We start from the raw sequence: 57,671 nt of genomic DNA on the forward strand, positions 1-57,671 counted from the left end.
TAGTTTTTCTTTCAATTGTCTATAGATTACAGGAGTATTAGTTAGTATATAGTACTTAGTATTTAGAGCAGTCTAAATGCTACTATGTAATTACTGCTGATCTAATAAAAACATTTTAGGTGCCTATATCGGCGGTGTCTACCTCTTCCCATTCCGAACAGAGAAGTCAAGCCCGCCAGAGCCGATGGTATTGCCGTAACAGGTGGGAGAGTAGGTCGGTGCCTTTTTTTATACAGAAGCCTTTGCTATACAGCAGAGGCTTTTTTGTGTTTATACATTTTTTATGCTGAGAACATAGCTATTCCTGTTTTTTCGGTAGCTTCTGCAGGCCAATTATGTTTATTATTTAACCTAACCTATTAAGATTCTACATCCTCTTCTTATGGACAATGATGATCCTATGTTTTTGTTGTACTTGCCTTATTTTGTGTGGGTTTATTCTTCGTATCTTTTTCTATTGGATTATTTCCGATATGATCAGATATTTCAGTTGTCTTATGCTTTTCCCAATTGATTGTTTATAGTCTTAAAACCGTGCTATTTCTACTTCGTTGTTAAATTCATTTTTGTCATTAAAGAATGGATAAAAAGATTCTAATAGCCATAATTACAATTACATTTCTTCTATAAAATCATTTTTATAACTACGAAACTGTAGAATAAGAATCTAATTGATATTCAACTACTACTGTAGTAGTTTAAAAGTGTGACGAATGTTATTTATTTTGGTTATGGCCATCATTCTAATGTCATAAAACAAGCTCTACATTTGATTAAGAAATCAATATTATAAGTAATGCAGTTAGAGCAGTTTAATTATGACAACAAGATTGTCAGAAATTTCGGTATCGCTACCATTATTTGGGGGATAGTTGGTATGTCCATTGGACTACTTGTAGCTACTCAACTGGTGTGGCCTGCGATGAATTTTGGGATTCAGTTTTCCACTTTCGGTCGAATCAGACCTGTACATACAAATGCAATAATCTTTGCATTTGTCGGAAATGCAATTTTTATGGGTGTTTATTATTCGCTACAACGTGTTTTAAGAGCGCGGATGTTCAGTGATATGCTCAGTAAAATTCATTTTTGGGGTTGGCAATTGGTGATTGTTGCGTCAGCAATTACATTACCACTTGGATTGACTACAAGCCATGAATATGCTGAGATGGAGTGGCCCATTGATCTTGGTATCACCATAATCTGGGTGGTGTTTGGTATTAATATGTTTGGAACAATTATAAAGCGTAGAGAGCGACATATGTATGTGGCTGTTTGGTTTTATATTGCCACGTTTGTTACAGTTGCTGTTCTCCACATTGTGAACTCTGTTCAGTTACCAGTATCAGCTTGGAAAAGTTATTATGTTTATTCTGGTGTTCAGGATGCATTAGTACAGTGGTGGTACGGACATAATGCTGTTGCATTTTTCTTGACAACACCATTTTTAGGTATGATGTACTATTTCTTACCTAAAATGGCTAATCGTCCTGTATACTCCTATAAATTGAGTATTCTTCACTTCTGGTCATTGATCTTCATTTATATCTGGGCTGGCCCACATCACTTACTTTATACAGCTCTTCCAGGATGGGTTCAATCTCTGGGTGTTGCATTTTCAATTATGTTAATTGCTCCAAGTTGGGGTGGTATGATCAATGGTCTCCTTACGCTACGAGGTGCATGGGATAAAGTACGAACAGAACCTGTATTGAAATTTATGGTTGTTGCCTTGACTTGTTATGGTATGGCGACATTTGAAGGACCAATGCTATCGCTGAAACAAGTAAACGCAATTGCCCATTTTACGGATTGGATAGTAGCTCACGTACACGTTGGTGCTTTAGGATGGAATGGCTTTATGACTTTTGCGATCCTTTATTGGTTGATCCCTCGTATTTATAGAACTGAATTGTACTCTAAAAAGATGGCATCTGCTCACTTTTGGATTGGTACATTGGGAATTTTATTTTATGCAATTCCGATGTATTGGGCAGCTGTTGTGCAAGGATTAATGTGGAAAGAATTTACACCAGAAGGTGTTTTGAAATATCCTAACTTCCTTGCGACTACATTAGAAATTATTCCAATGCATATGATGCGTGCTGTTGGTGGTGCTCTATATTTAAGTGGTGCTATTTTGATGACATACAATTTGGTGAAAACAATGCGTCAAGGTAAGTTATTGGCTAATGAGCCCGCGCAAGCACCTGCATTATTGCCTGTAACGACCAATGAACAATCTACACATAGACGTTTAGAACGTAAACCTATTATGTTTATGGTGCTGGCGTTAATTGCTATTTTGATCGGTGGAATCGTGGAAATGATTCCAACATTTACAATATCTTCTAATATTCCAACAATAGCAAGTGTTAAGCCATATACTGCATTGGAATTACAAGGACGTGATCTGTATATCCGTGAAGGCTGTGTGAATTGTCATACGCAATCGATACGTCCTTTCCGCTCGGAGACTGCACGCTACGGGGAATATAGTAAAGCAGGTGAATATGTGTATGATCATCCATTCTTATGGGGCTCTAAACGAACAGGTCCTGATTTGCATCGTATAGGTGGGAAGTATCCTAATAAATGGCATTTTGATCACTTACTTGATCCAACGATAACATCTCCAGGTAGTATTATGCCTACATACCCATGGCTAATTGATCAAGAATTAGATAATTCTTTATTGACCGCAAAATTGGAAGCAATGAAAACATTAGGCGTCCCTTATACGGATCAGGAGATAGCTGGGGCGCAAGCTTCTTTGGATAAGCAAGCTCAAGAGATTGCAGCGGATTTAAAAAAGAATCAAGTTCATGTATTACCGAATCGTGAAATTATAGCCATGATTGCTTATCTACAGCGATTAGGTACGGATATTAAAGCTGAACCAAAAGCTAAGGAAATAGTTGATGAACTAAATTAAAATAGAAGATTATGTTCAAACAAATAACAAATTTAAATGGTAGCGAGCTGTATTTGATCGCTTCATTATGGATATTTTTAGTATTCTTCATTATCGTAGGAATTATGTTGTTCAGAATGAATAAAGAACATATTACCTATATGAAGGAGCTTCCATTTCAAGAGGATGATATTAACAAAGGTGAATCATCAGATAGTCTATAAATATGAGTTTATTTTTAAATACAACAGTTGTAAATGCAGAAACTTGGAGCATAAGTTCTGGTAATATATATCAGAATATTTTAATCATCGTACTCGTTGTAGTCATGCTTGCTTTATTAGCTTCGGCATTGATGGTGAACAAGGCGATGCGCTCAATTTTGCGTATCACGATGCCTGAGATTTTAAAAGAGGAGCAAGTTACTAAAATTAGAAAAAAAGAGTCACGTAAGGCTTCATGGAATAGATTGCTAGGGCTACGTCCTATTTCGGAAGAGCAGGATTTAATCATTGATCACGAATATGACGGTATTAAGGAATTAGATAATCCAATTCCAATTTGGTTCAATGCTTTATTCTATTCGACAATGACTTTTGCGGTTGTTTATATCTTAATTTATCATGTTTTTGGCTGGGGTCTAAATCAAAATCAAGAATATGCTCAAGAGATGGAGAAGGCTGAAATCGCAAAACAAGAATACCTAGCGCAAGCGGCTAATTTGATCGATGAATCCAGTGTGGTATACGATGAATCAAAAGTTGCAGCCGGTCATGCTGTTTTTCAAGCAAATTGTGTTGCTTGTCATGGTGGAGCTGGTGAAGGCGGAATAGGTCCTAATTTGGCTGATAGATTCTGGTTACATGGTGGGGAGATCAAGGATATTTTTAAAACGGTTAAGTATGGTGTTCCTGATAAGGGGATGGTGCCTTGGGAACAGACTTTGACTCCGGGACAGATTGCGGAGGTGAGTAGCTACATTATTTCGATCCGTGATACTAAGCCTGCAAATCCTAAAGAACCTCAAGGTACTGAGGTTACATACGCAACGGCTGATGCTAAAGCAACAACCGCCGATTCTACAAAAGTTCAATAAAAAAAGTATTTATGAAAGCAGTAGCAACAAATCTTCCTGACAACCAGAGTAATAAAACAAAACGGGCCTGGATATATGCAAAGAAACCTTCGGGGCAATTGTATGCAATAAGGCAATGGGTCGGATATGGGTTGCTGCTGTTTTTATTTGGAGCTCCTTTTATTAAAATTGGAGGTGAGCCATTATTGATGTTTAATATTCTTGAGCGAAAATTCAGTATTTTGGGAAGTATTTTTTATCCTCAAGATTTGCACATTTTTGTTTTCGGAATGCTTATCGTGATGGTTTGTGTCGTTCTATTTACAGTTGTTTTTGGTCGCATCTGGTGTGGCTGGACTTGCCCGCAGACAATTTTTATGGAACTGATATTTCGTAAAATAGAATACTGGATTGAGGGTGACTGGCAACAGCAGAGAAAATTGAATGAAGGGCCTAATACGGATGAGAAAAAGTTAAAAAAGGTATTAAAGCATAGTATATTTCTATTGATTTCATTTTTAATATCTAATATTTTTTTATCCTATATAATTGGTGTTGATGCACTTTATAAAATTGTAAAAGACCCGATTGACCAACATTTAGGGGGGCTTTTAGCTATTACGATATTTACATTTGTTTTCTACGCAGTGTTTGCACATATCAGAGAAATAGTCTGTACAACAATATGTCCGTATGGACGGTTGCAAGGGGTACTGTTAGATGATCAAAGCATAACAGTTGCTTACGATCACCGTCGTGGGGAGCCACGGGGAAAACAGAAAAAAGATGTGGAACAAGTAAAAGGGGATTGTATCGATTGTCAGTTATGTGTACATGTCTGTCCTACAGGGATCGATATTAGAAATGGTCTTCAGATGGAGTGTGTCAGCTGTACTGCTTGTGTTGATGCTTGTGATGCTGTGATGGAAAAAATAGGTAAGCCTAAAAAACTTATTGGTTTTTATACCATGGGTGAGATTCAGGGAACTATAACAAAAAGAAGTAATACTCGAGCTATTGCTTATTCGGTTGTATTAATTGCTTTAATTTCCGTTTTTGTTTCGCTCATATTGATGCGCTCGGATGTAGGTGCAACTTTGTTAAGGGCCAAAGGGAGTTCTTATCAAGTAAGAGATGATCATACAATCAGTAATTTGTATTCATTGGAGTTAGTGAATAAAAGCAGCGCTGAAATGCCTTTTACATTAGTGCCTCAAGATGAAAAACTAAAAATACAAGTTGTAAATCCGATCAAATCGTTGACAAAAGGAGGATCGGCTTCTTTAAGCTTTTTTCTCATCATCAATAAAGATGATGTAAAACGCTATAAAGAAGATGTGAAAGTTGATGTATATTCGGGAGATCGAAAAATAGAAACCTTAAAAACGACCTTCATTGCTCCTCCGGGGATGTGATAAAAGAAGGGTTAAATTATAAAGAGATAAAGGATGAATTGGGGTACTAAAATATTTTTAAGCTTGGGTGTATTTATGCTCTGTATCATAGGTGCTGGGATTTATATGGTCAGTCAAGATACAGATACATTAGAAGATACAGATTATTATGAGCAAGGTCTAAATTATGATCAGATTTATAATAAGAAATCAAATGTTGCCAAGCATAAAGCTGAACCTGTTATTAAAATTAATCATGATACTTTGTATATTCAGTTTGCCACTGTTGCAAATAGCGGTAATCTGATCTTTAAACGTCCTTCTGATCGCAGTATTGATTTGCAGCTACCGTTTGAAACAAATACAGGTGTATATCAATTACCTATTTCTACTTTAAAAAAAGGAGCATGGAATCTGGAAATTGTTTGGAAGAGTGAAGGTTTAGAGTTTTTGACAGATCAGCAACTGCATTTATAAGATGAGTTACCAATATTTTGCTTTTTTTATGGGTTTGTTTGGCAGTGTACATTGTGCGGTGATGTGTGGTCCTTTGCTTTTTGCTGTGCAGGGTAATCATGAACTGACCTGGAAAATAGCGTTCAATAAAATATTATATCAGATAGGGCGGATATTGACCTATGGTGTTTACGGTCTTGCACTCGGTATGATTGGTAGAATTGCATCGATTCAGGGATGGCAAATGGGATTAAGCATTTTAACGGGATTGATACTACTCGTTATAGGATTAGTGCAATTATTTAAATTTAAAAACCAGGATTTTATTAAACTGCAGACACGTCTTGTTCAACCGATAGCTAAACTGATGGGACGTTGGTTATACCGTCCAGGCGGAAGTTTTTTTGCCGGTGTATTAAATGGTATTTTACCTTGTGGCATGTTGTATATGGCCGCAGCTGCAGCAATGAATACCGAATCAAGTTTAACAAGTTTCTATTTTATGGTCATGTTCGGTTTGGGAACATTGCCACTGTTATTAATCTTCTCTTTTTTAGGCAACTTTATTCGGACATATTTTAAAATGAATTTTTCGAAATGGTTACCTTTTCTCTATATCTTAATGGGAATCTGGTTTCTGTTGCGTGGAGCAAATTTAGATATTCCTTATTTAAGTCCATTGCTCCATGTAGACGGAGCAATGAACTGTCATATTATTTAGTTTCTGCCCATCCACCTCCTAGGGATTTGTATAGTTCAACGAATGAATCCAGCTGGGATTGCTTTATGGAAACGAGGTTAAGTTCGGATGTCAAGGCATTGGATTGCGCTGTAATAACTTCGAGATAGGTTGCATATCCAGATTTAAACAATAAACTAGCATTTTTTACTGCCAAATGAGAATTTGCGACTCGGGCTTCTGCTAGTACCAATTGCTCTTTTAATTTCGCAAGTGATGTGAAGCTATTGGATACTTCGTTTACCGAACGTAATACTGTTTTCTGTAAGTTGATCTCTGCTTTTTCTCGTTCTAATTTTGACACTTCAAAAGCTGTCTTTAGTTTTTTATTTTTAAATATGGGAGTTGTAATATTTCCCAATGCGGAACCTAGCAATGATCCTGGAATATTAAACCAATTTTCAGGCAACATGGAGTTTAGACCCAGTGTACCTCCGAGCGTTAATGAAGGGTAGCGTAAAGCTTGATTAATATTAACTTGTGCATTTGATGCGATTAAACTTAATTCTGCTTCACGGATATCTGGTCTGTTGCGGATCAGATCTATAGGAGATCCCATTGAGATCTTAGATTCATCAATTAAATACTGTAGACTTTTGCCCCGTTCAATTTTATCGGGCATTCTACCGGTCAATTCTAAAAGTGAATTTTCTTGAATCTGTATTTCTTGTTCCAACTGCGGAACTAGTGATGCTGCGAGCAATCTTTGGGATTGCGTTTGCTGAATGGCTAATGAGGTGATTTCTCCGGCATCAAACTGTAATTGAATCATACGTAAAGTGCTATCATTGAGTTGTACATTACGTAAGGCCACTTCAATCTGAGCATCTAGCTTTAAAAGATTGAAATAACCCTTAGCAATATTTGCAATCAGACTAGTTTGAATCGCTTTTTTTGCTTCTGCAGTACCTAAATAGTTAGCGAGTGCTTCTTCTTTCTGGGCAGATATTTTACCCCAGATATCAATTTCCCAACTGAGGTTTAATTCCGTTAAATACTGAGATTGGGTTCTAAAAAGATTATTTTTTGCTTCTTTACCATTATAGATTTTGGAAGCAGGTCCTGCGTAATAATTCTTGGAACGCCATTCTTGGCCTACACCTGCAATCGTTGCATCCAATTCTGGCAGATAACCTGCTTTAGCCTGCGTTAATTGACGATTTGCGATTTGAATATTCAAGATAGCACTACGCATATCATAGTTATTAGCCAGTCCGGCATCAATTAGTTTTATCAGGCTTGAATCCCTAAAGAAATCGCGCCAATTGACATAGGCGAGTGCCCCTACACTATCTTGATAGGTCGAATCTGCACGGTATTGATCTGGAAGATTATATTTTGGAGCAGTATAGCGTTGTCCAACTTTACAGGAAGAGAACAGAAGTAAGATAGCCCCGAATAGGAAGATATGGCGATTGATAAGATTCATATATATCGGACTAATTTGATTTGAATTTAATTTTTAAACGTTCATCTAAGGTTTTGAAGATGATATAAAGTACTGGGATAATAAAGATCCCGAGCAATACACCGAAAAGCATACCGCCAGCGGCACCAAAACTAATGGAATGATTTCCTTTTGCTGATGGTCCTGATGACCACATAAGGGGTATTAATCCTGCTACAAATGCAAATGACGTCATTAGGATAGGACGCAGACGTAATTTGGCTCCTGCAATAGCAGAGTCGTAAATGCTCAAACCTTTGTTTCTTTCCTGTACGGCAAATTCAATGATTAGAATGGCATTTTTGGCAAGCAATCCAATCAGCATGATGACACCAACCTGTACGTAAATGTTATTTTCTAATCCTACGAGTAAAATGGTGGCATAAACGCCTACTAACCCAACTGGAATGGATAACAGAACGGCCCAAGGTAAGATGTAGCTTTCATATTGTGCCGATAATAGGAAGTATACAAAAACAATACTCATGATGAAAATCAGTATGGTTTGAGAACCTGATTCCGATTCTTCTAAGCTCATACCGGTCCATTCATAGCTATAGTTTCCAGGTAATTTTTCCAGAGCTAATTTCTCTATCGCCTTCATGGCATCACCTGTACTGTACCCTTCATTTGGATTGGCATTAATGGTAATTGCATTGTACAGATTATAACGAGTGATGGTTTCCGGTCCCACAACCTTTTTTAAGGTAAGTAATGTACTGATGGGGACCATCTCGTTGTTTTTGTTCCTGACAAAAATGGATTTAAAGGATTCGGGATCTGTTCGGTAATCGTAATCTGCCTGAATGTATACACGATATTGTCTTCCGAAACGACTGAAATCTCCGGCCTGTACACGACCATAATAAGCACGTATCGTAGACATCAATGATTTAATGTCGACTCCTAATGATTTTGCTTTAACGGCATCAATATCCACTTCATATTGTGGGAAGTTTGCTTTAAAGGAAGTGTATGCACTTTTAACTTCTGGTAATTGATTGATTTCATTGATGAAGTTGTCTGCAATACTACTAAAATCCAAGATCTCTCCACCTAATTTATCTTCTAAAACCAGCTGTATACCTGCGAAATCCCCAAAACCCTGAACAGTGGGACGAGGAAAAACATTGAAAGTGGCTTCATTGATTACTGATAAGTCCTGACGGATCGAATCCATAAAGGCTTCAATATCTTTAATTTTTTCTCTTTTATCGTAGCTTTTTAGGTTAATGTAACCAACTGCATATGCAGGACTTGTACTTCCATCTAATGCATTAAATCCTGAGATGGTGGTCATTCCTGCAATATCTGGATTTCTTTTTTGAAGAATACTATCTGCTTGTTTTAAAACTTCTGTAGTTCTTGCTAGTGAAGCACCTGGTTGCATGGCCAGCGAATAGGTCACAAAACTATCATCTTCTGTAGGGATAAAACTTTTGGGTGCTAAAAGTAATAAGGTAAATCCGATTGCTGAAATACCGATCAATCCTGTAATGGCAATCTTCTTATTTCGGATCAGATATTTAACACCGACAATGTATCGTGAGGTTAAGCTATCAAATGAGGTGTTAAATGCCGTGAAGAAGCGCTTTTTATATGCGGTAAATTTATTTTTTTCTTTCTGATCCGTCTGATCTTCATGTTCGGGTGCTTTTAGAATCAAGGCACATAAGGCCGGACTTAAAGTCAAGGCGGTTAGAGCAGAAATCAAAATTGCTGTTGCCAGGGTATAAGCAAATTGACGATAGAATATACCTGCTGGTCCCTCCATAAAACCGACCGGAATAAATACTGCCGCCATGACTAAGGTAATGGATACAATGGCTCCGGAGATTTCGGACATTGTAGAAAGCGTTGCCTCCCTGGCTTTCATACCTGTCTCATGCATTTTTAAGTGAATGGCTTCGACGACGACAATGGCATCATCAACAACAATACCTATCGATAGTACCAATGCAAACATGGTGAGCACATTGAGTGAGAAACCGAATAAATTGAGGAAGAAAAAGGTACCTATTAGGGAGACCGGAATTGCAATCGCTGGAATTATGGTTGATCTAAAATCCTGTAAAAAAATAAAAACAATAATAAATACCAAAATAAATGCTTCAAATAAAGTATGTTTTACTTGAGAGATCGATGCGTCAATCTGATCTCTTACAGAGTAGGAAACTTCATATTTAATACCTTCTGGAAAAGTTTTGGATAACTCTTCCAATACTTTACGCACTTCGATATCAATATCGTGGGCATTGGAACCTGATGTCTGTGTGATATTTAAGGTTAATCCGGGTTTTCCATTTACTTTATTGTCCGAACCTAAGTTAGAAGAGCCAAACTCTATACGGGCTAAGTCTCGTAAATATAATACGGAACCATCTTCATTTGTTTTTATAACAATGTTTTCAAACTCCTCGGGTTGACTGAATCGTCCTTTATGCTTAATTACGGTTTCAAATACCTCATCGGATGTTTCACCAAATTTTCCGGGAGCAATTTCGAAATTCTGATCTTTAATGGCTGTTATGACATCGTCAGGAACTAGATTAAACAAAGCTAGCTTTTCAGGATTTAACCACATACGCATGGAGTAATCACGTGCTCCAACACGAGAAACTTGGGCAATGCCATCAACACGAAGTAATGGCCGGATGATATTGATTTGGGAATAGGCTTGAAGAAAAGTTTCATCAAACATACTTTCTTTGGAATCTGCAAAGAGGTTGATGGTCATGATTACCCCAGATTGACGAGGCATTACCGTGATACCGGCTTCATTGACTTCTGAAGGAATAGAACCTATTGCTTTCGATATTCTGGTTTGGACATTTACAGAAGCTATATCTGGATTAATACCTGTTTTAAAGAACACCTGAACAGATCCTGAGCCGGAATTACTGGCCGTTGAACGGATGTAAGTCATATCTTCTACACCATTTACGGCTTCTTCAATTGGAAGGAGAACAGATTTAGCAACGGTTTCGGCATTCGCGCCAGGGTAACTTAATGAAACGACCACAGACGGAGGAGCTATTTCTGGGAAACGGGATACAGGTAACATTTTTAGCCCCACAGCTCCTAATACTACTAAGAGCATGGAGACAACGGTAGCCAATACGGGTTTATTAACAAATGTTTTTAGCATTTATAGTGCGTTTAATTAAAAATTGGAAAAGTATTTTATTGGGTCTTGTTGATCGGAATGATGGTAGCTCCTTCCGAAATCTTGTCGAAACCGGACATTAAAATTCTGTCTCCTACAGCTAACCCTTCTGAGATAATATAGTTCGAATTGGATTTACCCTCAATTTTGATAGACCTGCGGTGAACCGTATTTTTGTTATCAACAACGTATACAAAGGTTTTATCTTGTAGCTCCGATGTTGATACTTGTGGGATTTGTATCACTCCTTTTTGCGTTTCCACAAATTTTAATGTACCGGTACTACCTGTACGTAATATATTTTCCGTATTTGGGAAAGTGGCACGTAAAGAAATTGCACCAGTGGTTCTATTTACTTGACCATTTACGGCATCAACTCTTCCTTTTTGACTGTAGGCTTCTCCGTCTGCAAGTACCAATGATACTTCTGGAAAAGCAAGTTTTCGGATTTTTCCGTCCGATTTATAGGATTCATCTTGCTGGTCTTGTTTTGCTTGTTTCTTTGTGAAATATAAGAAATCGGATTCGCTCATGGAAAAATATACATAGACTTCCTGTACATCGGATAGTACGGTAAGAGACTGGGAATCATTTTTAGTCACTAAATTTCCTACGCGTTTGGGAATACGGCCTATATAACCTGAAACAGGTGCTTTGATTGTTGTAAACTGTTTGTCAATATCGGCTGAACGTACCGCCGCGGATGCCTGCTGTAAGGATGCTTTTGCGACATCATATTCTGATTGCGCAGATTTTAAGCGTACTTCTGAAATGACTTCATTTTCTACTAAAGGACGGAGACGCTCTACTTCTAAACGTGCATTCTGTAATTTTGCTTTGGCTACATTTTCTGTCGCGACCATATTATTTAATATCTCATCATAGGCTGAGGCATTAATTTTAAATAATTTTTGATCAGCTTTCACAAAATCACCCTCATCGACATATATTTCTTCTAAAATCCCTTCAACTTGTGGGCGGATCTCAACATTGACTTTTCCTTCAATCGTACCAATATAATCTTTTATTGTATTCGCAGAACTTGTATCAATTGAGTATATTGGTAGTGCAATAGCGTTGTTTTTTTTGTCTAATTCTTTGGTTTTACCCGAGTTACAGCTAAAAAAGAGTACTCCGGTCGAGGCAAGGGCTAGGGTAAAAAGTGCGATTTTATTCATAAATATTATTTAGAGTTAATTGTTAATTAACTTTTGACTTTTAGATTATTATACATTAATACATAAATGTTGCCAATAAGTTCTGTATAGTATGATTTAACATTTGTTAACAAAATAAATTGATCAGATTTGACTTCATTTAGAGATACTTTATTTCCAAATGTATCTGATATGTTACAAATGTTAACGTTTGATAGGGCTATTTGTTACTTATAAGATTAAAATAAGTTGATTTTTATATGCAAAACTTCTTTAATGAGATTGAAATAGATTGGAACCAATTGTGGCAATGGCTATTAAATTGGTATTGGCTTCCCTTATTTGTGCTATATTTTGGGGTAATAAGTACAATACTGATTGAAAATAGGAATCCAACGAAGACGATTTCATGGGTAATGGTTATTGTATTTCTTCCAGGTATTGGATTGGTTCTATATTATCTATTCGGACAAAAATTTAGAAAAGTTAGGCGACTGCAACATATTAATCGCGAGCAGAACACAAAACTGTTAGCAGCATGGCAGGAAAGTTTAATACGAATGGACGAGCAACTGGAAACAATTCATGAAAAAATAGGAACTTTATCCCGCGTTTTTGACTATCTGAAAAACCAAAAATTATCTTTTTTCTCTTTAAATAATAGGGTCGAATTGTTTATCAATGGCGAGGAGAAATTTCCAGTTTTATTAAAAAGACTTCGAGAAGCAAAACATTCCATACACTTGGAATACTATATTTTTGAATTGGACAATATTGGTCGTCAGGTGCTTGAAATTTTGGAAGAAAAGGCAAAAGCGGGGGTAAAAGTGCGACTAATACTGGATAGTTTTGGTTCTCCTGATGTGATCAAATATTTAGTTAAAAATCCACCTGGTTATCCTTTTGTTGCATTTTTACCAGTCAATTTTACTTCTTTAGCAAATAGTAATTATCGAAATCACAGAAAGATTGTCGTGATTGATTGTCAATATGGTTTTGTGGGGGGAATTAATATTTCTGATCGATATATCAATACTCCGGATCAGATTGATTATTGGAGAGATACTGCAATGGCTGTAGAAGGAATAGCAGTTAATAATCTACAGATCCAATTTTGGAACAGTTGGAATCAAACTGAAGGTGAACCCTTTTTATTGACTGATGAATATTTAAATTTTAGTGTACCGCACATTCCTGAGCGTGCCGCTGTTGCATTTTCTTCTAGTGATCCGGGGTCCCTTGGTCCTTTTAATATGGAAGCTATCATATTGGCGATCAATGATGCAAAGGAAAGCATTCAATTGTGTACGCCTTATTTTATACCGAGTGAGCAGTTATCTACGGCTTTGGAGATAGCTGTTTCCTCTGGGGTAAGAGTGGAGCTGATGCTCCCAGAGAAAGCCGATTCTTATATTGTACAACATGCTTCTTTTTCCTTTTTGAAGCCTCTTTTGCAACGTGGTGTGCAGGTTTATCTGTATAAGAAAGGTTTTATTCATGCTAAAACAGTATGTATTGATGGTCAATTGGCTTTCGTAGGGACTGTAAACCTCGATATGCGGAGTTTCTACATCAATTATGAAATAGCAAGTATTGTTTCTGATGAGGCTTATTGTAAACGTCTTGAAAATCAATTTGAAATTGATAAGGAGGCATCTGATCTGATTACTTTGTACATCTGGGCACATCGAAAAAAATGGAAAAGGGGTATTGATTCTTTATGCCGGCTTTTGGCACCTTTATTATAGCCTAAAAAATGTTAAAAACTTGTGATACTTCCGATATCTAATTAAAATTGAATATATTTATCTATTCTATTTTAATTACCAATAGTATTAGATGAAGTATATAAAATTATTGACGCTTACGATGGGGGTTTGTGGAGTAAAGCATGCCGTTGCCCAGACAACCGAAGCTACACTACCTATCAATACAATAGTCGAAAGAGTACAAAAGTTATTTCAAGTATTTCCTGTTGAAAAAGTGCATCTTCACTTTGATAAACCATATTATGCGGTAGGTGATACGTTGTGGTTTAACAGTTACTTATCACGCAATCTTGCGGAGTATGAACCGAGTAAGGTTACATATGTTGAAATTCTTAATAGCAGAGATTCACTGATTCAAACGTTAAGGATTCCGTTGGATAAGGGAGTGGGAGATGGATATCTTGTTTTGGATCCACAGTACCTGGCGCAGGACAATTATCGATTTCGAGCATACACGAAATGGATGGGTAACTTTTCATCGGATTATTTTTATAATAAAGTGGTTCCTATTGGAGATGCTATTAGTAAAAAACTAATCACTGATATTACATTTGTTAACAATGATCAGAATGCTGCTAAAAGTCAGGCTGTTATTCAATTTAGAGATGCTGTTGGTAAGCTATTGATTAATTCAAAAGTGAATTGGTCTATGATTTCTGGATGGGAAACCATTGCTGATGGCAAAGGTGAAACGGATAATATGGGTAAGGTCACTGTGAATTTAAGTGCTAAAGATAAAGAAATCCTGAAAAAGGCATATCTAGAAGTCTCACTTCAAGAGAATAAGAACGACAAGCCACTAAAGAGTACTTTTTCCTTAAAAAATGCCTTGTGGGATGCCGATGTTCAATTCTTTCCTGAAGGGGGTGATCTATTAGCTGGAATCGCTAAAAACGTTGCTTTTAAGGCTGTTTCTGCCGATGGAAAAGGTATAGCTGTTAAAGGCCGTATCTTGGACGGTAAAGGAAAACAAGTCGCAGAATTTTCAGATTTAGGCTTAGGTATGGGATTTTTTAGTCTTTTACCTCTCCCAAATGAAAAATATGTAGCCTCGATTACATTTGCTAATGGTCAGGAACGAAAGTTTAAATTGCCGGAAGTGGTTCAGAATAAAGCGAATGTTGTTTTTGTAAAACAAGATGAAACAAATCTGAATATGGCGATTGTGACGAGTGAAGAAGATTTTGCTAAAAATCCAAATCAATCGTTCTATGTGCTGGTACAATCAAACGGTCATCTCGTATATGCGGCACAGGCGAACTTGAAAAGTGCAACAGCATTGATTACTATTCCGAAGGAACGTCTTCCTAATGGTATTGCTCAAGTAACCTTGATGACTCCCGCAGGTAAGGTGATCAGTGAACGTCTTACTTTTGTTAAAAGTGAGAAACTACTGGATATCAATTTAGCGGTCAATAAGGAACAGTTTAAAGCAAAGGAAAAGGTTAATCTGAAACTTTCTGTACTTAATAACGGTAAAAAATACCCGGGTAGTTATTCCATTTCTGTTATTGATGAATCTAAAGTTCCTTATGATGATAATCAGGATTTATCAATTGTCAGTAATTTCTTGTTGACTTCTGATCTGAAGGGATATATTGAAAGTCCAAATACGTATTTTGATGAAAAGAATGTGAATCGCGATAAAGCATTGGATGCTTTATTAATGACACAAGGATTCCGTCGATTTGATTATCAAGACCTGGTGGCTGAGAAACTTCCTGTACTATCATTTATGCCTGAACAGGGAATTGAGATTGGTGGAACGTTAAGACTGAACACGGGTAGAACTGTGCCGAATGGGGGCTTACTCTTATCTATTCCTTCTAAGAGTATTCGTAAAGATACTTATACAGATGATAAAGGGCGGTTCCTATTTAAAGATCTTGTATTTACAGATTCTTCAAAAGTTACTGTTAATGCCCGGGGAAATGATAATTACCGCAGTATGGTAATTAATATGGATCAGACTTATTTTCCGGAGATTGATAAAAACAATGCTTATAAGAATAATTTTGTCATGAATATTGATCGGGCAATGGTTCCGTATCTAGAAAATAGCAAAAAAGAATATCGTAAATCTATTCTTTTGGATGAGGTCGCGGTTACTGGTGTGCAGAAAAAGGTGATCACCAACAGAGATTTTCCTTCCATTTCAGGATTGTCGATGCCTGAACATCGTATTGATGCAGAGCGTTTATCAGGATGTAATGTATTGACGATGTGTCTGAACACATTGTTGACTGGTATTACTTACGATTCGCAGACGCAGAAATACTATGTTACACGATCTTATAATAGTGGAAGTCGGGTGCCCGTTCAATTTTTCTTAAATGGAATGGCAATCGATGAACCAGGATTAAATAGTATTAATGTTCCGGATATTGAGGGAATTGAGATTTTCCTAAAGGATGACCTCGGAACTGTTTCCAGAATGTACCAGAATAATGGGGTTGTGTCTATCTATACGAAGAAAGTAGAGAAAAAACCTAGAATGTCATTGACGGAAATTGAAAAATTATTACCAAAATCAAATGTGATTGATCTGTTTCCTTTGGGTTATATAAAAGAAAGAAAGTTTTATGAGCCAAAATATGAAACACCAGAAAGTAAAGCTGTGAATGATTTGAGGACAACAATTTATTGGAATCCAAAAGTTAAGGTTACTGAAACGGGTGAGGCTGCTTTAGAATTCTATAATGCTGATGGAAATGGACAATATAAAGTCATTGTGGAAGGTATGGATGAAACAGGTAATGTGGGTCGAAAAGTGATTCGTTATAACGTTACTCCATAGGGAAGTAATTAATATTATTATAAAAGGGTGCATTTTGTTATAAAGTGCACCCTTTTTTTATTTTAGAACATGAAGAATTTCTCCTTCTTTGGAATCGGCTTCTTCGCCAACTTTTTTAATGCGTTCTGTTTGTTCGATAACAACAGCGAATGAGGAAGGTTCAATACCGCCACCTAATTTTTGAGCATAGAACTTAGTGAATTCAGCGCCAAAATATAAAATTGCTGCAGAGTAGTATATCCACAATAACATAACGATGATCGAACCTGCGGCGCCGTACAAACTTGCTGTAGAGGATAAAGTCAAGTATAGCGATATAAAATAGCGACCTAACATGAATAATAAAGCTGTAAAGATTGCTCCACCAAGTATATCTTTAAATTTCACCTTTGCATCTGGCAAAAATGAAAATATGAAGCCAAAGAGCGTCGTGATAATGATAAACGTGACACTGGTATTGATCCAGTCAATTAATGTAATCGGGATAAAAGGAAAATATTGTAGCACAAGATTTGTAACTGCTGCAATGACGCCATTGATCATTAATGAAGCGATAAGGAGGAAACCTAATGCAATAATAATCGAGAAGGAGATGAGCCTGTTAATGATTAATTTTAACCAGCCTTTTTTTGGTTTGGGTTTCACTTTCCAGATTTGATTAATAGAATCCTGAATGTCGACAAATATCGTTGTAGCACTAATAATAAGGGTTACAATACCAATAGTAATTCCTAAATTAGATTTATTTTCAAAGTTTATTTTTTCGATAAAGGATTGAATTTGTTTTGTAACATCTGCTCCGAATAACACCATTAGCTCATCAAAAACTTCCTTCTGTCCAGTAGTTTCTTTACTCAAATGCTGTCCATAAAAGAAACCGATACACCAGATCACGATCATCAATAATGGACCAATAGAAAACACCGTGTAGTAGGCTAAGGATGCACTTTTTTTCATGCAGTTGTCGTCCATAAAGCCATTAAAGGCATCATAAACTAATCTTAAAACTTGTTTCCAGTAGTTAGGGGTCAATAAATCTTTAAAGTATACTTCTTTCATAATATGATGGCGGATAAACAAATTTTATTTCAAAAATACCCTCTATTTTTTAGATAGAGGGTATTTTTTCTAATTTTCCTGATAGAGCTTCTCAATTTTCTCATCAAACTCTTTGAGAATGACTTTTCTTTTTAAGCTTAATTTTGGTGTTAACTGACCATCGTTGATGGTCCATTCTTTAGGAAGTAAGATAATTTTTTTGACTTTTTCCCAGTGACCGAATTCTGTAGATAACCTGTCGATTTCTTGATTATATTTTTCGATTACTTTTTGATTCGTAACGATCTCTTCTTTGGAACCTACAGGAATGCCTTTATGTTTCATCCATTTTTCGATCTCTTCGAAGGCGGGTACAATTAAAGCTGATGGAAACTTTCTGTTTTCTCCTACCACCATAATTTGTGCAATCAGTGTTGATTCCATTAGTTTTGTTTCAATAGGCTGTGGTGCGATGTACTTGCCACCTGCTGTTTTGAACATTTCTTTTTTGCGGTCTGTAATTTTCAGAAATCCGTCAGCCGATATTTCGCCAATATCCCCTGTCTTGAAGAATCCGTTTTCATCAAATGATTCTTTTGTCGCTTCTTCATTTTTGTAATAGCCAGAGGTGACACTTGGTCCTTTTACTAAGATCTCTCCATCTTGAGCTATTTTTACTTCTAAATTTTTGAGAGGCCGACCAACTGTTCCGAATTTGATACCCGTGTCAAAAAATGTGTTGACTGCTATAACTGGAGATGTTTCGGTTAGACCATATCCTTCTAATACTTTCATATCAGAAGCCCAAAATACACGCGCTAATCTTTCCTGAAGAGCTGCACCACCAGAAACAATAATTTTTATGTTACCACCAAGGGCTTCTTTCCATTTTGAAAAGATTAATTTTCGAGCAATGGCTAATTGAAAATTGTACCAAGCGCTGTTTTTTGTTGGCTCTTGGTAACGAAGGCCAAGGTTTAATGCCCACATGAACAGCGATTTCTTGATTCCAGTTAAGTCTTTTCCTTTCGCAACGATTTTATCATATACTTTTTCGAGTACCCGCGGTACAGTGGTAAAAAGATCCGGTTTAACTTCGTTGATATCCACAACAACATTGTCCAATGTTTCACAGAAATAGATCTCTATACCTTTTGAATAATACATGTATACAACCATCCGTTCAAAAATATGACATAAGGGTAAAAAGCTGATCGCTTTTTTAAAATCGGGTCTTATGAGATGGTAGCAGGCGAGTACATTACTTAAAATATTTTTATGGGATAAGTATACTCCTTTCGGTTTACCGGTGGTACCTGATGTGTAGATTAACGTGAGTAGATCATCTTCCTGTATAGCGTCATTGTAAGGCTTTAGATCTGTATCCAATGTGTCACCAATTTGATATAAGGATTCTAGATCTTTATGATGTTCAGTCTTCTCAAAAGTATAGAGCGGAATTGTTAATTGATGATCTTTTAATGCTGTGTCAACACGTGCAGCAAGCTCGGCATTACTGACGAATATCAATTTAGCTTCTGCATCATTGACAATATAGGATAGGTCCTGTGGAGCTAATGTAGGATACAGCGGTACAAGTGCAATACCCAATTGATTACAGGCAAAATCAATGATACTCCATTCAGGACGGTTTCCGGACATCAGCGCAACTCGATCTCCTTTTATTAAGCCGATACTTAGTAGCGCTCTGCTGAGACTATTTATTTTATCAATGAATTCACTGGTCAAGTAGGTTTTCCAACGACCATTTTTATCGCGTCCAGCAATAATCGTTTTATCGGAGAACTCGGATTTATAATTTGTGATGAGGTCAAAAATTCTACTTTGTTGTGCCATAATGAAATATTTAAAATATTTGCTTAATTGGTTTATTACTAAGTATTCAAATACAATCTAATATATGAAAAATGTTTTGATGTACATTTTTTATATTTAAAATTGTTAATAACAATTTAGTATTTGCGTCGTTTAATTATTGATATTAACTTTGAACGAATAAATTGAAAAACAAATAGGCACGTTAAATATGAAAAAATTATCTTGGATCTTTGGAGTGACAGTTGGCTTATTGGGCGTATCGAACGAAGCTTCCGCGCAATTAGATTCAAAAGGGGCAATTGGGGCTCGTTTTGGTTCTGCTCAGGGAATTACCTATAGACATACACTTTCAAATGACCGAGCTTTAGAAGGGCTTTTGAGCATTCAGAGCAACTCAAATTATAGACGTTTTAGAGTCGTTGGATTGTACGAATATTATAGGCCTATATCAGGTGGTTTTAATTGGTATTATGGATTTGGTGGTGGCCTGGGGTCTTATAAGGAAAAAGACAAAACGATTGATGGAAAACGTGTTGAATATGATTCGGAGCTGGCGCTTAGTATTGATGGAATTATAGGGATTGAATATAATATTCCTGAAACTCCTTTCCAGGTTTCTTTGGATGTTAAACCTTATTTTGATTTCTTGCAATCGAGTACTATTAAGCTTATAGATCCAATCGGCTTTTCATTTCGATATAAATTTTAGATATCCTCTAATAAAACAAAAAGGTCACTTTATAAATCGAGTGACCTTTTTGCATTTTTATGATAACCAGAATTCTGCTAATTGTTTTTGCTCTTCCGATTGTTCTTTGACGGGCTGTATACGGAATAATTTTTTATTGGCCGCCCGTATCTCAATTTTCAGTTCTTTTATAATACCATCTCTTGCTATTAAAATATCTAATATATCTCCTTCGTTGCTATGCTGCATAAAATAGTCATATTCTTTATCTTTGAGGTCGAGTCTGATGCCATTGATGGCTATTAATTCATCACGGACATTTAATCCTCCATCCCAAGCTCCCGAACCTCGTTCTACTGCAGTAACGGTTTGAATCCCATCATTTTTTTGATGACTTATTCCAATTCCTAAAGTTTTGCTTTCGGCATTAATGTCTATGATCTCATAACCTACTAGGTTGAAATATGCATTATAATCCAGTTCACCATTTTCGTGTGCAGCTTTGAAGATATCGGAAACGGATATACCTGTAAATTCTTCTACGAGTCGCTGAAATTCATCTTCTTCAAAACCCCTGTTCTGATCTAAATAGAAATGGTTATATGCTTCTTTTAATACATGATCTAATTTTTTTGTTCCTTTTGAAGCTGCTATAATTTTTAAATCCAGCAACACCGTGAGCATAGCTCCTTTATTATAATAGGATATACTTGAATTAGGTGAGTTTTCATCTTGTCTATAATATTTGATCCAGGCATCAAAGCTTGCTTCTGCGGCTGATTGTATGTGATGTCCAGGACGATTCAGTACTGTTGTGAAATCATTTGCTAGTAGATTCAGATATTCTAGTTCTGAGAAGAAACCACATCTTTTGATGATCAGGTTATCGTAGTATGAGGTAAAGCCCTCCATAATCCACAGCCCCGTGGTGTAATTTTCCTGATCATAGTTAAATGGTCCCAATGCTTTGGGACGAAGTCGTTTAACATTCCATAAATGGAAATACTCATGGGCAATTAGGCTGAGGTATGTCTTGTACGATCCTTCGTTACTATATGCTGTCCTTGATGCTCCCAGTACGGTCGAATTGAGGTGTTCTAATCCTCCGCCTCCGGATTGGTAGTTATGGGTAATGAAGACGTATTTTTTATTGGGGTTAGAACCCCAGATGCGGGTTTCTTCTTCGACTATTTTTTTGACATCGGCACTTAATCGTTCTTTGTCATAAGTACCACCACCTACCATGGCAAATTCATGCTCTACGTTGGAAGCTTGAATGGTCCAAATATCTTGATTACCGACTTCAAAGGGTGAATCGTAAAGAATATCAAAATCGGGTGCATAAAAAGTATGCGTATCGATTTGTTCAAGACCTGTTGAAATACTGCTCCAATTTTCAGCAGGTCTGATGGTAACAGTTACTGGGCTGTCAATATTGCCATCAATATGTAAAAAGGTTGCAGTCGGTACTATAAAGGCATGTTCGTCATTGATAAAATTAGTACGTACGGATGTTTCAAAACCATAGATATGGTAGTTGATAACAATTGAGCTTTTATTTTTGGTAAATATACGCCAAGTATTTTTGCTTATTTTTTCATATCCTACTTGATCTTCAACAGAGAACCGTTCTACTTGTTTAGAATACTCACGTACTAAATAGGATCCAGGGGACCAAACGGGCATTTTAACATCAATAAAATCAGCATGAATTTCTTTGATGGACATTTTTACGGCTGCGTAATGTGCTTGAGGCTCACTAAAGGAAACATCAAAATGTATTTTTGACGTATAATTACTTTTTTCAATCATTTTAAAGCGTTAAATAACTGATAGCTATACCAGTTCAAAATTTATTTGTGGTATGCAAAAGTACAAGGTTATGAGGGTTATACAAAATTATTTGACGTAATGTTTTGTAATGGTAGGTCATTTTATTTTATGGCTACATCTTTGGTTAATTTAAACTTGAAAATTTTGTATATTTGATACGCTCGATGTAGCATAATCTTATAATTTATGATTTTAGTCGTTGATAGCGGTTCTTCTAAGTCAGACTGGAAATTAGAACTTCCAGATAGTCCACCTTTGTCTTTTTCGACAAATGGGCTTAATCCTTTTTTTGTAAACGATAAAGAAATAACCCGAGTAATTAAAGAAATACCTGAGATAATACCTTATGCGAATGAAATAACGGAACTTTATTTCTATGGCGCAGGTTGTATATCTCCAGATCGTAGGGAAATGGTTTCCAATGCGCTGACTCCTTTGTTTGAAAATGCTTTTATTTCGGTTGAGAACGATCTTGTAGGTAGTGCTTTAGCGACTTGTGGTACTAATAAAGGATATATTGCCACATTGGGTACTGGCTCTGATATTAGTTTTTTTGATGGACAGGAGGTGCAGCCCTCTAACCATGGAAATGGATATGTGCTGGGAGATGAGGGATCGGGTGCCTGGTTTGGCAAAAAGTTAATTACATTGTTTCTTTATGGTCGATTGCCAAAGGATCTGTCAGAGAATTTTGCAGAGAATTATCGCATAACAAAGGAGATCGTTATTAAGAATGTGTACCAAAAGGAGAGACCGAATGCTTATTTGGCTTCATTTGCACCATTTTTATCTGCGAATATTACGCATCCGTTTATAGATGAAATTATTCGTTCGGGTTTCGAGGAATATGTACAGACTTGTGTATTAACTTATCAGAATTATCAGGATTACGAGTGTCACTTTGTGGGATCAATTGCTTATTATCTGGATCTGATATTACGTGATGTCTGTAATGGATATAATATTAAAATTGGAAAAATATTGAAATCACCGATCAATGAATTGTTTGATTTTGTGATAGAAAGAGAAAAAAGTTCACTTATTAATTTTTAAAATAACATGATGATTTTATCAACGATTATTGCTTGTTTTTCCATGATATTTGGAAATCCTAGCATTTACGATTATAGTTTTAAAAGTCTCGATGGTAAAGATGTTAAAATGTCGTCTTTTAAAGGGAAGAAAATTTTAATAGTCAATACAGCCTCAAAATGTGGCTTTACTAAACAGTATAAAGATCTGCAAGCATTGTATTCGGAGTATGGAAATGATTTGGTGATCATTGGGTTTCCGGCGAACAATTTTGGGAATCAAGAACCTGGTACGAATGGAGATATTCAGGAATTTTGCGAACAAAACTATGGTGTAGAGTTTTTAATGGCAGAGAAGGTTGAAGTAAAAGGTGATCAGATTGATCCTTTATTTAAATACCTGACTTCGCAAGATAATCCGGATTTCAAAGGTGATATCAAGTGGAACTTTGAAAAGTTTTTAATCGATGAGAACGGAAAGCTGGTACATCGCTATCGTTCGGCAGTTAATCCACTTGCAGATGAAATTGTCAATTGGGTGAAGAAATAGAAATTGAGAAACCAGGAAGTTAATCTTCTTGGTTTTTTTTGTGAAATAAGATGGTAAAAAAGAAAGTCCACCTTGGGAGGGTGGACTTTAACTAACCAATTATAAACCTAAATTATGAAAAGTATTTTGTAGCTATTACTAGCTGTTATTATCTTGTTATTATAGTTATACAAAGGTAATGCCAAAATACGCCATCATATATTAAGTAAATGTTAATAATTTGTTAAATTATAGTAACATCTTCTGCATCTTGCTTCGTAAGCTTCTTTTTCACCCAAAAGGACTGTTTTTGTATCTGTAGAAGTCCTGAAAGAGTAATTTGCTGGCGCTCCACATTGCATGCATACGGCATGTACTTTTGTTACATGTTCGGCAATTGCCATTATATGGGGTATAGGACCGAAAGGTTGTGCTTTAAAATCCATATCTAGACCTGCAACTATGACACGAATTCCTTTATTTGCCAAATTGACACATACCTCTGTCAAACCTTCATCAAAAAATTGCGCTTCATCTATACCGACAACCTGCGTATCATTGCTCAGCAATAAAATAGAAGAGGAGTGTTCAACAGGGGTAGATGGTATACTGTTGCTGTCGTGCGAAACAACTAAACGATCATCATATCTTTTGTCTACTGCCGGTTTAAAAATTTCGACATGGAGTTTAGCATATTGTGCCCGTTTTAGTCTACGGATGAGTTCTTCGGTCTTACCGGAAAACATCGAACCGCATATCACTTCGATACTTCCGTATGCTGGGCCCCTTTGTGTGAAATTATGTTCAGAAAAAAGCATTTAAATGAATTAAAATCAATAAATTGAATATTACTTTCAATCAGTATTAAATCTGATTTTTTAAATAAAATAATACTACTTAAGTCCTGCTAATATCAGAATTTAATATTAAATTTGAGTCTATAAAAGCTACAATACTTAACAATAAAGTATAAATCAGTAAGTTGAAAATGAAGTTTTATTCCTTTTGTAAAATTTAGTGTTTTACTGGAATTACGAACAATGAAATGTATTAATTTATGGTTACGAAACAAAATTTATTTGATAAAATAGGAGATTTATTGCAGGAGTTGGAAGCGCAATATCTTGCGCTTTCAAAGGATGGCTTTGAAGATAAGAAAACTGATTTAGCTCTTTTTGAAGCTACCGCACAATACATTGCCGCTCAGATTGGTGTTTTAAAAGCACAGAATTTGTTGGGTATAGCTCAGAAAATTGAAAGAGTTGATGAACCTGCGGCTCCAAAAGTAGTACATGACCGGATAGAAGAGGAGAAAGTTTCTTTTAATAACTACTTTACACCTCCTTCCAATTTGTTTCAAAGTGTTCCTGAAAAGAAAGAAGAACAACCTGATATGGTAGATGAAACAGCTGATATCAGTTTGAATACACCACAGAAAGAAGTTGCCCCTGTCGAAGATTTAAATTTGAAAGAAGAGCCTGCCAAAGAAGAACTTACTCAAGAGGAGGTCATTCCTGAAGCAGAGAAAGTGACTTTTGACAACAGTATCCTTGAGCCTGTATCTGCTACTACTCAAGAGGATAAACCACGAGATCGTGTAACTCCAACATATGAAAAAGAGGAGGCAAAGCCTCAACAGGTAGCTGTTAATCCGGTGGAACAAGAGAAGTTAGTTGTTAATGAAGTTATTGAAGAATCAAAACAAATCTTGATTGAAGAAGAGATTCGTCCAGATGTGGAGCAAGAGACTCCTTCAAGACCGTTAACGTTAAATGAAATTATTTCACAACAGAAAAAAGCGGGTGTACAAAATCGGGTTTATGAGATGAACAATGCCTCCGGAAATTCGGGGCAGGTTAAAGATATCAAATCGATCATTAATTTGAATGATAAGCTGCTGTTTATTAAGGATCTCTTTAATGGGTATAGTTTAGCTTACAGTGAAGCTGTTGAATTATTGAACAGATGTAACGATTATGCGGAAGCGGATGCTTTTCTGCAAACGAATTATGCGGTTAAAAATAGATGGGTTGAAAAACCACAATCGGTTGAAAAGCTGTATTTATTGATTCGTAAAAGATTTGCATAAAAAAAAGCTGACTTCAAGTCAGCTTTTTTTATTGTAATTGAAACTGTATCCAGGTATTTCCCTCTAAGCCGTAAAAAAAATATTTGGGCTGCAGTATTTCCGCTAATGTTTCTAATTCTAAGCAGTAGTCAGCTCCCGGAGTTTTTCCAAATTCCTCCTTATTGATTAAAAAAACTTGATTTAGCTTAACGGCATTACTATCAGACCAGTTTGTGTCAGATAATAGTGCGGGAATTTGTGCTATTGTTAATTCTTCTGAATTGATAATAATAACTTTATCTGCTTCCGAAATGGTGTAAGTAGGTATACCACCTGCTATTTTAATACACTCTTGTAAATAGTCACTGGTATTGATTACGGCAGGGTTGAGGCCATCTAAAAGAATTACTTTGGGGCGATCGCTTGCTGCAATAAATTTCAATTTATGAATGATGATATGAACTTCATCATCCAAAATTTCTAAAAGCTCTGCGGTTTTTTCATCCTTATTTAATAGTCTTCCAATAGACTCTGTATAATTTATAATATCATGACTCGTGACCAAATTACTGGATAAGGTATAGATTTGCTCTAAAATATCCGTTGGCAACTGCGTTTTGTCTACTTCATATTGATTCAGAATAGCTTCAACTAAAATTTCTTGATTGCTTTGCATGATGCAAATTTACAAATGATGATTTGATTTGCGAATTAAATTGAAAGGTTATTTTGTCATCTATGATTTGAATTCAAATGTGTAAATTGCATTATATTTAGAATTGTTCATTTAGATCATATATTATGTTTGATAAATTATTCCAAGCGCAACAAAAAGCACAAGAAATTAAACAAAGATTAGATAATATTTCTGTTTTTGGAGAAGCTGAAGGTGGATTGATAAAAGTAGTTGCAACTGCCAATAAAGAAATTAAAGAAATTACAATTGATCCGATCTTCTTGAGTAATGCGGATAAAGAGGAACTGGAAGAATTGCTTGTCGTAGCTTTAAATAAAGCGATGACCCAAGCTGAAAATGTGAGTCAATCTGAGATGTCTGCTGCTAGTCAGGATATGCTTGGTGGTTTAGGAGGCCTATTTAATCAATAGTTTTATGAAAGCGACATATTACGGACAATCTTGTGTTATGTTCAATTTTGATGGACACGAGGTATTAATGGATCCTTTTATCACTTATAATCCCTTGGCAAAGGGTGTAGACGTTAATGCTCTATTACCAGAATATATTTTTTTAAGTCACGGTCATCAGGATCACGTGGCAGATATGGCACAGATTCAAAAAAATAGCCAAGCAACTGTTGCAGCTATTGTAGAGACTGCCGCATGGGTTAGGAAACAAGGAGTTCCGGATGAAAAAGTAATTGAGTTCAATTTAGGAGGAACTATTGTCACTTCTTTTGGGACTGTGAAGATGGTGTATGCTATGCATACAAATAGCACTCCTGACGGACAATATGGTGGATTTCCTGTTGGTTTCATTCTGCATTCTGGTAACAAGAAAATTTATTTCGCAGGAGATACAGCGCTTACAATGGAAATGAAGCTTTTGGCAGATCTTGAATTGGATTGGGCATTTTTACCTATCGGTGGACATTATACCATGGATGTTGATGATGCGGTAAAGGCGGCAGAATTTATTAATTGTGATAAAATAGTGGGTGTGCATTACGATACATTTCCTCCTATTACCATTGATAAAGTTAATGCTTCTGAAAAATTCGCAAATTATGGTAAGACATTATACTTACCTGCAATTGGTGAATCATTTGAATTATAACAAATAAGGGGGATGCAAATCCCCCTTATTTGTTATATCGTTACCAGATTTTTTAGATCTTCTAAGGTGAATAGTGGTGTTTCTGTCAGCTTGTTTTTGAGAATGGATTCTTTATAATCTTCGTAATGAAATAATCGCCATTCGCCGTTATGATATTCTAAACTGCTTAAGTTTTCAACCCAATCACCTGAGTTCATGTAAGTCACTGTTCCTTTCCGGGTAATGACTTCTTTAATTTGTGGTTGATGGATGTGTCCACAGATCACATAGTCGTAATTTTTTTCAATAGCTAGTTCAGTGGCTGTTTCTTCAAAATCAGAAATGTATTTGACAGCTTTTTTAACACTGTTCTTTATTTTTTTTGATAATGAATATTTCTCACGACCCATTTTAAGCAAGATCCAATTGATCATATGGTTTAATTGGATCAGTTTATCGTATCCCCAACCGCCTAATTTTGCTAACCATTTTGAATGATGGATGGAGGCATCAAATACGTCACCATGGAATATCCATGCTTTCTTATTGTTAAGGGATAGTAAGAGCTTGTTGGTTAATTTGATATTGCCAAGTTTTAAATCTGCAAATTTTCGGAGCATTTCATCATGATTACCGGTGATGTAATGCACTTCGGTACCATTGGCACTGAGATCGATTATTTTTTTGATAACATGTAAATGCTCGGATGGGAAATAGCTTTTTTTGAATTGCCAAATATCGATTATATCGCCATTTAAAATCAGCATTTTTGGTGCGATCGACTCTAAATAATAGAGTAACTCTTTTGCGTGACTTCCATGTGTTCCGAGATGAATGTCTGATAATACTACGATATCGAGATTTCTTTTCATAACTTCCGTTTTTCAAAAGACGCATTTTATTATGATCTGTATATAAATGCTTTGTTATGAAATTATTAAAAATATAAAGGGTGAAGATCGTATCTTCACCCTTTATATTTTTAATACTAAAATAGCTTGAAACTATTTTGACGCTCTATTGATGTGGAATTGAACTAAATCATCGATAGGGGAACGTAATATTTTGCCAACTTTCATGCCGTACTGTACTGCTTTTTCCTCCAAAACATTACGGAAATTATAGCCTACAGAACCGATACAGTTGAATGTATATTCTTGATAGTTTGGATATTTACTAACTAAGTTTTTGAAAAATGCTTCGAAAGCATCATCTACAATAGCACGTGTATATTCAATATTCACATTGTTGTCGTAAACAAATTTGCTGAAACTTGCGCAGAAACGGTTCGCTAATGGCTTTGTGTAAACGGTATCCATGATTTCATCTGGAGTGATCTTGTAGGTGTCGTAAAATACTTTACGAACATCTTGAGGCATTAAATCACGGATGTAATCTGTTAATAATTTTTTACCGATATAACTTCCGCTACCTTCATCACCTAAGATGTAAGCACATGAGTCGATGTTATAGGTAATGTCATTTCCATCATAAATACAAGAATTGGTACCTGTTCCTAGAATGGCAGCAAAACCTGATTCAGTACCTAATAAAGCTCTTGCGGCAGCTAATAAATCGTGACCAACCTCAACTTGAGCATGTTGGAAAACTTCTTGGATAGCTTTAATAACGATTTCTGCTTTTTCTTTATTATGAACGCCTGCACCGTAATAGTTAACCTCTTTAATTTCATCAAAAGGTAAATCATTTGGTAAGCCTTTTCTTAAAGAGTTAACGATGTATTCGCTATCTACAAAATATGGGTTATACCCTTCTGTATTGAAGTAAATTTTTTTGTTTGAATCATCCAACAAACACCAGTTTGTTTTCGTTGACCCGCCGTCAGCAATAATAATCATTATTGAGTAGTTTTAATTGAGTTTTTTCGTTTTAAAATTGGATCATTTGAATCCGATTTTCGAAAATACATTTTTTTATTTATAATTTATGTATGATCAAAGCACTAAAATGAAAAATTATTTCATCTACTTTACAGCAATTTGAAAAAAAAGGCCTTAAAATTGTATTTAAGGCCTTTTTTTTAAGATGCTATTAAATTGATTTAATAGTGTATTTTTTACAATTAGTTAGCTTTATCAATAAGCTTAATGTGATCCCTCTGCTTCAACATCATCAATATTAATTCCTTGTTTTTTGAGTACTGATTTTACTGCTATTGCAAAGAATACAATGTAGGCAAAACCTAACAATGGAAGTAGGTAAGAGTTGTGGATACCTATGATATCAGCTAATTTTCCTTGGATAGGGGGAATAACACCACCACCTAAGATCATCATGACTAAGAATGCTGATCCTTGTGCTGTATATTTTCCAAGTCCTACGATTGAAAGGCTGAAGATTGATGACCACATGATGGAACAAGCTAATCCTCCTGCTAAGAAAGAGTAAATAGCTACTGTACCTGAAGATAATAAACCAACAGTCATAGCGATAATTCCGAATAGACCGAAAACGATTAATGTTCTCGCAGGTTTTTCTTTACTTAGGTAAAATGCTCCGATTTGTATAAGTATACAAACAACATAATAGTATAGGTGTGACATTTCAAAGCCCGCCATTGCATTGACGCCTATAATAATAGAAAATGCGACAAGTGGAACAATGATAAGTAATATGTTTTTAGTTGTTTTAGTTAGGTTAAACGCTGTAATCGCTCCAGCCCAACGACCAATCATCATACTACCCCAATACATAGAAACGTAAGGCGTAATTTGCGATGATTGTAGGCTTCCAAATTCTTTTAATGTAAGTAGTTCACCTAAGTTACTTCCTATGGCTACTTCAACTCCAACGTACAAAAATAGGGCAATCATACCCAATACAAGTTGAGGGTATCTCATAGCTCCCCATCCTTCTGGGTTTTTCTGCGCTTTTACATTTGCAAAAATCAATCCACCAACAACAACAATCAGTGCACCTGCTAACCATAGCATACGTTGTATTTCAAGGGGGTGAGCAATCTCTTTAATCTGAAGTTTTAATTGCTCTATACTTGCTGGATCAACTAAAGATTTTAATTGTGCTTGTAATTGATCTACCTGAATTGCTACTTCACTTTTGTAACTTAAAAATACAGGAGCGAACATGGCAAAAAGCAAGATGGTCATGATAACCAAAGTATTAAGGGCTTTATTAGCTTTTTCCATAGGTTCATTGCTTATTCCTGCAGGCACCTTTTTACTGAAGTAAAACAAACTTGCTGCTAGTAGAAACAATAAGCCTACACCTATATATAGGAAAACGACTTTGTCTAAAGGTAAATTAGCTATTTCGGAATCGGATATTTTCTCAAATGTTCCGAATAACGCAAAACCGATAACTAACGGTCCTATTGTTGTTCCGAAAGAATTGATACCACCGCCTAAATTGACACGTGAAGCACCAGTTTTGGGATCTCCTAATAAAACTGCAAATGGATTTGCAGCGGTCTGTTGTAATGAAAAACCTAAGGCAACAGTGAAAAGTCCAAGTAACATACCGATGTATACATTTACTTCTACTGCCACGATCATTGCTCCTGCACCTAATGCTGAGAATAATAGACCATAGACAATACTTTTTTTATAGCCCCATTTACCAACTAAATCTTTTCCTGAAAATGTGCTGAAAATAAAAAGTAATAATGCACCAAGATAATAAGCGGTGTAAAATGCAAAATCAATCAATTGTGACTGAAATTGGTCTAAGTGAAAGTAGTTTTTACAAAAGGGAATAAATACGCTATTTCCTGCTGCAATAAAACCCCAAAAGAAAAATACAATTATTAATGTATATAAGGCGGGATAATTTGTTTTAATGAGTTTATTTTCCATCTAAATCGTTTGCTTTGTTTTTTTTGCACCGCTAACTTACAAAAAAATATATCATATTTAAATATAATATTGTTGTTAATAACTACGTTTGATTTTTTAGTAAAACGTTTTAACAAGATATGATTTGTTATAAGTATGTTTTTTTTTACAAATAATTTTGAATTGTCAGATTTGTTTTTTTTCTTTGTGCAGGTTCTCATAATTTATTCCGCTTCAGGTATAGAAGAAATCACTTAGTTCTTAAATCCCTTTGTTTGTTAATCAAAATGATTAATGGAGTGTAGTAAATTTCATTTTAAAATAAAATCCTAATATATCATAATAAAAATTTAATGGATATTAATGAATTAAATGCAAAACTCGTGTCTGAATTACGCGAAATTGCAAAATTAATAGGTATCGGTGACGCTGATAAGCTTAGAAAGCAAGAGTTAATTGAAAAGATAATCAGCACTGGTGATGAGTCCGAAAATACTTCTGAAAAAAAGGAAGAAAATCATGATGAGTCAACGGAGAGACCTCGAAAAAGAATAAGAACCGCAAAAGCGTCTGAGCCGGTTACTATCCGTAAAAAAGAAAATGAAGAAACAGATTCAGCTAGCGAAGTAGCAATCTCAGAATCTGAAGAAAATATAAAAGCAGCTCCCGCAATTAAGTCAGCACCTCCAAAAGTAGAAACAGCTTCATCAAATGCAGATTTTGACAATGTTATTGTCAATGAAGGTGTGTTGGAAATTATGCCTGATGGATATGGTTTTTTACGTTCTTCTGACTATAATTATCTTACATCTCCAGATGATATTTACGTTTCTCAGTCGCAAATCAAATTATTTGGTTTGAAAACTGGTGATACAGTCAGAGGTAGCATTAGACCTCCAAAAGAAGGTGAGAAATATTTTCCATTGGTACGTGTAGAAGCGATCAATGGTCAAAATCCTGCTGAAATTCGTGACCGAGTTCCTTTTGATTTCTTAACGCCATTATTCCCTAATGAACGTTTGAATTTGGATTTGGGTACAAGCAACTATTCGACTCGTATCATGGATTTGTTCACTCCTATAGGTAAAGGACAACGTGGTCTTATTGTAGCTCAACCTAAAACAGGTAAAACCAATTTGTTGAAAGAGGTTGCAAATGCGATCGCTAAAAACCATCCTGAAGTTTATTTGATTATCTTATTAATCGATGAGAGACCTGAGGAGGTGACAGATATGGCAAGAAGTGTACGTGCTGAAGTGGTTTCATCTACTTTTGATGAACCTGCAGAGCGTCATGTAAAAATCGCAAATATTGTTTTAGAGAAAGCAAAACGTATGGTCGAGTGTGGTCATGATGTCGTGATCTTGCTAGATTCAATTACACGTTTGGCTCGTGCTTATAATACAGTTGCCCCTGCATCTGGTAAAATATTATCAGGTGGTGTGGATGCAAATGCTTTACATAAACCAAAACGTTTCTTCGGTGCTGCTCGTAATATCGAGCACGGAGGTTCTTTAACTATTTTAGCAACAGCTCTTACAGAGACTGGTTCTAAAATGGATGAGGTTATTTTTGAAGAGTTTAAAGGTACTGGTAACATGGAGTTGCAGTTGGATCGTAAATTGGCAAACAAACGTATTTTCCCTGCTATCGATTTAACAGCTTCAAGTACGCGTCGTGATGATTTATTAATGGATAAAGAATCGATTCGTCGTCTTTGGATATTACGCAATCACTTGGCGGATATGAATTCTAATGAAGCAATGGAGTTTTTATTAGCGCAAATGCGTGGTACTAAGTCTAATGAAGAGTTTTTGATTAGCATGAATGGGTAATTCCATTTGATTTTAATAATTTAGCCATCATTTATAAAAAATGATGGCTTTTTATTTATATTGAAAATATGAAAAAACATATTCCTAATACCATAACCTGTTTGAATCTATTTAGTGGATGTATCGGGGTGTTAATGGCACTTAAAGGTGATTATATGACAACAGCTTATTGTGTATTGGCTTCTGGTATATTTGATTTCTTCGATGGTATGGTAGCACGGCTTTTACATGTCAAATCCAATATCGGTAAGGAATTAGATTCACTGGCTGATATGGTTAGTTTTGGTTTCTTGCCAGGTGCTATCCTTTATATGTTATTGTCTGAGGTTTTTATTGAGCAACCCTTGTTTGCTTATTTAGGTTTTGTGGTAACCGTGTTTTCTGCGCTTCGTTTGGCAAAATTTAATCTGGATGAACGCCAAACGACTGATTTTATAGGATTAAATACACCTATGAATACTTTTTATGTCTTATCACTGCCTTTTATTGCTGAAAAATATCCAGATATTATATTAAACCCCTTCTTTCTCTTGATCAGCACTGCATTAACAAGTTTTTTATTGGTTAGTGAAATTAGATTGTTCTCTATGAAGCTATCGTCAATGGCTTGGTCTGAAAATAAATATAAATTTATTTTTGTGATTTTAGCGGTTGTCTTATTTGCTGTTTTTCAATTCGTGGCATTGCCAATTATTTTATTAAGCTATATCTTGCTTTCACTGTTACATTTTCAACGTTTGAAATAAAGATTAAATCGATTTTTCATACTGCTCTAATTCTGTAAATAATTCATCGAATTGTATTTTTAATAAGGAGCATTCCGATTCAATGTGATTGATGTCAGCGGTTTCTTTTGCTAATGATTCTATGAGCTGCAGTTGCTCTTTTAAATGTGGTGCTCCAATGTATTCCATAGTAGGTTTGATATGGTGTGCTGCATTATTAATCTCCTGATAGTCTTTCGCTGTTATTGCTGCTGTTAATTTTTCAAAATCTAAAGGAGTTTGTGTTCGGTAAAGGGCGATAAACTCTTTTATCATGTCCTCATTATTAAACATACTTTGCTTGATAATATCTGGTTTTATGTGTTTATACATTTTTTTTGTAGATGTTTACGTCTAAGGGATCTGTGCATACTGCTAACAGTTCCTTATTGCTCTTTTTTAAAACAGGGTGTATATATTCTGGAGCGATCTGGACTAGTGGAATTAGTGTAAATTTACGATCCTGTATATAGGGATGTGGAATTTGGAGGTTAGGCAAGTTAATGTGCTCATTTTCGTAATATAAAATGTCAATATCGATCACGCGTGCTCCCCATTTTTCTGAACGAACTCTCCCTAATTGATTTTCTATACTTTGACAGATTTCAAGCGCCTCTATTGGGTTAAGAAATGTTTTGACTTCAATTACTTGGTTCAAGAAACTCGGTTGATCTTCTACCCCCCAAGCTTCGGTTTCGACAATAGCTGAAACTTTTGCAATGTTGCCCAAGGAATCCTCCAGAGCGCTTAATGCGCTGTTTAATTGCATTAAACGATCTCCCAGGTTTGCTCCTAATAAAATGTAGATGCTTTTCACCTTATAAATATAGAATTTTAGTTAATTAAATGAAAGATTTAAAAATTTATTTGTAACATTTGTACTAAATTGGCAACTAATAAATCAATTGAACTTTAGATTATTCATTTTATGAAATCATTTTTTAAGTATGTACTTGCTACTGTCACGGGAATTGTGATATCATCGGTAGTTTTATTTATTATAATGTTAGGTATTATCGGCGCGTTAGTAACTTCTGCATCTTCGGAAAAAGAAGTTATGGTTAAGGATAATTCAATATTGTATCTTTCATTTAATCATGAGATTACAGAACGTTCCATAGATAATCCTTTTGGTTCCTTGGATATTCCTGGTTATAATTTGAAAAATCTTGGTCTTGATGATATTCTGTTGAGAATAAGAACAGCTAAAGAAGATAGTAAGATTAAAGGGATCTTTATGGATGCAAGTACAATTGCTACTGGATTTGCTAGTCTTAAAGAGATTAGAGATGCTTTGGTAGACTTTAAGTCATCGGGTAAATTTATTGTGGCTTACAACGAGGGCTATTCTCAAAAAGCTTATTACGTCGCTAGTGTTGCAGATAAGGTATATGTGAATCCAGAAGGGACTGTTGATTTTAAAGGATTGGCAAGCTCCACCATGTTTATGAAAGATGCGTTTGATAAATTTGGTGTGGATATGCAGGTTGTAAAAGTGGGAACTTTTAAGAGTGCTGTTGAACCTTATTTCTTAAACCAAATGAGTGAGGCGAACCGTTTACAGGTTAATTCTTATTTAGGAAGTATCTATGATTCATTTATTCAGGAAATTTCAACTTCAAGAAAAATGTCTGCTGACTCATTAAGGAGTATAGCTACAAATTATTTGGTCCGTAACGCTGATGATGCTGTAAGGTATAAATTGGCTGATGCTAAATTATATAAAGATGAGCTGATTTTAGAATTAAAGAAAAGATTGAACGTAGCAACAAAAGATGATCTATCTGTTGTATCCCTAATTGACTATAAATCGAAGATGCCGAGTGGTTCTGAATCTAATCAGGTTGCTGTTTTGTATGCTGAAGGTGCAATTGTAGGAGGAGAGGGAACTAAAGGTGAGATTGGATCCGATAAAATTTCACGTGAGCTACGTTTGTTAAGACAAGATGATAATGTGAAAGCAGTTGTTTTCCGTGTTAATTCTCCTGGAGGTTCTGCTTTAGCGTCTGATGTCATATGGAGAGAGGTTGAGTTGACAAAGCAAGTAAAACCGATCATAGTTTCTATGGGGGATTATGCGGCTTCGGGCGGTTACTATATTTCGGCGGCAGCAGATTCAATCTTTGCTGAGAATAATACGATTACAGGTTCAATCGGGGTTTTTGGGGTTATTCCAAATTTTAAGAATTTATTGAATAATAAAATAGGTGTTCATTTTGATGGTGTGAAAACTGGCAAATTCTCTGATCTAGGTATGGTTCCGGATCGTCCTTTAACTGCTGAAGAACGCGATATCATCCAGATGGAGGTTAATCGTGTTTATCAAACGTTTATGAAGCGTGTGTCTGATGGTCGTAAAATAACGGTTGCTCAGGTTGATACTATTGGTCAGGGCCGTGTGTGGACTGGTAAACAGGCTGTAGAGATTGGATTGGTAGATCGTATAGGAGGTATTGATGATGCTATTAAAGCAGCAGCAAAGAAAGCAAAAATAGGTCAATATGCAGTTAAGCAATATCCTGCCAAAGAGGATGCAATTTCAACTTTTTTAAATTCGTCTAAGGAAAAGGTTCAAATATGGATGGCACAACAGCAAATGGGAGAATTCTATAATTACTTTGATGTGATCAAAAAAGTTTCTGGACAATCTGGTATTATGGCGAAATTGCCGTATTCGATTGAAATACATTAATTATTTTTCATTTTATCAAAAAAAGCCTTTTATTATTCGGATAGTAAAAGGCTTTTTTTATATTTAGCTGTCCATTTGAATAGGTGGGTAAATACTTCATAATAAATAATAGAGATGAAAACAGTTGACAACTTAAACTTCGCTGACAAAAAAGCGCTAATACGTGTAGATTTTAATGTTCCTTTGGATGACAATTTTAATATTACAGATGATAATAGAATTCAAGGTGCGACACCCACGATTAAAAAAATATTAAATGATGGTGGATCTGTTATCTTGATGTCACACTTAGGTAGACCAAAAGATGGGCCTACAGATAAATATTCATTAAAGCACATTGTTTCACATTTATCTGGAGTGTTAGGGGTGGATGTTCAGTTTGCTGCTGATTGTATTGGTGAAGATGCGGTTGAAAAAGCAAAAAATTTGAAACCAGGTCAAGTTTTACTTTTGGAGAACCTTCGTTTTTACAAAGAGGAAGAAAAAGGTGATGTTGCATTTGCAGAGAAATTATCAAAATTGGGTGATGTGTATGTCAATGATGCTTTTGGTACAGCTCACCGTGCTCATGCTTCTACTGCTGTTATTGCTCAATTTTTCCCTGATGCGAAATATTTCGGGTATTTAATGGCTGCAGAAATTGGTAATGCAGAAAAAGTGTTGAATAAGGCTGAACGTCCATTTACTGCTATCATGGGAGGGGCGAAGGTTTCTGATAAATTAGAATTAATCGAAGCTTTATTGGATCGTGTTGATAACCTGATTATAGGCGGAGGTATGGCTTATACTTTTATTAAAGCTCGTGGTGGAGAGATCGGTAAGTCATTAGTTGAGCTAGATAAGTTGGACTTGGCAACGGAATTGGTTAAGAAAGCAGCAGCAAAAGGGGTTAACCTGGTATTACCGACTGATGCTCAAATTGCGGATAAATTTTCAAATGATGCAACAGTTTATGATGGACCGAATGATCAGATCCCTGCGGAATTGGAAGGATTGGATATTGGTAAAGAATCTGGAGAAGCGTTTGCAAAAATAATTGAATCGTCTAAAACTATTCTTTGGAATGGTCCTATGGGGGTTTTTGAATTTGATACCTTTGCTAAAGGTACAAAAGCTGTTGCCGATGCGGTGGTCAATGCAACTGGAAAAGGTGCATTTTCATTGATCGGTGGTGGTGATTCTGCAGCTGCAGTTTCTAAATTTGGCATGACTGAACAGGTAAGTTATGTATCTACTGGTGGGGGTGCTTTGTTAGAATATATGGAAGGTAAAGTTTTACCTGGAGTAAAGGCTATCGAAGGGTAATCACGTTGAAATATAAAACAGAAAAGGCATCGTTAGATGCCTTTTCCTGTTTTAAGATTTTAGTATGTATAATTTAAACTAACGGTTGGTACAACTCTTTGTGTAGCGGTAACATCGTTGATATAAGTGAGTTTAAGAGCGGCTTCAAAATTGGGTAATGGGTATCTGAAAGCATTAAAATCTGCTGACACAGAAAGACCGAAAGTTTTTGGACTCATGTCGGACTGGTGATGGATATTTTGATAGTCGGCAAATACCCCTCCCTTAATTCGTTTGATATACGTTATGCCTCCAACTGCCCAATCTGGATAGCTGATCGGGAATCTGTAGTTTAGTAATAAGGTGTTTTTAATTTTCTCGTATTTATAGTACCCGTAGCCGCTAATTGTTGGTATATCGTTGCTGTATTGATAGCGGCCTGATGCTTTTTGATAACCAAATCTAATTTGAAATCCATGATTGCTGATAAATCCAGGAATATAGAATCCGCTTCTAATGGAGAAAAGATTTCCTTCTTGATCTTCGAATGGAAGGTGGCGATAAGTCATACTAAAGTTTTGCCCCCATCGAGGTGTGATATCCATTTTTGACATCATGGCGTTTCTATTCCAATAAATTTGATAAGTTAACGGGAACAATACCTTTGAGTCGAAGTTTTTAAGGTTTTTAATACTTGTGTTGTATCGTTGAAGGTATGATGTCGCAAAATTGAAACCTAAGCTATAGACATAATTGCTTTTATAGTAAGCCAATGGAATGGAGATCTGACCACTTATATCATGCTCTCTCCAATCGAAATTGATCGTGCTATCAGATTTACTATTGATTTTTGCTGTTCCTATCTGTCCTTTGTTTTCATATTTAAGTGTGAATTTGGGAAAATATTTATTGTAATTTAAGGTTGCAGAGTAAATAGATTTTTTAATATCGGTATCGTATTCGTAACCAAGTACAAATTGTGTTGTATTCAGAATATTGTTGGAAAGCCAGAATATACCTGGTTTGAAGTTGTCTAAGCTTTCGAAATTGGTGTTGCTAAGGGAAAGGCTGTGAAAATTAAATGTTCTCGATAGGCCTTTATAAGGATTTACATTGTAATCTGAAACACTTTCTGTGATGCTATCAATTTTGTTTTTTAAATTTTTACTAATAGTTTTTACGCTATATGGGTTCTTAAGAACTGTATCGGTATCATTAAATGTTATTTTGGATATTTTGTATCCATTGTACTGGTAATTATTAAAGAGAATTTCTTTTTTATTGGCATCATAAGAGGGGTTGAAAGCTCCGAAAGTGGTATTTGTAAGCTTCGTTAATGCTTTTGATAGTTTATTATATTGATATAAATTATCGACACCTGAATATTGTGCTTTAAACAGAAAAAGGTGATCGTTTATGTATTGCGGTCTTTCAAATTGTTCATTGCTCCAGTCCTGAAGAAAAGTAATTTGGGAGGATTCTAATTCGATTTCTACTAAGTTTGTGCCTTTGTTTGAAATAGCAATAGCTACTATTTTTGAGCCCTCTTCATTAAATGAAGGCTGTTGAAGATAAATATCGGAAGCTATCGGAATTCTTTTTAATATTTTTTTTGTTTTAATATCGAGCAATAGAATTGCTGTCTGATTACTTAAATCCACTTCAATTGTCAGTATTTCTGCTTTGGATGGGTGTAGTATGGGATAGAAATAGCGACTTTTAAAACTAATCTGCTCTCGCTTTTTTGTTTCTAAATGGTAAAGGTTGATTACATTGTAGGATCTTTTGGTGTATCGGATATCTCTTTTAACTTCATCCCATACAATCATATTATTTCTGAAATCATAGTTTGGGACGATTTGATTTCCCAATTTTAACAATGATTCTATTTTATAGTTGTTATCTATTTTAACGATTTCAGCTGTTTTTTCTGGGGTCTGTAAAATAGATAGGGTGCTATTGTCGTGATTGTTTTTAGGCAATAACCAATCCTGATAGTTTTTACTGGATGTTGGTTCAATTATCGGGTAGGAGAGCGTTGGACTTTCATGTTCTTCTTTTTTCCATTTAATATTCAGATCATCCATCGTATGTGCAAATAGACTCGTATTATTAAATCCAGTTGTTTTTTTTAGCGACCGACTAAAATTGTAGGGCATCAATATATTTTTGTTGATGTTTTGATACAGTTCGGGTTCAAAGTTCTCCTTTACGTTTTGTTTTAAATAATTGGTCATGAAATAACCAATGGTATAATAGCTCGGTATTTTATCACGATAAGAACCTAATAAATATTTCTCGAATTTATATTTTTTATCAGTTCTTTCATTAGCTTTTAGCGTCATTTCAAAAGAGGGGAGTCGACCTCTTCCTCCTTTAGAATAAAATGTTTCTGCCCAGACTGCATCACCTTCAAAATACCAGGAAGGCAACGTTAGACCGTATATAGCAAGGGCAAGCTGTTCTAAGAACGGTGCCTTTAATTTTCCGGTCAATTTATCAAATTGAGCAACGTGTCTAAGTTCGTGCAATGCTAGATTGGAGAGCCATTCCTGATTATCTGGCTCAGGGGTTGGACTGCTGTACAGCTCCGATTTGCGTGGAGCGAGTTGGACAAAACCATTAGGACGAAGTTCGGTGTTTTGAAGAATTAAAGAAATTTTACGCGGTTTTACTTGTAAGTCTTTATGGTTTGTTTTTAAATAGTGTGTAATTTGACTGGCAAGCGTTGAAGCCTTTTTTTTCATTTCGACCGGAAAGATCAGTTTAAATTCTTTAGTGTCAATCTGATGCCATTTTTGCGATGGAGGTGCCTGACTGTCTTCAAAGATTTGGCAAATACCTTTATGAAAAGTTAAAATCGATAGTATGAAGGAGAGTAGGTAGATTTTCATGTACTTAAGTTGCTGTTGCTAATTATTTTAGATCGATGGTTGTTTTTTTAACATTCGAATAACTATATAGCTTGATCGTTAGGTGTTTATGTTTTGTAATTCGTTTAAATGTATTCAATAATTTGCAAATTAAATATAGGTTTTTTATTTCAATTTACTCAGTTACTTGTTCTTTATGTTGTAATGAATTGATAGTTAGTGTTGTTGTTATTTTCTTTGATTAAGATTGTCTTATTTGGAGATTTTATGAATTGGATTTAAGAAAAATAAGATCTAACTTTTTATAAGTAACTGTTTTTTAAGGGGTTGTTTTTGGAGATTATTTTTGAAGACACTATAATTTATTTTTCTATAGATTAGGTGTATTGATTATGATCACGATCTGTATTTTATGATCTAATATTGCATTAGAATATGTTTTTTATTGTTCTATTACCTATTGAAAATTTCTATTTTCAATAGGTAATAAATAAATTCTTATATTATTTTTAAAAAGACGATTTTTGCATAAAATTTTAAATACACCGATGTAGCATATTAGTAAAGAAAGGGAATTATGGAAGAATTGGAAATGCAGGTAGAACAAATCGAACAGTTCATTGAGTCGAAGGATAATGAGGGGTTACAAGCATATTTAAATGAGCTAAATATTTCGGATGTAGAGGCGTTAATCGATGAGCTACCCGAATATGGCCACATATTCATCGAAACATTAAATTTGAACCGTGCGGTTAATGTATTTCGTATTTTAGATTTCCCTACGCAAGAGCGTATTTTTAAGAAGCTTTCAGGTGCAAAAATTAGTGAATTAATTAATGAGATGCCTCCGGATGACCGGACATCATTTTTCAGTGAACTGAAGGATGGTGATGTCGTAAAACAATTGATTATTTTACTGCCACCTCAGGATCGTAAAGAAGCTCTTTCTTTATTAGGTTATCCTGAAGATAGTGTGGGGCGTCTGATGACCCCAGACTATATCACTGTAAAACCACATTGGAATATCATCCGAATTCTTGAGCATATTCGCCGTTATGGTAAAAATTCGGAAACAATTGATGTTTTATATGTCATTGATGCCGCAGGTAAATTAATAGACGATATTCGTATTAAAGATGTATTAATGGCAGATCCAAATGTTGTTGTTGGTGATCTTATTGACAATAGACTTATTTCTCTACATGCGAATGACCCACAAGAAGAGGCTGTGAATATTTTCCGGATGAATAATCGAGTTGCTTTACCTGTTGTTGATGAGCAGGGAATAATGTTAGGTATTGTTACGATCGATGATATTCTTTGGGTGGCAAATGAAGAGTATACGGAGGATATGCAACGATTTGGGGGAACTGAAGCTTTAGATGAACCATATCTGGATGTGTCGATCGTTAATTTAGTTAAAAAACGTTCTGGGTGGTTAGTGGTCTTATTTTTCGGTCAACTGTTAACTGCGACAGTCATTGAGCATTTTGAACATCAATTGGCGAGTGCTATCATGCTCTTCGCATTGATGCCACTGATCATATCGAGCGGTGGTAATAGTGGCTCACAAGCATCTACATTGATCATTCAAGCGATGGCATTGGGAGAGATTACGATAGGGGACTGGTGGCGTGTTATGAAGAGGGAGATCGTTTCTGGTTTTCTGCTTGGTTTAATATTAGGTATTTTAGGTTTCATCAGAATTATGACTTTTCAGGGTTTTTCTGATGCTTATGGTGAACATTGGGTTTTAGTGGGTCTTGTGGTTGGCTTTTCATTAGTAGGAGTTGTGCTGTGGGGATCCTTAATGGGATCTATGCTTCCTTTTATTTTAAGAAAGCTTGGTGCTGATCCTGCTAGCTCTTCAGCTCCATTTGTATCGACTTTGGTCGATGTGACCGGCCTATTAATTTACTTCACATTTGCTGTTTTACTCTTAAAGGGTGTTTTGATCTAAATGAGATGAAAATTATTCTTGTTGGAAGCGAGGGAGTTGCAAAAAATGTTTTTAAAAGATTTGTAAGATTGCAATAATCTTCCGATAATTGCATCACCGAAACGGAAATGACGCTTCGGAAAATTAACCGGATTCCTGAATAGCTCAGCTGGTTAGAGCATCTGACTGTTAATCAGAGGGTCGCTGGTTCGAGCCCAGCTTCAGGAGCAAAACGATTTTAGATAGTAAAATCGTGATTCAATCGAAAGTCTAGATTGAATGTATTTAAGAGATAAGAATGCAAATTCTTAAATAACCAAAGAGCTATAGTAATATACTCTTGAATGATTCCTGAATAGCTCAGCTGGTTAGAGCATCTGACTGTTAATCAGAGGGTCGCTGGTTCGAGCCCAGCTTCAGGAGCAAATGAAAGCCTTTCCAGTTTGGAAAGGCTTTTTGCGTTTAGTGTGATTTGATTCTGTTTTCAATCATTCCTTTAAATTGCGGAGGAGAGAGCACTTTTAATTTATGAAGTTGGTTTGAACCCGATGCTTTACCGGAGAGCATAGATGTACTATTCGAAAAGTTTCCTGTTACGATGTAATCATATGCGGCTTTAAACGATTGTTCATTTAAATTGCCGAAAGGGTAGTAGGCGTCATCGTTACTTGATTTGTTAACGGATATACCGTTATAATAATCGCTTTCATTTGATGCATTTCGTGATTCAAACATACTGAAATAGACATCATAACCGCCGATTGTCAAGGGGAAAAAACCAATTGGTTTTCCATAGGTTTTTGCTCCCACGATTTTTACGGTTAGATGTGGTTTAAATATATTGATCAATAACTCACTTGCTGAGGCTGTATTTTCTGTTACAATAAATACAAGGGTATTGATATTTAAATTACCTGTAGGGTTGAATTTGAATGTATTCCCCGAAATACTGTAATCTAAATCGGTGTATCTGACCTTAACTTTCTCACCCTTACTGTTTGTCGTTTCAATGCTCAAGTTCTTTAAATATTTTGTTTTATTGTTTTGCATGGTGCTGTTGAAGTTTTCAGTAAACATAACTTTCCCATTTAATGAATTTGGAGCTATTTTATTGGCAAGAAATTCGGCAGTATTGATATACCCACCTCCGTTGTAGCGCAAATCAATTATGAGATCTGTAATACCGGCATGCTGAAATTTATTAAAGGTTGCCGTTAAATCGGCTTGGGTGTGGCTTAGTTTGGAGAAGGAATTGAAAACAAAATAGCCAACCTTTTTTGTTTTATCTAAATATATGCTGTCTTTAATGACTGATTTTGTTTGATACTTTATTTTGTTCAAGGTCAGCTCAAATGGGGTACCGCTACTTTTTTTTCCTTTAATAATTGCAGATTGGCTTTCAAAAAGCGCGTTGCTTAAGGAGGGTACTTCATGATTGAAATTCGTGCCATACTTAACTCCGTTGATTTCGGTGATGATATCTCCACGTTGTAATCCCGAAATTGCTGCTGGTGATCCAGGATAAGTCAATTGAACTAGAATCTTGTAATTCTGCTCGACCCCATATAGGCCTATCTTCAGACCTAAATCGTCTCCATTTCCTTCTAAATCGAGGTTTGACAATTCATTTTTTTTAATAAATGATTTACTTCCATTGTAGCTTTCTTTGTCGATGTAACTGTATTTTGTATCGTTATTATCGATTTCATTGTATTCATATGGTTTGCCAGTAGCAGGGTTTGTACCATATCTAGTAATATTAAATAGTACTTTATTCAAGCTATTGAATTCGACGCTTCCTTTGCTAAATTGTCTTGGATTAAATACTTCATACGTGGGTAATTGGTCGTTCCAGAAATAAATGTCCTGTGCATAGTAGAATAGTGAGTCAGCCAATCGATCTACGCGACTGACTTTTTTTTCAGGTTCTGGTTCTACAACGTTCTCCTTCGGCTTTTCTTCCACTAGATTTTTTTTACTACAACTGAACAGCATAGGAGTAAATAAAAGCAATGTGATTGTTTTTAAAAGTGGTTTATTCATGAAAATCGGTTATGTAAGAAATTTATAGTGATGGTTAAGCTATGTAATTACCTTGTTTTCAATCGCTACAATTTGATAATCTAAATATGATGAATATTTAGATGAAAAAAAAGTAAAAAATCTTTAAAAAAGATTTGGAAATACGTTGGATTTAGCTATTTTTGTGGCATCAAAAGAGAAAGATATATAGTCATCTTTCTTATGAAGATTCCTGAATAGCTCAGCTGGTTAGAGCATCTGACTGTTAATCAGAGGGTCGCTGGTTCGAGCCCAGCTTCAGGAGCGTTAGGTGAAACCGGCTTTATAGCCGGTTTTTTTTTGTTTACAGTTATTTATTTATATACTATGAGTTTAGTAGTAATGGGCACGGTAGCATTCGACGCTATCGAAACGCCTTTTGGTAAAACAGATAAAATTGTTGGCGGAGCAGGTACTTTTGCAGCTCTTTCTGCGTCTTTTTTATATGACCAGGTGAAATTAGTAGGTGTAATCGGTGAAGATTTTGGTGATGATAACTTAAATATCATTACGAGTAAAGGTGTAAATGTAGAGGGAATTCAGATTATTGAAGGTGGTAAATCATTTTTCTGGGCTGGTAAGTATCATAATGATATGAATAGCCGTGATACAATCACTACAGAATTGAATGTATTAGCTGATTTTGATCCGATTATTCCTGAGAGCTACCAGGATTGTGAGTTTTTGCTATTAGGCAATGCTACACCTCAGATTCAGATGACTACTTTAAATCGTCTAAAGAACAAACCTAAATTGGTTGTTTTGGATACCATGAACTTTTGGATGGATATCGCGATGGATGATTTGAAAGCGGTGTTGAAGCATGTTGATGTTTTGACAATCAACGATGGTGAAGCGCGTCAATTATCTGGTGAATATTCGTTGGTAAAAGCTGCCGCAACTATTCTTGAGATGGGACCTAAATATTTGATTATTAAAAAAGGTGAACATGGTGCATTATTGTTTGGTGAAGGACAAATTTTCTCTGCACCAGCATTACCACTGGCAGAAGTATTCGATCCAACAGGTGCTGGTGATGCATTTGCTGGTGGCTTTATAGGATATCTGGCGAAGGTAAAAACGATTAACTTCACTAATATGAAAAATGCAGTTATCTATGGATCGGCGTTAGCATCATTCTGTGTTGAGAAATTCGGTACGGAGCGTTTGCAAACGTTAACGCAAGACGAGATTGAAGCTCGATTAAAAGCCTTTGTTGCTTTATCTAAATTTGATATTTAATTATCCGATCTTTCCTATTATAGGAAATTTTTTAAATACTTGATCTGAGTGAGGAGCTTCTGAAAGCTCCTCAGTTAGGTCTTGACCTGCCCAATGTTCGTAATGTTTTCCGGACCTCCATAATCGACTTTCTGTAACATCATATATAATGCCCTGAAAAGCAACCCATATTTCAGGCTTATCTTGCCCATTTCGTAAAGCAAGTTTTGATTTAGAATATACCGTTAACTCCTCATGATTGTCCATACGACGAAGTTATAAAAAACTTAGTCGATAAGTTTATATGTGGATAATGATTTCTTCATTACTTTGCGGGCGATATGTATCCGTGTTTTTACAGTTCCAATTGGGATTGCTAAATATTCTGAAATTTCATGGTATTTATAGCCTTCGAAATACATGCTGAATGGAACGTAGTAGTCTTCTGATAATTTTGAAAGCGCATCATGGATGTCTTCCATGACAAATTTGTTTTCACCTTGATTTTTTGATGCTGATAAGATCAAGTTTGCATTTGAAATTTCTTCTTCTTTTGTTATGAAAGAATTCGTTTTAACAATTCTGCGGTAATTGTTAATGAATGTATTTTTCATAATAGTATATAACCATCCTTTAAGATTGGTTCCTTCTCTGAAGTTGTTGAAATATGTAACAGCCTTAAGCAGAGTATCCTGCACTAAATCGTTAGCATCTTCGTTGTCATTTGTAAACTTCTTTGCATAGTGTTTTAGAGAGTCTGACTGCTCTACCACTAACGAGTTGAATTCATACTTAGTCATATCACTGAATTTTTATTCACTTTAAAATGAATGGTTTACAAAACACTGAGTGAGAAATTGAAATGTTGATTCCTCAGCGATTTTAATACGGTTCAGTAGACTAATCGCAAATAGTATGCTAATTATTGAGAATTGATATAAATTTAATAAATATTTAACAGGAAGTTTCGTCTATAGAAATGTTATTTTGTGTAAAACGCCTAGCCAGAAGCCTTAAATGACCATTTTTATAAAGCTATTTTTAAAATATTTTTTTATTAAAAATCAAAAAATATTTACTTCACGTTCTAACTTTACATTGAATTTTTGATCAACATCGTTTATTATTTTAGACGATAATTCAAAAATTTCAGTTCCGCTTGCAGATTGTACATTTATTAGTACAAGTGCTTGATTTTTCCATACACCTGCCTGGCCGATTACTTTCCCTTTCCATCCGCATTGCTCTATTAACCAGCCTGCAGCTAACTTTACACCACCATCGGGCATGTTGTAACTGACTATATCTGGATTGAGTTCTTTTAATCCCTGATATTTATTTGATGAAATAATTGGGTTTTTAAAAAAGCTTCCGGCATTGCCTACCGTACTTGGATCAGGTAATTTTTCAACTCGAATAAAGGATACCACTTCCGCAATATCTTTTATGGTAGGATCACTTATATTTCTTTTTTTTAGTTCGGCACTTATGGCTCCATAAGAGGTATTTATTGATGGAGAAGAATTAAGTTTGTAAGTAACCTCTGTAATTATATATCGTCCTTTTTGTTCTGATTTGAAAATACTATCCCTGTAGGAAAATTTGCAATCTTCATTATAGAATATTCTAAACACTCCTTCTAATGTGTCGAAAGCAATACAACTGTAAAAAATGTCCATAAGCTCAGTGCCGTATGCGCCTATGTTTTGAACTGGAGAAGCGCCCACTGTACCAGGGATTAGAGCCATGTTTTCTAGACCACTATAATTATTATTGACACAGAACCACACGAGTTCATTCCATATTTCACCACCTGCAGCGGTGATAAAAATGTCGTTCTGATGCTGTTTTGCTGTAATCCCCTTAATGTTGATTTTAATAATATAACCTGCGTATGGTTGGGTAAATAAAATATTGCTTCCACTTCCCAATGTCAAGAAATCTTTTTCAAATATTCCGGCTTCATAAGCGCTTAATAACTGAGTGGGTTCTGTTATTTCAATGAAATGTGCAGCAACTTCATTAATGCCGAATGTGTTATATTTTTTTAAAGAGATATCTGACTGTATATTTATACCCATTGTTGACTAGTTTTTTCAAAAATTCAAAAAAATAAATTATCTTTATATAATAGTTAGTAAAGATAGTACAAAGCAGTTATTATGTGTAATTAATTTTTGAATTGATGGCAAATGCAGATTTAAAGAGGACAAGGATTTTAGAGGCAGCAACGCGTAGATTTGCTCATTTTGGTATGGCCAAAACAACCATGTCCGAAATTGCAACTGATCTGAACTTTTCAAAAGCACTTCTTTATTATTATTTTCCAGATAAGAATAGTCTTTATTCTGCTGTATTCGAGTATGTGATTGATAAGATGGTGCAGGATATTAGAGAGAAGATCAACTCCTGTGATGATTTTGAAGAAATCATGATGTATACCATCGATAAAAGAGTTGAACTAATTAATCAATATTATAATCTTTTTGAATATACGATCAATATGGTCAAAGAACTTCCTGAAGAACTGGAACGCGTTTTCAAACAATCTTATGTAAGGGAAGTTGATCTTTTTGCTGAAATATTAGAAATAGGTGTTGAAACTGATAAAATCGAGGTAGAGGATGTTGAAGAGACTGCCCGCATTTTATTATATTCTTTGTTTGGAATGAGAATGGGAATATTGAAAGATATGAAGAATATGCTGTTTCCGACCAAGGATGAATTTGACGTGATCTTAAGTTTGCAAAAGAAGATGATGCAAATATTTTTGAGAGGTTTAAGAAAGTAAATTATTCCCTCATTTCTTTCTTCTTGATATCTGCTAAAATTTGTTTTGCGTGTATTCGTGAATTTTCAATGAACCATAAATGAGTATTTAAACCTCCGCAGACAACTCCTGCAAGATACAACCCATCAATATTTGTTTCCATACTATCAGGATCATGTTCAGGAAGACAGGGTGATTCGGAGGGAATATTAATACCGATTTTTTTGAGAAAGTTGAAATTTGGCTGGTATCCTGTCAAGGCCAAAACAAAATCATTTTCTAGTATGATATCGCCTGTTGGGGTATGGACGTGTGCGTGCGAATCTGTGATCTCTTTTAATTTGCTATTATATAGTACACGTATTTCGCCGGAGGCGATTCTGTTTTCAATATCTGGTTTGACCCAATATTTTACTCTTGAACTAATTTCTTTTCCACGAATCACGAGCGTCACGTCTGCGCCTTTTCTATAAGTCTCAAGCGCGGCATCAATTGATGAATTGCTTGCTCCAACTACAATTACTTTTTGATTGGCATAATAGTGCGGATCCTGATAATAATGTTTTACTTTTTCTAATTCCTCACCTGGAATATTAAGTAGCGTGGGGATGTCGTAAAACCCAGTAGCAATGATGACATTTTTCGAACTGTAGGTGTTTTTTATCGTATTGATTTTGAAAAGATGGTGATCTTTTCTTATTTCAGTTACTTCTTCGAATAATCGGGTATTGAGCTTAAATTTCTGCTGGATGCGGCGATAATATTCTAATGCTTCTGCTCTTTTTGGTTTAGGTAAGGTGGTTACAAATGGGATGTCGCCAATTTCTAAGCGGTCAGAAGAGGAGAAGAAAGTCATATTCTGCGGATAATTATATAACGAGTTCACCAAACATCCTTTCTCCAGGATCAGGTATGTCTTGTTATTTAAAGATGCTTCTAAAGCACAGGCCAGTCCAATTGGTCCTCCGCCTACAATGATGATATCGTAATAATTATCGTGCATAGTTGCTTGTTGTATGAAAATTAATGCATTTTATTGTTTAACATGGGGTCGATCTCAGCGCTTGTTTTTTCTTTTAATTGCTGTACCAATTTAGCTATGTCTGCAACAATTTTAGTAATAAATTGAAGTTGTTCGGTCATTAAAGTACTGTTTTCATCTACCGTTTCATCAACTGATATTTGATTTTCTGGTATTTGAAAATCTACAGGTATAAATTGATTTTCTTCATTGGGGTTGGCCAATGCTTTGATAGCCGTTTCTAAAGAACTTAATATTTTACGGATCAATTTAATATGTTCTTTTGTTATTGTGTGGTTGACTCTTGAGGATGTAACCTGATTATGCAGGGTAACTGCAAACGAGGCTAAAACATGGTTAAAAATAACAAACTTGTTTACATCTTTTGTGTATTTCTGTTTATTTTTTGGTTCCGTTAACATGCGTTGAAAGGTTGACCCCATATTGGCTGTTTCAACATAAAGTTTTTTCCTTACCAGTTTGTATTCTGTAATAGTGGGCTCATTTCCTGCGATTTCTTTTAAAGTTAGTGCTATATAGTGATAGCTTGCGATAAGTAGTTTTTGCATGGAGAATTTGACCTGCGTCGCTTCCCAATTGGGGAAAATGACATAACTGGACAAAAATGCAATCATGCCACCTATGAAAGTATCTAAAATACGCTCTTTTGTTACCTCCATGGTATTTGTACTTACAAAACTTAGCATAATGAGTACATAGGGCGTCATAAAAATAACAGCAACGATATAATTGACCCGAAAAAGACTGTATGCACTTAAGAAGAAAAAAATAAGCAAAACAAAGCGAATTGTTTCATCGTGAACTACGAATAAAATAAGAGCGCCAATAAGACCGCCGATTACGGTTCCCATGAGACGCTGTATATTTCTTGATTTTGTTAAGCCAAAACCAGGTTTTAAAATCACCATAATCGTCAAAAGTATCCAAAAGATATTTTCAGTTATATGAAATGATTTGGCTACAAAATAAGAAACAGACATGACAATAGCCATGCGTAATGCGTGTCTAAAATAAGTAGATTCTAGGGTTAAATTTTCTCTTATTTTTTTAAAATCAATGATCGAAGGTTCTATAAATTTTTTTGCTTCGTCAATTTCCATTTTATTAACTTCTGTAGATTTTAAATGGGAATAGCTGTAGATATCATTAATATGTCTGATGATATCTCGGACATTTATTAAAATCTTCCTTAAGGCAATCGTACTGTATTGAAGCTCTTTTTCAACAGTATCAATTTTTTTATGTAATAAATTGATCTCTTGATCAAAGTTGTACATAGGTTTCGGCATTCTGTTGGCATTGAGTTGATATGCAATGTGATCGAGCTCATTCGTCAGTTTTAAAATGATATGTTTGAATTCGTTCAAAATACCGGTATGACCAAATTTTTCACTGACGGTGTTATAGTCATAATGTGTCGCCATACTTTGTTCAAAAAGGTCAATGATATCATTGAAGACAAAGGTTAGATAGCGGCCCGTTTTGGTGGTATCTTTTATGGATCGCTTACTTTGAAAAAGTAAGTTTCTTACATTTTCCTGATGATCATTTACTTCTACTTGTTTTTCGATAAGTTTAAGGTAATTCTTATTATTATCTACATTGATATCATAAAAATTAGCCTTTAATCTGAGGTAATCGGCAACATGACGAATGGATTCTGCGAGTTCCTGCTGTGTTAATCTGTATGGACGAATCTGCGTGATGGATAGGCTGATGATGATATACCAGAGGCATCCGATACTATAGTAAAATAGATATGATAGGGCACTAAATAGGGTAAATGGCGTATCGACATGTATCAACATCATTAGCATACACATTAATCCTACATTCGCAGCTCGGGCATTGAAAACTGCAAACATTGCGAAGATAAAACATAATGCCGCAATGAGTATGGTCAATAAATAGATATTAGCGTTTACGGAAACAGTAAGTATAAAGGTAATGATGGTTAATATACCTGCAAAATACATTCCGGTACGGCGATGGGAAGGGGCTCCGGGCGTGTCTGATAATCCGACCAATAAGGCTCCTAATGACACATATGTACCATTTATGAATTGACCCATGGCAGCAAAAATAATGACAGGAACTATGCACCCAATGGTTATCCTAATACCATCTGCGAAATATTGGCTATAAAAAAAACTCTTTATCTCTTGTGTCTGCTTCATAATATCGAATACAAACAAATATACAAGATTGAATAGGAAAAGCTATGCTTTTTATTGTAAAAGCATAGCCTGTTAATATTTAAATACAAGAATCTAAATTCCAGTTATTTTGGTTTCTATATTTCCTTTGGTCGCTTTCGAATAAGGGCATACACGATGTGCTTTTTCGGCAAGCTTTTGAGATTCTGATGCACTTAATGTGGGAATGTGCAAATCAATTTCAGCTGAGATAAAGAATGCATTGTTTTCTTCATTAAATGAAGCTCTAACGGTTACGGTAGCATCTGTCATGTCAACATGATCTTTTTCTCCTACTGCAGCTACGGCACCTAAAAAGCATGAACTCCATGCTGCCGCAAATAATTGCTCAGGGTTGGTGGCATTACCTTCACCTCCCATTGCTGTTGGTTTTTTAACGATTAAATCAATTATTCCATCTGAAGATTTCACTTCGCCATTACGTCCGCCTGTTGCGGTAACTTCTGCTGTATATAGTTTTCCCATTTCGCTATTTGTTGAATGATGTAAAATAATATAACAAATGGCAAAAGGTTTTTGTTCTTAATAATATTGTAATATTACAATGTTATTATTATCTATTTTTCATTTAAATGATTATTTGAATATTAATTTTATATATTTGAATGTTTGATCTTATTCAAACATTCTCCATTAACGACAATTTGTTTTTTCTATAATATGAAATTGAGTACAAAAGAAGCCGTTTTTCAAAACGAAGTTTTGACGCGATTTGAACTTTTTAAAAGTCTATTTTTAACACTGCCCTTCCAGCAAGTGAAGGATACTGGTACCTTGTTACCTTTTTTTGCCCAACATTGTGAGAAGGGTGTTGAGAAACATCAAACTCCAGAGGAAATTATCAATTCTTTCTTTGTGCAGCATGAGCTTTATTCGGATGAACAAACTCAGGTCGATCTATTATTTCGATTTGTGCAATATATAGAAAGACAGGTGGTTCTTTTTGATGCTATTGAAGATTCTTCATTTAAAGCGATCGGCAAGACTGATCAATCTTCACAGCTTGGGTCTTTAATTAAATCTTCTGAAATAAATCCGGAATTAAAGCGTAAGATAGTTGGTAAATTGAAAGATTTTTCGGTTCGTCTTGTGTTAACGGCTCATCCAACTCAGTTTTATCCTGGGACTGTTCTATCGATTATCAATGATTTAATTGGAGCGATTAAGGAGAATGATATTCACAATATTCATTTATTATTACAACAGTTAGGTAAAACACCATTTATTAATAACAATAAGCCAACTCCAGTTGATGAAGCTATTAGTTTAGCTTGGTTTTTGGAAAATGTTTTTTACAAAGTTGCTTCTGAAATCCAGACATATATTGATGATGAGCTAGGTATAGAGACGGAAGAAGTTAGGCAATTGATTGAACTTGGTTTTTGGCCAGGTGGAGATCGTGACGGTAACCCGAATGTAAGTGCTGAAAGTACTAAAAAGGTAGCAACACTTTTAAGAACAATATTATTTCGCTGTTATTATAGGGATTTTAGAGTTGTAAAACGTCGCATTACATTTAGAGGGGTTGAAAAATATATGGATAATCTGCAGGAACTGTTTTATGAAAATAGTTTTAATCCTGTTGAGAATCCTGTTGATGAAACAGCGCAGATTGTTGAAAATCTAAAAGCTATTCAAGTCGTACTTAAAGAGGACCATAATAATCTTTTTGTTGAGATTGTTGACGATTTGTTACGCAAAGTAATGACCTTCGGTTGCTTCTTTACAACGCTTGATATTCGTCAGGACAGTAGTATTCTGACTCAAACTTTTGAATATATCATTAAGAAATATCCGGAAGAAACTGGTATTTCAGCTGATTTCTCATCGTTATCTGAAGTAGATAAACAGACTGCTATTGACTTTAAAGAGTTAGATCTAGCGTTTGATGAAGAGGCTACTGCATTGGAAGTTGATACTTTACAAGTTATTCGTTTATTGAAAGATATTCAAAAATCAGGATCTGAGCGTGCTGCACAGCGATTTATCATCAGTAATTGTCAGCAAGCGAGCGATATTTTGGGATTACGACAGTTATTTCTCTGGTCTGGCTGGAAGAAAGATACTTTAACTATTGATTTTGTACCTCTATTTGAAACTGTTGATGATTTGACGCGTGCTGCTGATGTGATGAAATCACTTTATACGAATAAGGAATACGCAAAGCATCTTAAATTGAGAGGAAATAAGCAAACAATTATGCTTGGTTATTCTGACAGTACTAAAGACGGTGGTTATTTGATGGCTAACTGGTCTATTTATAGTGCTAAAATTGAATTAACCGCTATTGCTCGAGAATATGATGTGGATCTCGTATTTTTTGATGGTCGTGGTGGTCCGCCTGCGAGAGGTGGGGGTAAAACGCAACGTTTCTATGCATCAATGGGAGAAGAAATTGCTAATGATCATATTCAATTAACTATTCAGGGACAAACTATAAGTAGTCAATACGGTTCTTTAGATACAGCACGATTTAATATCGAACAATTACTTCATGCTGGGATTATTTCAGATCTTAAACAAAGGTCGGGTGATACTTTAACGCCGCATCAGAAAGGTATTGTGGATAAATTGGCAGATCTCAGCTATAATAAGTTTATGGATTTACGTAAGAATCCTTTATTCTTAAGCTATTTAGAAAATTTATCACCTTTAAAAGCGCTTTCCTCTATCAATATCAGTAGTCGTCCAGTTAAAAGAAATTCGGATAAGGAGCTGAAGCTTAAAGACCTTCGTGCCATCAGTTTCGTAACTGCCTGGAGTCAATTGAAACAAAATATACCAGGTTTTTATGGTGTCGGTACAGCATTGAAATGGGCGGAACAAAATAATCTTTGGAAAGATGTTCAACAGTTATATTTATCTTCTGGTTTCTTTCAGACCTTAATTGATAACTGTATGATGTCCATGACCAAATCGAACTTTGACATTACTTCTTATATGCAATATGATGAAAAATATGGTGAGTTTTGGAAGATGTTGCATGCCGAGTTTTTAATTACCAAAGAGTATTTATTAAAATTGAGCAATACATCAAAATTAATGGAAAATTACCCTATTGATCGTGAATCCATATTGGCACGTGAGAATATTGTGCTGCCATTATTAATTATTCAACACTATGCTATCAAGGTAATCAATGAGGGTAAATTGGATGAAAAGAAGCGAGAAGCTTATGCTAAATTAATTGCCAGAACAATTTATGGGGTTGTTAATGCCGGTAGAAATGTGGCATAAAGTTCAACTCTTTTTTAATTAGAGTTTTGAACCCCGTTTATTTTATTATTTTTGTGCTGTTAATATAATTGATATGAAATTTAATAAGTTATTTGTAGCGGTAGCAGTTTGTGGAAGTTCTTTATTAGCTTCTTGTAACTACCAAACAGGTTTGGATAACCAATATAAAAATTCGCGTGCTTCTTTGGCTGATGGTGATGCTTATGCCATGTTTAAGTTTGTGGGTGAGCAAGGGAACTATTTGATGAATTTGGCGAAATTTGCTGAGTCAAAATCTACTTCTGCAGAGACGAAAGCTTTATCTGCAAAAATTCAAGAGTCGTATAGTACTATTCTTCCGCAGTTGGATTCATTAGCATTGAGCCTTCATGTTAATGATGCGATGAGAGGTGTTCCTGCTTTTCAAGCTCCGGTTGCTTTAGGTGCGGACAGTACTGCAGCATTTAATGATAAAGCTTATACTCATCTTGTTGCTGAGATTCAAGCTGAAGTAAATAAAAAATTGACGAAAGAGTCTCACAATACAAATGCTGCTGTTAATCACTTTTCACATGAAAGCTTAGAAAAACTTCAAGAGGTTTATAAACTTGCTGGTGGTAAAGTAGATGAGCATGCACATCACTAAATAAAATCTTATTTTAATGACTGTAAATAAAATAATTACAGGTGTTTTGTCGTATGGAATGTCCGGAAGGGTATTCCATACGCCATTTATAGCCAATAATGATCGCTTTGAATTGCGGGCAGTTGTAGAGCGATCAACTAAAAAAGCACAATTAGATTATCCTTCGATTATCAGTTATGATAGTGTTGAGGAGCTTCTAGCAGATGATGCAATTGAACTTGTCATTATCAATACACCAAACGATACCCATGTTTCTTTAGCTAAGCAGGCTTTGCTGGCAGGAAAACATGTTCTGATTGAAAAGCCATTTGCACCTACGGTATCAGAAGCAAAGGAATTATTTGATTTGGGACGAAAGGTTGGAAAGTTTGTGTTACCTTATCATAACAGAAGATTTGATTCGGATTTTAATTCGCTAAAATCTGTTTTGGAATGTGGTAAAGTTGGTGAACCTGTTGAACTTCATTTACGATTTGATCGTTATCGAGCTGAGATTGGACAGAAGGTCTTTAAAGAAACTAAGCGTCCTGCCGCAGGAATTTTGTTCGATCTGGGATCTCACTTACTGGACCAGGTGATCTCTTTATTTGGCAAGCCATTAACTGCTGTCAAAAGAACATCTATACATCGTAAAGATTCTGAGGTTGATGATTTTGCTACACTTCTATTGACTTTTGATCATGGTCTTACCGTATTTATCACGGTCAGTATGTTGGTCTTAGAATCACAGTACAGCTTTCTGCTCCATGGTACACAAGGAACCTTTGTTAAGGATCGTACTGACGTGCAAGAGAATCAACTGATTGATGGTATTAGTCCTATTGATGAGCATTATGGAGAAGAGAATGAACATGCTGAAGGATTGCTTACTTACTTAGAGCAAGGTAATATGGTCTCAGAACGATTAAAAGCTTTAAAAGGTAATTATATGCTGTTGTTTGATGCTGTTTACGATCAAATAAGAAACGATAAGGCTTATTTTGTTACGGAAGAACAGATTTATTGGCAATTGGAAATTTTGGAATAACCGACTTAGTGTTAAATTATTATCTTGTTCATAATTATTTAACACTAATTTCACTTCGTCTTCATTTATTATTTATATTTTCGAAACAATTAAAGAAGGCTTATTGTGAAGGAGTATTTTATCCATTCTCAGTAAGAAATCAATTTCATTTTTATTTACTTTAAATGTATTAATGTGAGGTATGCTGCGATAGATATCGGCTCCAATGCGGTTAGACTTTTAATTGCTGATATTGTTCAAGAAAAAGAAGGTTTTTCTTTTAAAAAGAATACCCTACTAAGGGTGCCGTTGCGTCTTGGTGATGACGCTTTCATCCATCAAAAATTATCGCCTAAAAAAGCGGATAATTTAGTAAAGACTATGCGTGCATTTCGTGAACTGATGGATGTGTATAATGTTGAAGATTATATGGCATGTGCTACATCGGCGATGCGTGATGTAACCAACGGTCCTGAGGTTGTGAAAAGGGTAAGTGAAATTGGTATTGATATCGCTATTATTGATGGAACCAAAGAAGCTGAGATAATTTACAATAGCCATCTGGAAGCTAAGATGGATA

Annotated in this window: 46 protein-coding genes, 3 tRNA genes and 1 rRNA gene (1 of these 50 running past the window's edge); 29 read left to right on the top strand and 21 right to left on the bottom strand. The window is 35.4% G+C overall.

From position 1 onward, the window contains the following. Window positions 1–115: 115 nt before the first annotated feature. The 7 genes from rrf (at window position 116) to ACFS6I_RS22710 (ending at window position 6,560) form a co-directional block, all read left to right on the top strand. Window positions 116–227: ribosomal RNA gene (gene rrf / locus ACFS6I_RS22680) — 5S ribosomal RNA — on the top strand. Between the two features lie 569 nt (window positions 228–796). Beyond that, window positions 797–2,935: a cytochrome-c oxidase, cbb3-type subunit I gene (gene ccoN, locus ACFS6I_RS22685; protein WP_380923995.1), complete on the top strand. Its 2,139-nt coding sequence runs from the start codon at window positions 797–799 to the stop codon at window positions 2,933–2,935. 11 nt (window positions 2,936–2,946) lie between these two features. Then, window positions 2,947–3,138, top strand: coding sequence for a hypothetical protein (locus tag ACFS6I_RS22690; RefSeq protein WP_021188306.1), 192 nt, complete (start codon window positions 2,947–2,949; stop codon window positions 3,136–3,138). 2 nt (window positions 3,139–3,140) lie between these two features. After that, entirely contained in the window at window positions 3,141–4,010 is an 870-nt protein-coding gene (locus ACFS6I_RS22695; RefSeq protein WP_380923997.1) for a cbb3-type cytochrome c oxidase N-terminal domain-containing protein, read from the top strand. An 11-nt stretch (window positions 4,011–4,021) separates the two neighbouring features. Further along, on the top strand, window positions 4,022–5,404 hold the full coding sequence (gene ccoG, locus ACFS6I_RS22700; RefSeq protein ID WP_380923999.1) for a cytochrome c oxidase accessory protein CcoG: 1,383 nt from the start codon (window positions 4,022–4,024) through the stop codon (window positions 5,402–5,404). A 33-nt stretch (window positions 5,405–5,437) separates the two neighbouring features. Next, window positions 5,438–5,860: a FixH family protein gene (locus tag ACFS6I_RS22705; protein WP_380924001.1), complete on the top strand. Its 423-nt coding sequence runs from the start codon at window positions 5,438–5,440 to the stop codon at window positions 5,858–5,860. Between the two features lies 1 nt (window position 5,861). After that, entirely contained in the window at window positions 5,862–6,560 is a 699-nt protein-coding gene (locus tag ACFS6I_RS22710) for a sulfite exporter TauE/SafE family protein (RefSeq protein ID WP_132844106.1), read from the top strand. Here ACFS6I_RS22710 and ACFS6I_RS22715 read toward each other — a convergent pair. Genes ACFS6I_RS22715 through ACFS6I_RS22725 form a run of 3 tightly spaced genes read right to left on the bottom strand, consistent with a single transcriptional unit; the run spans window position 6,553 to window position 12,369 of the window. Then, window positions 6,553–8,007 (bottom strand): efflux transporter outer membrane subunit, encoded by a 1,455-nt coding sequence (locus ACFS6I_RS22715; protein WP_132772066.1) that lies wholly within the window; start codon window positions 8,005–8,007, stop codon window positions 6,553–6,555. The two genes, ACFS6I_RS22710 and ACFS6I_RS22715, sit on opposite strands and share 8 nt — an antisense overlap. A 10-nt stretch (window positions 8,008–8,017) precedes the next feature. Beyond that, entirely contained in the window at window positions 8,018–11,173 is a 3,156-nt protein-coding gene (locus ACFS6I_RS22720; protein ID WP_132772065.1) for an efflux RND transporter permease subunit, read from the bottom strand. Between the two features lie 35 nt (window positions 11,174–11,208). Then, window positions 11,209–12,369 carry an efflux RND transporter periplasmic adaptor subunit gene (locus ACFS6I_RS22725; protein WP_380924004.1) on the bottom strand — a complete coding sequence of 387 codons (1,161 nt, stop codon included), beginning with the start codon at window positions 12,367–12,369 and terminating at the stop codon, window positions 11,209–11,211. A 239-nt stretch (window positions 12,370–12,608) separates the two neighbouring features. Here ACFS6I_RS22725 and cls point away from each other — a divergent pair, with 239 nt between their 5' ends. Both cls and ACFS6I_RS22735 read left to right on the top strand, forming a co-directional pair. Next, window positions 12,609–14,096, top strand: a complete 1,488-nt coding sequence (gene cls, locus ACFS6I_RS22730) for a cardiolipin synthase (protein WP_021188698.1) — start codon at window positions 12,609–12,611, stop codon at window positions 14,094–14,096. A 91-nt stretch (window positions 14,097–14,187) separates the two neighbouring features. Further along, on the top strand, window positions 14,188–16,914 hold the full coding sequence (locus tag ACFS6I_RS22735; RefSeq protein ID WP_380924007.1) for a carboxypeptidase regulatory-like domain-containing protein: 2,727 nt from the start codon (window positions 14,188–14,190) through the stop codon (window positions 16,912–16,914). Window positions 16,915–16,971: 57 nt separating this feature from the next. On the opposite strand, the gene ACFS6I_RS22740 is transcribed toward ACFS6I_RS22735, so the two are convergent. Further along, entirely contained in the window at window positions 16,972–17,973 is a 1,002-nt protein-coding gene (locus ACFS6I_RS22740) for a YihY/virulence factor BrkB family protein (RefSeq protein WP_380924009.1), read from the bottom strand. 69 nt (window positions 17,974–18,042) lie between these two features. After that, window positions 18,043–19,809: an AMP-dependent synthetase/ligase gene (locus tag ACFS6I_RS22745; protein WP_380924010.1), complete on the bottom strand. Its 1,767-nt coding sequence runs from the start codon at window positions 19,807–19,809 to the stop codon at window positions 18,043–18,045. A 190-nt stretch (window positions 19,810–19,999) separates the two neighbouring features. Between ACFS6I_RS22745 and ACFS6I_RS22750 the strand changes: the two genes are divergently transcribed. Next, window positions 20,000–20,500 carry a hypothetical protein gene (locus ACFS6I_RS22750; RefSeq protein WP_380924011.1) on the top strand — a complete coding sequence of 167 codons (501 nt, stop codon included), beginning with the start codon at window positions 20,000–20,002 and terminating at the stop codon, window positions 20,498–20,500. Window positions 20,501–20,557: 57 nt separating this feature from the next. Here the strand turns inward: ACFS6I_RS22750 and ACFS6I_RS22755 are convergent, their stop codons facing one another. After that, window positions 20,558–22,291, bottom strand: coding sequence for a M61 family metallopeptidase (locus tag ACFS6I_RS22755; protein WP_380924013.1), 1,734 nt, complete (start codon window positions 22,289–22,291; stop codon window positions 20,558–20,560). A 207-nt stretch (window positions 22,292–22,498) separates the two neighbouring features. Between ACFS6I_RS22755 and ACFS6I_RS22760 the strand changes: the two genes are divergently transcribed. Further along, window positions 22,499–23,365 (top strand): N-acetylglucosamine kinase, encoded by an 867-nt coding sequence (locus ACFS6I_RS22760; protein WP_132772058.1) that lies wholly within the window; start codon window positions 22,499–22,501, stop codon window positions 23,363–23,365. Between the two features lie 9 nt (window positions 23,366–23,374). Continuing rightward, window positions 23,375–23,893 (top strand): glutathione peroxidase, encoded by a 519-nt coding sequence (locus ACFS6I_RS22765; RefSeq protein ID WP_132772090.1) that lies wholly within the window; start codon window positions 23,375–23,377, stop codon window positions 23,891–23,893. 212 nt (window positions 23,894–24,105) lie between these two features. On the opposite strand, the gene ACFS6I_RS22770 is transcribed toward ACFS6I_RS22765, so the two are convergent. Further along, on the bottom strand, window positions 24,106–24,690 hold the full coding sequence (locus tag ACFS6I_RS22770) for a thymidine kinase (protein WP_021188691.1): 585 nt from the start codon (window positions 24,688–24,690) through the stop codon (window positions 24,106–24,108). Window positions 24,691–24,929: 239 nt separating this feature from the next. On the opposite strand from ACFS6I_RS22770, the gene ACFS6I_RS22775 reads away from it, so the two are divergent. Further along, the gene (locus ACFS6I_RS22775; protein WP_380924016.1) at window positions 24,930–25,961 is read left to right on the top strand and encodes a hypothetical protein; all 1,032 of its coding nucleotides are present in this window, start codon (window positions 24,930–24,932) and stop codon (window positions 25,959–25,961) included. A gap of 28 nt (window positions 25,962–25,989) precedes the next feature. On the opposite strand, the gene ACFS6I_RS22780 is transcribed toward ACFS6I_RS22775, so the two are convergent. Further along, a complete protein-coding gene (locus ACFS6I_RS22780; RefSeq protein WP_132844094.1) occupies window positions 25,990–26,616 on the bottom strand; it encodes a substrate-binding domain-containing protein in 627 nt (208 codons plus the stop codon). Window positions 26,617–26,741: 125 nt separating this feature from the next. On the opposite strand from ACFS6I_RS22780, the gene ACFS6I_RS22785 reads away from it, so the two are divergent. Further along, on the top strand, window positions 26,742–27,047 hold the full coding sequence (locus ACFS6I_RS22785) for a YbaB/EbfC family nucleoid-associated protein (protein ID WP_021188688.1): 306 nt from the start codon (window positions 26,742–26,744) through the stop codon (window positions 27,045–27,047). A gap of 4 nt (window positions 27,048–27,051) precedes the next feature. Beyond that, window positions 27,052–27,735, top strand: a complete 684-nt coding sequence (locus ACFS6I_RS22790) for a metal-dependent hydrolase (RefSeq protein ID WP_380924018.1) — start codon at window positions 27,052–27,054, stop codon at window positions 27,733–27,735. A gap of 32 nt (window positions 27,736–27,767) precedes the next feature. Here the strand turns inward: ACFS6I_RS22790 and ACFS6I_RS22795 are convergent, their stop codons facing one another. The 3 genes from ACFS6I_RS22795 to ACFS6I_RS22805 all read right to left on the bottom strand — a co-directional run bounded on the left by ACFS6I_RS22795 (window position 27,768) and on the right by ACFS6I_RS22805 (window position 31,547). After that, the gene (locus tag ACFS6I_RS22795; RefSeq protein WP_132844091.1) at window positions 27,768–28,586 is read right to left on the bottom strand and encodes a UDP-2,3-diacylglucosamine diphosphatase; all 819 of its coding nucleotides are present in this window, start codon (window positions 28,584–28,586) and stop codon (window positions 27,768–27,770) included. Window positions 28,587–28,718: 132 nt separating this feature from the next. Next, window positions 28,719–29,573 (bottom strand): N-acetylglucosamine kinase, encoded by an 855-nt coding sequence (locus tag ACFS6I_RS22800; protein WP_380924020.1) that lies wholly within the window; start codon window positions 29,571–29,573, stop codon window positions 28,719–28,721. Window positions 29,574–29,819: 246 nt separating this feature from the next. After that, a complete protein-coding gene (locus tag ACFS6I_RS22805) occupies window positions 29,820–31,547 on the bottom strand; it encodes an MFS transporter (protein WP_132772053.1) in 1,728 nt (575 codons plus the stop codon). Window positions 31,548–31,879: 332 nt separating this feature from the next. Between ACFS6I_RS22805 and rho the strand changes: the two genes are divergently transcribed. Both rho and ACFS6I_RS22815 read left to right on the top strand, forming a co-directional pair. Next, on the top strand, window positions 31,880–33,361 hold the full coding sequence (gene rho / locus ACFS6I_RS22810) for a transcription termination factor Rho (protein ID WP_021188684.1): 1,482 nt from the start codon (window positions 31,880–31,882) through the stop codon (window positions 33,359–33,361). A 68-nt stretch (window positions 33,362–33,429) separates the two neighbouring features. Next, window positions 33,430–34,107, top strand: a complete 678-nt coding sequence (locus ACFS6I_RS22815) for a CDP-alcohol phosphatidyltransferase family protein (RefSeq protein ID WP_380924023.1) — start codon at window positions 33,430–33,432, stop codon at window positions 34,105–34,107. A gap of 3 nt (window positions 34,108–34,110) precedes the next feature. Here ACFS6I_RS22815 and ACFS6I_RS22820 read toward each other — a convergent pair whose 3' ends face one another. Together ACFS6I_RS22820 and folK are read right to left on the bottom strand one after the other, a co-directional pair. Then, on the bottom strand, window positions 34,111–34,458 hold the full coding sequence (locus ACFS6I_RS22820; RefSeq protein ID WP_237682893.1) for an Hpt domain-containing protein: 348 nt from the start codon (window positions 34,456–34,458) through the stop codon (window positions 34,111–34,113). Then, window positions 34,451–34,942: a 2-amino-4-hydroxy-6-hydroxymethyldihydropteridine diphosphokinase gene (gene folK, locus ACFS6I_RS22825; RefSeq protein WP_380924025.1), complete on the bottom strand. Its 492-nt coding sequence runs from the start codon at window positions 34,940–34,942 to the stop codon at window positions 34,451–34,453. Before folK ends, ACFS6I_RS22820 begins: the two co-directional genes overlap by 8 nt. 111 nt (window positions 34,943–35,053) lie before the next feature. Here folK and sppA point away from each other — a divergent pair, with 111 nt between their 5' ends. After that, on the top strand, window positions 35,054–36,817 hold the full coding sequence (gene sppA / locus ACFS6I_RS22830; protein WP_132844086.1) for a signal peptide peptidase SppA: 1,764 nt from the start codon (window positions 35,054–35,056) through the stop codon (window positions 36,815–36,817). 114 nt (window positions 36,818–36,931) lie between these two features. Then, entirely contained in the window at window positions 36,932–38,122 is a 1,191-nt protein-coding gene (locus ACFS6I_RS22835; protein ID WP_380924027.1) for a phosphoglycerate kinase, read from the top strand. A 59-nt stretch (window positions 38,123–38,181) separates the two neighbouring features. Here ACFS6I_RS22835 and ACFS6I_RS22840 read toward each other — a convergent pair whose 3' ends face one another. Then, window positions 38,182–40,995: a hypothetical protein gene (locus tag ACFS6I_RS22840; protein ID WP_380924029.1), complete on the bottom strand. Its 2,814-nt coding sequence runs from the start codon at window positions 40,993–40,995 to the stop codon at window positions 38,182–38,184. A gap of 556 nt (window positions 40,996–41,551) precedes the next feature. Here ACFS6I_RS22840 and mgtE point away from each other — a divergent pair. From mgtE to ACFS6I_RS22855, 3 genes are all read left to right on the top strand, one after another. Then, window positions 41,552–42,934, top strand: coding sequence for a magnesium transporter (gene mgtE / locus ACFS6I_RS22845; protein WP_132772046.1), 1,383 nt, complete (start codon window positions 41,552–41,554; stop codon window positions 42,932–42,934). Between the two features lie 133 nt (window positions 42,935–43,067). Next, window positions 43,068–43,141, top strand: a tRNA-Asn gene (locus ACFS6I_RS22850). Window positions 43,142–43,262: 121 nt separating this feature from the next. Then, window positions 43,263–43,336: transfer RNA gene (locus ACFS6I_RS22855), tRNA-Asn, on the top strand. A 39-nt stretch (window positions 43,337–43,375) separates the two neighbouring features. On the opposite strand, the gene ACFS6I_RS22860 is transcribed toward ACFS6I_RS22855, so the two are convergent. Beyond that, a complete protein-coding gene (locus tag ACFS6I_RS22860; RefSeq protein WP_380924031.1) occupies window positions 43,376–44,956 on the bottom strand; it encodes a S41 family peptidase in 1,581 nt (526 codons plus the stop codon). A 209-nt stretch (window positions 44,957–45,165) separates the two neighbouring features. Between ACFS6I_RS22860 and ACFS6I_RS22865 the strand changes: the two genes are divergently transcribed. Both ACFS6I_RS22865 and ACFS6I_RS22870 read left to right on the top strand, forming a co-directional pair. Further along, a tRNA-Asn gene (locus tag ACFS6I_RS22865) sits at window positions 45,166–45,239 on the top strand. A 62-nt stretch (window positions 45,240–45,301) separates the two neighbouring features. After that, a complete protein-coding gene (locus ACFS6I_RS22870) occupies window positions 45,302–46,216 on the top strand; it encodes a PfkB family carbohydrate kinase (protein WP_031288945.1) in 915 nt (304 codons plus the stop codon). On the opposite strand, the gene ACFS6I_RS22875 is transcribed toward ACFS6I_RS22870, so the two are convergent. From ACFS6I_RS22875 to murB, 3 genes are all read right to left on the bottom strand, one after another. After that, window positions 46,217–46,462, bottom strand: a complete 246-nt coding sequence (locus tag ACFS6I_RS22875; protein WP_021191075.1) for a cytochrome b5 domain-containing protein — start codon at window positions 46,460–46,462, stop codon at window positions 46,217–46,219. A gap of 20 nt (window positions 46,463–46,482) precedes the next feature. Then, entirely contained in the window at window positions 46,483–46,995 is a 513-nt protein-coding gene (locus tag ACFS6I_RS22880; protein WP_021191074.1) for an RNA polymerase sigma factor, read from the bottom strand. 264 nt (window positions 46,996–47,259) lie between these two features. Continuing rightward, the gene (gene murB / locus ACFS6I_RS22885) at window positions 47,260–48,276 is read right to left on the bottom strand and encodes a UDP-N-acetylmuramate dehydrogenase (protein WP_380924034.1); all 1,017 of its coding nucleotides are present in this window, start codon (window positions 48,274–48,276) and stop codon (window positions 47,260–47,262) included. Window positions 48,277–48,380: 104 nt separating this feature from the next. On the opposite strand from murB, the gene ACFS6I_RS22890 reads away from it, so the two are divergent. Beyond that, window positions 48,381–48,986, top strand: a complete 606-nt coding sequence (locus ACFS6I_RS22890) for a TetR/AcrR family transcriptional regulator (RefSeq protein ID WP_380924036.1) — start codon at window positions 48,381–48,383, stop codon at window positions 48,984–48,986. A 1-nt stretch (window position 48,987) separates the two neighbouring features. On the opposite strand, the gene ACFS6I_RS22895 is transcribed toward ACFS6I_RS22890, so the two are convergent. The 3 genes from ACFS6I_RS22895 to ACFS6I_RS22905 form a co-directional block, all read right to left on the bottom strand. Continuing rightward, window positions 48,988–49,968: a YpdA family putative bacillithiol disulfide reductase gene (locus tag ACFS6I_RS22895; protein WP_380924037.1), complete on the bottom strand. Its 981-nt coding sequence runs from the start codon at window positions 49,966–49,968 to the stop codon at window positions 48,988–48,990. Window positions 49,969–49,988: 20 nt separating this feature from the next. After that, entirely contained in the window at window positions 49,989–52,184 is a 2,196-nt protein-coding gene (locus tag ACFS6I_RS22900; protein ID WP_346600365.1) for an FUSC family protein, read from the bottom strand. A gap of 93 nt (window positions 52,185–52,277) precedes the next feature. Continuing rightward, the gene (locus ACFS6I_RS22905; protein ID WP_183915607.1) at window positions 52,278–52,688 is read right to left on the bottom strand and encodes an organic hydroperoxide resistance protein; all 411 of its coding nucleotides are present in this window, start codon (window positions 52,686–52,688) and stop codon (window positions 52,278–52,280) included. 195 nt (window positions 52,689–52,883) lie between these two features. Between ACFS6I_RS22905 and ACFS6I_RS22910 the strand changes: the two genes are divergently transcribed. From ACFS6I_RS22910 to ACFS6I_RS22925, 4 genes are all read left to right on the top strand, one after another. Beyond that, window positions 52,884–55,460 (top strand): phosphoenolpyruvate carboxylase, encoded by a 2,577-nt coding sequence (locus tag ACFS6I_RS22910; protein WP_132772039.1) that lies wholly within the window; start codon window positions 52,884–52,886, stop codon window positions 55,458–55,460. 73 nt (window positions 55,461–55,533) lie between these two features. Beyond that, window positions 55,534–56,085 carry a hypothetical protein gene (locus ACFS6I_RS22915; RefSeq protein ID WP_132772038.1) on the top strand — a complete coding sequence of 184 codons (552 nt, stop codon included), beginning with the start codon at window positions 55,534–55,536 and terminating at the stop codon, window positions 56,083–56,085. 16 nt (window positions 56,086–56,101) lie between these two features. Next, window positions 56,102–57,112, top strand: coding sequence for a Gfo/Idh/MocA family oxidoreductase (locus ACFS6I_RS22920; RefSeq protein ID WP_346583283.1), 1,011 nt, complete (start codon window positions 56,102–56,104; stop codon window positions 57,110–57,112). 174 nt (window positions 57,113–57,286) lie between these two features. After that, window positions 57,287–57,671, top strand: partial view of a Ppx/GppA phosphatase family protein gene (locus ACFS6I_RS22925; RefSeq protein WP_132772036.1) — the start only. The gene runs 494 nt beyond the window's last position; 385 of the gene's 879 nt are visible here — the first part of the coding sequence; it begins with the start codon at window positions 57,287–57,289; its stop codon lies off the right edge, out of view.

This window comes from Sphingobacterium anhuiense (genome assembly GCF_042686355.1).
Taxonomy (GTDB): domain Bacteria; phylum Bacteroidota; class Bacteroidia; order Sphingobacteriales; family Sphingobacteriaceae; genus Sphingobacterium; species Sphingobacterium anhuiense.

Coding starts and splice junctions, on each gene's coding strand:
- cls (WP_021188698.1), top strand. CDS start 12,609: ATGCAAAACTTCTTTAATGAGATTGAAATAGATTGGAACCAATTGTGG.
- ACFS6I_RS22905 (WP_183915607.1), bottom strand. CDS start 52,688: ATGGGAAAACTATATACAGCAGAAGTTACCGCAACAGGCGGACGTAAT.
- ccoN (WP_380923995.1), top strand. CDS start 797: ATGCAGTTAGAGCAGTTTAATTATGACAACAAGATTGTCAGAAATTTC.
- ACFS6I_RS22725 (WP_380924004.1), bottom strand. CDS start 12,369: ATGAATAAAATCGCACTTTTTACCCTAGCCCTTGCCTCGACCGGAGTA.
- ACFS6I_RS22705 (WP_380924001.1), top strand. CDS start 5,438: ATGAATTGGGGTACTAAAATATTTTTAAGCTTGGGTGTATTTATGCTC.
- ACFS6I_RS22870 (WP_031288945.1), top strand. CDS start 45,302: ATGAGTTTAGTAGTAATGGGCACGGTAGCATTCGACGCTATCGAAACG.
- ACFS6I_RS22895 (WP_380924037.1), bottom strand. CDS start 49,968: ATGCACGATAATTATTACGATATCATCATTGTAGGCGGAGGACCAATT.
- ACFS6I_RS22820 (WP_237682893.1), bottom strand. CDS start 34,458: ATGTATAAACACATAAAACCAGATATTATCAAGCAAAGTATGTTTAAT.
- rho (WP_021188684.1), top strand. CDS start 31,880: ATGGATATTAATGAATTAAATGCAAAACTCGTGTCTGAATTACGCGAA.
- mgtE (WP_132772046.1), top strand. CDS start 41,552: ATGGAAGAATTGGAAATGCAGGTAGAACAAATCGAACAGTTCATTGAG.
- ACFS6I_RS22755 (WP_380924013.1), bottom strand. CDS start 22,291: ATGATTGAAAAAAGTAATTATACGTCAAAAATACATTTTGATGTTTCC.
- ACFS6I_RS22735 (WP_380924007.1), top strand. CDS start 14,188: ATGAAGTATATAAAATTATTGACGCTTACGATGGGGGTTTGTGGAGTA.
- ACFS6I_RS22910 (WP_132772039.1), top strand. CDS start 52,884: ATGAAATTGAGTACAAAAGAAGCCGTTTTTCAAAACGAAGTTTTGACG.
- ccoG (WP_380923999.1), top strand. CDS start 4,022: ATGAAAGCAGTAGCAACAAATCTTCCTGACAACCAGAGTAATAAAACA.
- murB (WP_380924034.1), bottom strand. CDS start 48,276: ATGGGTATAAATATACAGTCAGATATCTCTTTAAAAAAATATAACACA.
- ACFS6I_RS22835 (WP_380924027.1), top strand. CDS start 36,932: ATGAAAACAGTTGACAACTTAAACTTCGCTGACAAAAAAGCGCTAATA.
- ACFS6I_RS22800 (WP_380924020.1), bottom strand. CDS start 29,573: ATGATTATTATTGCTGACGGCGGGTCAACGAAAACAAACTGGTGTTTG.
- ACFS6I_RS22770 (WP_021188691.1), bottom strand. CDS start 24,690: ATGCTTTTTTCTGAACATAATTTCACACAAAGGGGCCCAGCATACGGA.
- ACFS6I_RS22805 (WP_132772053.1), bottom strand. CDS start 31,547: ATGGAAAATAAACTCATTAAAACAAATTATCCCGCCTTATATACATTA.
- ACFS6I_RS22875 (WP_021191075.1), bottom strand. CDS start 46,462: ATGGACAATCATGAGGAGTTAACGGTATATTCTAAATCAAAACTTGCT.
- ACFS6I_RS22785 (WP_021188688.1), top strand. CDS start 26,742: ATGTTTGATAAATTATTCCAAGCGCAACAAAAAGCACAAGAAATTAAA.
- ACFS6I_RS22720 (WP_132772065.1), bottom strand. CDS start 11,173: ATGCTAAAAACATTTGTTAATAAACCCGTATTGGCTACCGTTGTCTCC.
- ACFS6I_RS22715 (WP_132772066.1), bottom strand. CDS start 8,007: ATGAATCTTATCAATCGCCATATCTTCCTATTCGGGGCTATCTTACTT.
- ACFS6I_RS22775 (WP_380924016.1), top strand. CDS start 24,930: ATGGTTACGAAACAAAATTTATTTGATAAAATAGGAGATTTATTGCAG.
- ACFS6I_RS22750 (WP_380924011.1), top strand. CDS start 20,000: ATGAAAAAATTATCTTGGATCTTTGGAGTGACAGTTGGCTTATTGGGC.
- ACFS6I_RS22780 (WP_132844094.1), bottom strand. CDS start 26,616: ATGCAAAGCAATCAAGAAATTTTAGTTGAAGCTATTCTGAATCAATAT.
- ACFS6I_RS22920 (WP_346583283.1), top strand. CDS start 56,102: ATGACTGTAAATAAAATAATTACAGGTGTTTTGTCGTATGGAATGTCC.
- ACFS6I_RS22760 (WP_132772058.1), top strand. CDS start 22,499: ATGATTTTAGTCGTTGATAGCGGTTCTTCTAAGTCAGACTGGAAATTA.
- ACFS6I_RS22890 (WP_380924036.1), top strand. CDS start 48,381: ATGGCAAATGCAGATTTAAAGAGGACAAGGATTTTAGAGGCAGCAACG.
- ACFS6I_RS22795 (WP_132844091.1), bottom strand. CDS start 28,586: ATGAAAAGAAATCTCGATATCGTAGTATTATCAGACATTCATCTCGGA.
- ACFS6I_RS22790 (WP_380924018.1), top strand. CDS start 27,052: ATGAAAGCGACATATTACGGACAATCTTGTGTTATGTTCAATTTTGAT.
- ACFS6I_RS22695 (WP_380923997.1), top strand. CDS start 3,141: ATGAGTTTATTTTTAAATACAACAGTTGTAAATGCAGAAACTTGGAGC.
- ACFS6I_RS22815 (WP_380924023.1), top strand. CDS start 33,430: ATGAAAAAACATATTCCTAATACCATAACCTGTTTGAATCTATTTAGT.
- sppA (WP_132844086.1), top strand. CDS start 35,054: ATGAAATCATTTTTTAAGTATGTACTTGCTACTGTCACGGGAATTGTG.
- ACFS6I_RS22840 (WP_380924029.1), bottom strand. CDS start 40,995: ATGAAAATCTACCTACTCTCCTTCATACTATCGATTTTAACTTTTCAT.
- ACFS6I_RS22710 (WP_132844106.1), top strand. CDS start 5,862: ATGAGTTACCAATATTTTGCTTTTTTTATGGGTTTGTTTGGCAGTGTA.
- ACFS6I_RS22690 (WP_021188306.1), top strand. CDS start 2,947: ATGTTCAAACAAATAACAAATTTAAATGGTAGCGAGCTGTATTTGATC.
- ACFS6I_RS22740 (WP_380924009.1), bottom strand. CDS start 17,973: ATGAAAGAAGTATACTTTAAAGATTTATTGACCCCTAACTACTGGAAA.
- ACFS6I_RS22880 (WP_021191074.1), bottom strand. CDS start 46,995: ATGACTAAGTATGAATTCAACTCGTTAGTGGTAGAGCAGTCAGACTCT.
- ACFS6I_RS22900 (WP_346600365.1), bottom strand. CDS start 52,184: ATGAAGCAGACACAAGAGATAAAGAGTTTTTTTTATAGCCAATATTTC.
- ACFS6I_RS22765 (WP_132772090.1), top strand. CDS start 23,375: ATGATTTTATCAACGATTATTGCTTGTTTTTCCATGATATTTGGAAAT.
- ACFS6I_RS22745 (WP_380924010.1), bottom strand. CDS start 19,809: ATGGCACAACAAAGTAGAATTTTTGACCTCATCACAAATTATAAATCC.
- ACFS6I_RS22915 (WP_132772038.1), top strand. CDS start 55,534: ATGAAATTTAATAAGTTATTTGTAGCGGTAGCAGTTTGTGGAAGTTCT.
- ACFS6I_RS22860 (WP_380924031.1), bottom strand. CDS start 44,956: ATGAATAAACCACTTTTAAAAACAATCACATTGCTTTTATTTACTCCT.